Source organism: Streptomyces marinisediminis, from assembly GCF_026262575.1.
Taxonomy (GTDB): domain Bacteria; phylum Actinomycetota; class Actinomycetes; order Streptomycetales; family Streptomycetaceae; genus Streptomyces; species Streptomyces marinisediminis.
Map to the genome: position 1 here is coordinate 55,928 of NZ_JAPKFL010000016.1, position 55,630 is coordinate 111,557.

Here is a 55,630-nt window from a genome sequence, read left to right on the forward strand (position 1 = left end):
CCGCCGCCCGCACCGCCCGCACGCTGTGCTCGGCGGCCTCGGCCGCCCTCCGGTACCCGATGCCCACGTCGTGTCCGGCCTCGGCCAGCCGGACGGCCACCGCCGCCCCGATGCCGCGGCTGCCGCCGGTGACCACGGTGACGTTCCGCCCCATGGCGCGCCCTCCTCGTCTGCGCTGCGGCCGAACGCCGTCGGCCGGACGCCGACGCTATCCCACCGCGGGGCCGCCCCCGGGCGCCGCACCCCCGATTGGTCTTGACCAAGGCGGCACGCGGTTCTAGGGTCACCAGGCATACGCAACAAGCTTTAAAAAAGATCACAGCAAAACATCTGCCGAACCAGGCGATTGCGGAGGCCAGGGTGGGGACCACACGGGCGGAGTCGGCGCCGGAGCCGAAGTACTGGCACCTGAAGACGGTGCTGACCGAGGCGCTCGACTCGGAGTTCGCGGTCGGTGAGGTCCTGCCGAACGAGCGCGAACTCGCGGCCCGTTACGGCGTGGCCCGCGCCACGCTGCGGCAGGCGCTCGAACAACTGGAACTGGAGGGCCGGTTGCAACGCCGGCGCGGCGTGGGCACCACGGTCGCCCCGCCCCGCGTGGGGGTGGAGGTGACCTGGGACCCGGACGGCCGCCCCGGGGCGCGCGGTGACGCCTGGCAGGTCGACGACTGCCGGCTTCAGGCGGCCCCGGCCGCCGTCTCCCGGCTGCTGGAGCGTCAGGGGAGCGGCCCCGTCCACGCGCTGCGCAGGGTGCGCACCGAGCACGGCCAGCCGGTGGCCACCGAGGTGCTCTACGTGCCCGGCGCGGTCACCGGCGAGGTCCCCGACGCGGGCGCGGCCCGCGGGCACGCCGTCCTGCGCGCCCTCCACGGCCGGGCGCCCCAGGCGCAGGAGCGCTCCGTGGAGCTGGGCTCCGCCCGCGCGGACGACGCCCGTCGGCTGGACCGGCTGCCCGGCGCCCCCGTCCTGGTCGTCACCACGCGGTACCTGGCGGACGGGGCGCCGGTGGCCGTGGCGGTCGCCACCTACCGCGCCGACACCTGCCGCCTCACTTTCGGCGAACCCGCCCCCGCGGAGCTGCTGGCGAGCTGAGCCGCCCGCCCGGGGACGCGCCCCGCGCCCGGCGGACCGGCTCGACGCCCCGGCTCGTCCGGCGGCGTGCGGCCGGGCCCCGCCGGAACGCCGGCCCCGAGCCCGCCCGCGGCACCGACGCGTGCCGGGCGGGCCCGGTCACATGGCGTCCGCCAGCGAGAACAGCCGTTCCTCGACGTGGTCCAGCGCCACCCGCAGCGCCCCGGTGGCCACCGCCGCCTCGCCGAGCACCGACAGCTCCACCCGGGGCGGACGCAGGCAGTACCGCTCCAGCTCCCGGCGCAACGGCTCCAGCACGCCGTCCAGCCCGGCCGCCCAGCCGCCGATGACCACCAGCTCCGGGTCCAGGGCCAGGACCAGGGCGGCGACGTCGTGCACCAGCCGCCGCACGTAGCGGTGCACGGCCTGGCACGCCCGCGCGTCCCCCGTCTTCGCCAGCTCGAACACCCGGGCGACGGCCGCCTCGTCCAGCGGGTGCAGCGGCACGCTGCCGAGGGACAGCAGCCGTTCGGGGGAGGCCTCGCGCCCCAGCAGGTGCAGGGCGCCGATCTCGCCCGCCGCGCCGCCGAAGCCCCGGTGCAGGCGCCCGCCGATCAGCGAGCCCGCCCCCGGGCTCAGCCCCGCCAGCACCATCACCACGTCGTCGCAGCCGCGCGCGGCGCCCTTCCAGCGTTCGCCCAGCACCGCGGCGTTCGCGTCGTTCTCCACCAGCACCGGGCAGCGGAACGAGCGCCCCAGCCGCTCGCCCAGCGGCAGCCCGGTCCAGCCGGGCAGCGCCGTGCACAGGGCCAGTTCACCGTCCGCGCGCACGACGCCCGGCGTCCCGACGCCCACCGAGCGCAGCGTGGCGCGGGCGACGCCGGTGCGGCGCAGCAGGTCGGACACGCTCGCCCGCACCCGGCCGAGGCGCTCGGGGGCCTCCGCCTCCTCGGCGACCGGCCGCTCGTCGGAGCCCACCACCCGCCCCGTCAGGTCGGCCAGGACGGCGGCGACGCGGTGCGGTCCCACCTCGATGCCCAGGGCGTGGCCCGCCTCGCCGCGGAAGCGGAAGCGGCGGGCCGGGCGCCCCTGCCGCCGCGCGGCGAGGCCGGCCGGCGCCTCGGCGACCAGCCCGGACTCCACCAGCCCGTCCACGACGCCCTCGACGGTGGGCCGGGACAGGCCGGTCAGTCCGACGAGATCGGTGAGGGTGGGGGACTCCTGCGCCCCGCGCAGGGCGCGCAGGACGACGGCGGAGTTGATCCTGCGCAGCAACGACGGGTCCCCGCCGGTGAGCCTCCCCACTGTCCTGCCTCCCTGCGCCGCGCCCGTGGCCCGGATCGTAACCGGTGCCGTGCGCGTACGGCGAGCGCGAGCGGCCCGGACCCGGCGCCGGGCGCGTCACCGGCGGCGCACCAGCGGCCGGGCGGCCCGGCCGTAGGGAACCGGAAGGGCCGCAGGCGCGCACGGGCCGCCCAGCCGGCCGGCGCGCCGGGGCGAGGGGGCGGGCCGTCCGCCAGGTGGGCCGTCAGAGGATGTCGCCGGGGGTGTACGCGGCCGCCCGCGGGTGGCGCGCGGCGACCTCCTCGATCCGCGCGAGCACCGCCGAGACCTGCTCGCCGGCCGCGCCGGTGAAGGACAGCCGGTCGGCCATGAGCGCCTCCAGGCCCGCCCGGTCCAGCGGAACGCGCTCGTCGGCGGCCAGGCGCTCCAGCAGCTCGTTGCGCTCGGCGCCGGCGCGCAGCGCCAGGGCCGCGGCCACCGCGTGCTCCTTGATGGCCTCGTGCGCGACCTCCCGGCCGACCCCCGCGCGCACGGCGGCCATCAGGACCTTCGTGGTCGCCAGGAACGGCAGGTAGCGGTCCAGCTCCCGCTCCACCACCGCCGGGAACGCGCCGAACTCGTCCAGCACCGTCAAGAACGTCTCCAGCAGCCCGTCGAAGGCGAAGAACGCGTCCGGCAGCGCCACGCGGCGCACCACCGAGCAGGACACGTCGCCCTCGTTCCACTGGTCGCCCGCCAGCTCCCCGGTCATCGAGGCGTAGCCGCGCAGCACCACCGCGAGCCCGCCGACCCGCTCGCAGGAGCGGGTGTTCATCTTGTGCGGCATCGCCGAGGAGCCGACCTGCCCCTCCTTGAACCCCTCGGTCACCAGCTCCTGCCCGGCCATCAGGCGGATCGTCTTCGCCAGCGACGACGGGGCCGCCGCGAGCTGCACCAGGGCGCTGACGACCTCGTAGTCCAGCGAGCGGGGGTAGACCTGGCCGACCGAGGTGAAGGCGTGGGCGAAGCCCAGGTGCGCGGCGACGCGGCGCTCCAGCTCCGCCAGCCTGCCGGTGTCCCCGCCGAGCAGGTCCAGCATGTCCTGGGCGGTGCCCACCGGTCCCTTGACGCCGCGCAGGGGGTAGCGCGCCAGCAGCTCCTCGACGCGGGCGTGGGCCACCAGCAGCTCGTCGGCCGCGGTCGCGAACCGCTTGCCCAGCGTCGTCGCCTGCGCCGCGACGTTGTGCGAGCGCCCGGCCATCACCAGTGCCGCGTGCTCGCCGGCCAGCTTGCCCAGGCGGGCCAGGAGCGCCACCGTGCGGTCCCGCACCAGCTCCAGGGAGAGCCGGATCTGCAGTTGCTCGACGTTCTCGGTCAGGTCCCGGGAGGTCATGCCCTTGTGCACGTGCTCGTGCCCGGCCAGCGCGTTGAACTCCTCGATCCGCGCCTTGACGTCGTGCCGGGTGACCCGCTCGCGCCGCGCGATCGAGTCCAGGTCGACCTGCCCGAGCACCCGCTCGTAGTCCGTGAGCGCCTGCTCGGGGACGTCGATGCCGAGGTCCTTCTGCGCCCGCAGCACCGCCAGCCACAGCCGGCGCTCCAGCGTCACCTTGTACTCGGGGGACCACAGCTTAGCCAGCGGCCCGGAGGCGTAGCGGTTGGCCAGGACGTTCGGGATGCGCGGCTTGTCAGTCACGCTCCGGGATTCTACGGGGGTCCGCGCAGGCCAGCGGTGCCAGGTCCGGCCGCTTGGGCGGCAGCCCGTCGCCCGAGGAGCGGCCGGTCAGGCGGCGTCCGATCCAGGGGACCAGGTGCTGCCGGGCGAAGCGGAGGTCGGCGCGCCGCCGCGCGGACCAGGCGGGGGGCGTGCACGCCGGCAGCGGCTCGTCCCAGTCGCACGCGGCCGGGTGCCCCAGCCGCTGCCACACGGCCTCGGCCACCCTGCGGTGACCCTCACCGGTCAGGTGCAGCCGGTCGTCGGCCCACAGCCGGGGATCGCCGAGCGAGGCGGCCCCGTAGAGGTCCACCACCAGCGCCCCGTGCCGCGCCGCGAGCGTGTCGACGAAGTCGAACAGGTGCTCCATGCGGGCCCGGTAGCGCTCCAGCACCGGGCCGCGCCGACCGGGGCTGCGCATCAGCACGAGCTGCCCGCAGGCCGGGGCCAGCCGCTCCACCGACTCCTCCAGCAGCCCGCACACCCGCCCCATGTCGCACGAGGGGCGCAGGACGTCGTTCAGGCCGCCCACCAGCGTCACCAGATCCGCCCGCATCGCCTCCGCCAGCGGCACCTGCTCGGCGGCGATCTGCTGGATCAGCTTGCCGCGCACGGCCAGGTTGGCGTAGTGGAACGGCGTGGAACAGGCCGCCAGGCGCTCGGCGAGCCGGTCGGCCCACCCCCGGTAGGCCCCGTTCGGGCCGGGGTCCGACATGCCTTCGGTGAACGAGTCGCCCAGGGCGACGAAGCTGCTGATGCGTGGTGCTCTCTCCATGGCCCGGACATGCTACCGAGCGCCGGACGGGCACCGACCGGCCGGTATGCCCGGCCGGGCGCGCCGCCGCGGCACCGGGTCAGCCCGGCCGCGCGCCGCCCGCCGGGCGGCCGCCGACCAGCTCGCGCAGCACGTCCTCCATGGTCACCAGGCCCACCGCACGGCCGTCGTCCCCGATGACCGCCGCGAGGTGGGTGCCGCTCGCCCGCATCGCGCCCAGCACGTCGTCCAGCGGTGTCCGCGTCCCCACCCGGACGATCGGCCGCAGCGCGGAGGCCGGGAACGGCGCGTCGCGCGCGGGCGCGTCCAGCGCGTCCTTGACGTGCAGGTAGCCCACCGCCGCGCCGCTCGCCTGGACCACCGGGAAGCGGGAGTACCCGGTGCGGGCGCTGAGCTCCTCCAGACCCTCGGCGGTGACGCCCGGCGGCGCGGCCACCACCCGGCTGCCCGGGCGCACCACCTCGGCCACCGGACGGCGGCCCAGCACCAGGGCGTCCCGCAGCCGGGCGGTGGCCCGCTCGTCCAGCAGCCCGGCCGCGCTGGAGTCGGCGACGATCCGGCCGAGCTCGTCGTCGGAGAAGGTGGACTCCACCTCGCTGCGCGGCTCCACCCGCAGCAGCCGCAGCAGCGCGTTGGCGAGCGCGTTGACGCCGAAGACCACCGGGCGCAGCGCCCGGGTCAGCGCCGCCAGCGGCGGCCCCAGCAGCAGCGCGGTGCGCTCCGGCTCGGCGAGCGCGATGTTCTTCGGCACCATCTCGCCCAGCAGCATGTGCGCGTAGGTCGCCAGCGTCAGGGCGACCGCGAAGGAGACGGTGTGGGCGAGCGCGCCGGAGACCCCCGCGGCGTGGAAGACCGGCTCCAGCAGGCGCGCCATGGCCGGTTCGGCCACGATGCCCAGGACGAGCGTGGTCAGCGTGATGCCGAGCTGCGCGGTGGCCATGAGCTGCGCGAGGTGCTCCAGGGCCCACAGCACCCGGTGCGCCCGGCGGTCCCCGGCCTGCGCCCGCGGCTCGATCTGGCTGCGCCGCACGGAGATCAGCGAGAACTCGGCGCCGACGAAGAAGGCGTTGAGCGTGATCATCACCGCCCCGGTGACCAGTTGCAGCGCCGTCACGGCCGGTCCGCCCCGCCCGTGCCGCCGGGTGGCTCCGCCGGTCCGCGCAGCAGCAGCCGGGCGGCGCGCCGCCCCTGCACCCCCGTCACCTCCACCCGCCAGCCGGACACCGCCACCGCGTCCCCGCGGACCGGGATGCGGCCCAGCTCGGTGGCCACCAGCCCGGCCAGCGTCTCGTAGGGCCCCTCGGGCGGGTGCAGGCCGATCTCCCGGAGCTGGTCGGTGCGGGCCGCTCCGTCGGCGTCGTAGAGCGGCCGGCCGCCGGGGTCGGTGCCCCGGCGCACCAGATCGGGCGTCTGGGTGGGGTCGTGCTCGTCGCGGACCTCCCCGACGACCTCCTCGACGATGTCCTCCAGCGTCAGCACGCCCGCCGTGCCGCCGTACTCGTCGACGACCACGGCCATGCTGCGCCGCTCGGTCAGCTCGTCCAGCAGCCGGTCGGCCGTCAGCGACTCCGGCACCAGCAGCGGCTCGCGCAGCAGGGTCTCCACCCGCCGCTCCGGCCGCTCCGGCGCGGGCAGGGCCAGGACGTCCTTGACGTGCGCGAACCCCACCACCGTGTCGAGGTTCCCCCGGTAGACGGGGAAGCGGGAGTGGCCGGTGGCCCGGCTGGCGTTGGCCACGTCCTGGGCGGTGGCCGCCACGTCCAGCGCGTACACCCGCACCCGCGGGGTCATCACGTGCTGGGCCGTCAGCTCCGCCAGCCGCAGCGTGCGCACGAACAGCTCGGCGGTGTCCGCCTCCAGCACGCCCTCCTGGGCCGAGTGGCGGGCCAGGGCGACCAGCTCCTGCGGTGAGCGCGCCGAGGCCAGCTCCTCGGTGGGCTGCAGACCCATCCGGCGCAGCAGGCGGTTGGCGGTGTTGTTCAGGTGCCCGATCAGCGGGCGGAACGCCGCGGAGAACAGCCGCTGCGGGGTGCCGACCCTCCTCGCCACCGGCAGGGGCCGGGCGATGGCCCAGTTCTTGGGCACCAGTTCGCCCACGACCATCAGCACGACGGTGGACAGCGCGGTGCCGAGCACCAGCGCCGTCGTGGCGGCCGCGGCCGGCGGAAGGCCCAGGGCCCGGGCGGGGCCGCCCAGCAGCGTGGCGACGGACGGCTCGGCGATCATGCCGATGAGCAGGCTGGTCAGGGTGATGCCCAGTTGCGCGCCGGAGAGCTGGAACGTCAGCGTCCGCACGGCGGCCAGGGCACCGGCCGCGCCCGGTTCCCGCTCGGCGGCCGCCCGCTCCAGCAGGCCCCGCTCCACCGTGGTGAGGGAGAACTCGGCGGCGACGAACAACCCGCAGGCGAGCGTGAGCAGCAGGGCCAGGCCCAGCAGGGCGACCTCGGTCATCCCCGCGCCCCCGCTCCGGGCGGCCGGAGCGCCGGAGGCCGGGTGCGGCATGCGGTGCGGAGCGCTTCGACCATACCGGGACACGTGCCCCTTCCCTCGGATCCCCTCGCAAGTTTCCTCGCAAGCCCGCCAGGTCGCCTCAGCGTACGCGAACCGGCCCGGCCGGCGCCCGGGGACGCGCGGGGGCGCGGCCGGGTCCGGGCGGCGGGCGCGGCCCCGGGGCGACCGCGCGGCGCCCGGCGGGCTGGCACAGGCGCCTGGCCCAGCGGCTCCACCGCGGATCCGGGCGTGACCGGCCGCCGGCCACGCCCGGTGGGCCGACGCGTCGTGGTCGAGCACCACGGCGCCCGCCCGGCCGCTCGTCCTGGCGAGCGCTGTCCGAGCCGCAAGGCGGCCCCGGCCCCGGCGCCGCCCCGGACGCGGGATCAGGCCGACGCGCCGCCCCGGGCCCAGCACCACCCCGCGTCGGCCACCGCGGTGCTCAGCCGCCCTCGGCCCCGCCCCACGGCCGGCCGGGCGGGAGCGGGCCGCGGCCGCCCAGGCCGGGGGCGAGCCAGCCCGGCGCGGCGTGCCGGAACGCCGCCGCGTCCAGCGCCCCGGCGCCGTGCGGGAGCACTCCCGCCAGAGGGGCACCGGCGGCCACCGGCAGGTCGGCGAGGTTGCACCGCGCCGCCAGGTCCGGCCGCTCGGGCCAACTCCCCACCACCACGCCCGGGCACGACAGCCTCCGCGCGCGCAGCGCCTCGGCCGTCAGCGCGGTGGCGTTCAGCGTCCCGAGCCCGGCCGCGGCCACCACGACCACCGGGGCGCCGAGCAGCCCGGCCACGTCGGCGAGGGTGGCGCCCGCGTCGTCGAACCGCACGAGCAGCCCGCCCGCGCCCTCGACGAGCACCAGGTCGTGGTCGGCCTCCAGCGCGGCGACCGCCTCGGCCACCCGGGCCGGGCGCACGAACGGCGCTCCGGCCCGGCGCGCGGCCGTCTCCGGCGCCAGGGGCTCCGGATAGCGCGCCAGCTCCACGCCCGTCACCGCGTCCCCGGCCAGCCGCAGCACCTCGGCGACGTCCCCCGGCTCCCCGGGGGCCACCCCCGTCTGCGCGGGCTTGACCACGGCGACCCGGCGCCCGGCCGCGACGGCGCACGCGGCCAGCGCCGCGACCGTCACCGTCTTGCCGACCTCGGTCCCCGTCCCGCTCACGCACCAGACCGTCACGCGCCGACCCCCGCCCGCGCCGCGGCGACCACGGCGGCACAGATCCGTGCCACGTCCGCGTCACCGGTCACGTACGGCGGCATCGTGTAGACCATGTCGCGGAACGGGCGCAGCCACACCCCGTGGCGCACCGCCGCCCGCGTCGCCGCCGCCATGTCGACGTCGCGCTCCACCTGGACGACGCCGATCGCGCCCAGCACCCGCACCTCCCGCACACCGGGCGCGCCCTCGGCCGCCGCGAGCCCCTCGCGCAGCCCGGTCTCGATGCGGCGCACCTCACCGGCCCAGTCCTGGCCCAGCAGGAGCCCGAGCGAGGCGTCGGCCACCGCGGCGGCCAGCGGGTTGCCCATGAACGTCGGCCCGTGCGCCAGCACCGGCACCTCGCCCTCGCTGATGCCCCGGGCGACCTCGGACGTGCACAGGGTCGCCGCCATGGTGAGGTAACCGCCGGTGAGCGCCTTGCCCACGCACAGCACGTCCGGGCAGACGCCCGCGTGCTCGGCGGCGAACAGCCTGCCGGTGCGGCCGAAGCCGGTGGCGATCTCGTCGAAGACCAGCAGCACCCCGTGCTCGTCACACGCCTCCCGCAGCACCCGCAGGTAGCCGGGTGAGTGGAAGCGCATCCCGCCCGCGCCCTGCACGACCGGCTCGACGATCACCGCCGCCACCTCGTGCGCGTGCGCGGCCACCAGCTCCCTGAGCCGGTCCGCGTAACCCGGGTCCACCGCGGCGTCGAAGCCGGACGGCGGCGGCGGCGCGAACACCTGACGCGGCAGCGCGCCCGACCACAGCTCGTGCATGCCGCCGTCCGGATCGCACACCGACATCGGCTGCCAGGTGTCGCCGTGGTACCCGCCGCGCCAGGTCAGCAGCCGCCGCTTGTCCGGGCGGCCCCGTGAACGCCAGTACTGCAGGCACATCTTGACCGCGACCTCGACCGACACCGACCCGGAGTCGGCCAGGAACACGTGCTCGAGCCCCTCTGGCGTGACGTCCACCAGGCGCTTGGCCAGGCGCACGGCCGGCTCGTGGGTGAGTCCGCCGAACATCACGTGGCTCACGCGCTCCAGTTGCCGGCGCGCCGCCTCGTTGAGCACCGGGTGGTTGTAGCCGTGGACGGCCGACCACCACGAGGACATGCCGTCCACCAGTTCCCGCCGGCCCTCCACCGGCTCGGCCAGCCGCAGGCGCACCCCGGCGGCCGACTCCACCACCAGCGGCTCCTGGCGGCCCGGCATCGGTCCGTACGGGTGCCACACGTGCCGCCGGTCCAGGGCCAGCAGGTCGGCCGTCGCGAGGCCGGGGCCCGCGGCGCCCGCGGCCCCGGGCCCGCCGGCCGTCGACGCGCGCTCAGGCATTGGGCGGCAGGGCGGTACCGGCGCCCCGGCGCCGCACCGTGACCAGGTCCGTGCGCACCGGCCCCGCGCCCTCGGTGGGCGCCCCGGCGGGTGCGCCCACCGGCCGCGCGGCGGCGGGTTCGGCGGTGGGTTCGGCGGTGGGTTCGGCGGCGGGCAGCGCGGGCGCGGACGGCGCCGCCGCGGCCTCCCCGGCGTCACCGGCGTCCCCGCAGGGCGCGCAGCCCCCGCCGGAACCGCAGCCGCCCCCGGCCGCGGCCAGGGCGTCGGCGCGGTGGGCGGGCAGCGTCGTCGTGTCCGCCCCCTCCACCTCGAAGCCGGCGTCCGCGATCATGTCCAGGTCCGCCTTCCCGGCCTGCCCCTCACTGGTCAGGTAGTCGCCCAGGAAGATGGAGTTGGCCAGGTGCAGGGCCAGCGGCTGGAGCGAGCGCAGGTGCACCTCCCGTCCCCCGGCGATGCGCACCTCCGCGTCCGGGCAGACGAACCGGACCATGGCCAGGATGCGCAGCGCGCGCCGCGGGTCGAGGTGCCACTCGCCCTCCAGCGGCGTCCCCTCCATGGGGATGAGGAAGTTGACCGGCACCGAGTCCGGGTCCAGCTCCCGCAGGGCGAAGACGACGTCCACCAGGTCCGCGTCGCTCTCGCCCATGCCCGCGATCAAACCGGAGCACGCCGACATCCCGGCCGCCTGGGCCTGCCGCACCGTGGAGACCCGGTCGTCGAAGGTGTGCGTCGAGCAGATGTCCCGGTAGGTCGACTCGGAGGTGTTGAGGTTGTGGTTGTAGGCGTCCGCGCCGGCCGCGCGCAGCCGCTCGGCCTGGCCGTCGGAGAGCAGGCCGAGGCAGGCGCACACCTCCACGCCCTCGTGCTGCTCCTTGATGGCCGTGATGGTGCGCGAGACCCGGTCCACGTCGCGGTCGGTCGGCCCGCGCCCGCTGGCCACCAGGCACACGCGCTTGGCCCCGCCCGCGAGCCCGGCCCGCGCCGCCTGCGCGGCCTGGTCGGCCCCCAGCCAGGTGTACTTGAGGATGTCCGCCGTCGAACCGAGCCGCTGCGAGCAGTACGTGCAGTCCTCCGGGCACAGCCCGGACTTGAGGTTCACCAGGTAGTTGAGTTTCACCCGCCTCCCGAACCAGTGACGGCGCACCTTGCCCGCCGCGGCCACCACATCGAGCAGGTCGTCATCGGAGGTCGCCAGGACGGCGAGCGCTTCCTCGCGCGTGGGCGGTTCGCGCCGCAGTCCCTTGTCCACCAGCGTGTTCAGCAGGTCCATGGCGCGCATCCTCGCTCACCGACGACGCCCGGGCCAAGCACGCAGAGCACAAGGAGAGCCGATCGAGGTGTGTGGATTACCACACGGTGAGGCCCGCGCCCTGCCGTTAGGTTCGACGGGACCTCTCAGCGCAGGCCGAACCGAAGGAGCGCCCGCCCATGCCCGAGGACCCGTTCGGCTGGCTCGACGCGGCCCGGACGCGCCGTCGGCGCGCCGGACTCGTGCGCGCCGTGCGCCCCAGGCCCGCCGACGACCCGCTGCTGGACCTCGCGGGCAACGACTACCTCGGCCTGGCCCGCGATCCGGCCGTCACCGCCGCGGCCGCCGACGCCGCACACCGCTGGGGCGCGGGCGCCACCGGTTCGCGCCTGGTCACCGGCTCCACCGCCCTGCACGCCGAACTGGAGGCCGAACTCGCCGCGTTCTGCGGCTTCGAGGCGGCCCTGGTCTTCTCCAGCGGCTACGCCGCCAACCTCGCCGCCGTCAGCGCGCTGGGCCCGGCCGGCGGCCTGGTGGTCTCCGACGCCGACAACCACGCCTCCCTCATCGACGGCTGCCGGCTGGCCCGCGCCCGTACGGTGGTCGTGCCCCACGCCGACCCCGCAGCGGTGGCCAAGGCGCTGGACGGCCACACCGGCCCCGCCCTGGCCGCCACCGACGCCGTCTTCTCCGTGGACGGCGACGCCGCGCCGCTGGCCGCGCTGGCCGAGGTCTGCGCCCACGCCGGTGCCGCGCTGCTGGTGGACGACGCGCACGGCCTCGGCGTGCTCGGCGACGGCGGACGCGGCACGCCGCACGCCGCCGGACTGGCCGGTGCCGACGGCACGGTCGCCACCGTCACCCTGTCGAAGTCCCTGGGCAGCCAGGGGGGCGCGGTCCTCGGCCCCGCCCCCGTCATCGAGCACCTGCTCAACACCGCCCGCACGTTCATCTTCGACACCGGGCTGGCCCCCGCCGCCACCGGCGCCGCGCTGGCCGCGCTGCGCCTGCTGCGCGCTGAGCCGGGCCGCGCCCGCCGGGTGCGCGAGGTGGCGCGCGCGCTGCACACCGGCCTGACCGCCGCGGGCCTGACCGCCGCCCGCCCGGACGCCGCCGTCGTCTCCGTGCGCGCCCCCTCGCCGCAGGCCGCGCTGGACTGGGCCGCGCGGTGCCGCGCTTCGGGGCTCGCGGTCGGCTGCTTCCGCCCGCCCTCCGTACCCGACGGCATCTCAAGGCTGCGCCTGACCGCCCGCGCCGACCTGACCGGCGCCCAGATCGACCGGGCCCTGCGCACGATCGCCGGCACCGCTCCGGAGGGGGCCGGCCGCTAGACGGGCGCACCCGCGCGGGAGCGCTCCCACCCAGCGCGCATAGCGCGGCGGCGGCCCCGGGAAGGTGCGGGAGCCACGGAGTTCACCGCTTCGGGCGACAGCCTCCGCAGGGCGCCGCGCCCCGCCGTGCCGACTGGCAGGCTGACGCCCCGAGGCCGTTCGCGGGCGGCTCGGCGCACGCCGCCGCCCGCTGTCCAAAGCCCCGCCCTCCGTCCCCGCCCCGAAGGTCCCCGCACATGGCCGACCGCCTGGAATCGTCCCTCACCCTGCCCAGCCTCCCCGCGTCGGTGCGCACGGCACGCGACCACGTCGTCGGCGTCCTGGCCGAGTGGGGACCGCCGAGCGGCGCCGCCACCGCTGAAACGGTTCGCCTGATCGTCTCGGAGCTGGCGACCAACGCCGTCCTGCACACCGCCGGCGCGTCGCCGGTGTTCACCGTGGAGCTGCGGCTGGAGCGCGACGAGCTCCTGAGCATCGGTGTCCGCGACAGCCACCCGCGCCGCCCCCGGCGCCTCCCGGCGGCCGTGCAGCAGGACAACGGGCGCGGTCTGGTCATCATCCGGTCGCTCACCGCCGAGGTCGGCGGCGCGCTGGACGTCGAGCCGACCGAGGACGGCGGCAAGACCGTCCGGATCACCCTGCCCTGGCGTCCCGGCCCGCCCTGATCACCGCGGTGGCGCCTCGGGGGGCTCCGTCCGGCGGGCGTGGGCGCGCCGCACCCGCCACGGGACGAGCGCCCACAGCGCGGCGCAGGCGGCGAACGTCGCCCCGCCCGCGGCGAGACCGGCGCCCCGGCCCAGCACGAAGTCCACCACCAGGAGCACCGCACCGGTCAGGGCGAGCGCCAGCACCCCCAGCCCCACGGCGGCCAGCCGCGCCGACACCTCCACCACACGCCGCTTGGCGCCCCGGCGGAACAGCACCCGGTGCAGCACGGCCGGTGCGGTGAACAGCATGGCCGCCAGCGCGGCGAGCAGGAGCGTGGTGATGTACGTGGCGCGCTGGACGTCGTCCAGCTCGGGGAAGCGGGGGGTGAACGCCAGCGTCAGGAGGAAGGCGAAGAGGATCTGCACGCCGGTCTGGATGACGCGCAGTTCCTGCAGCAGCTCCGCGAAGTTGCGGTCGTCGCGTTCGAAGGGCGTCTCGTTGCGGAGTGCGTGGTGGGCGGTCATGCCGGACGGCTGTCCCGGATCGCTCGGTTTACGCATCCCCACCGCCCTCGGACCTCACCAGCGCGGCGGGCCGGCGAGGGGCGGACGGCCAACCGGCGACACCGACGGCGCCCCGGCGGCGGCGCGGAAGCGGCCCGGGCCCCGGTCGCGCGACCGGGGCAGCGCCGCCAGCGGCCGGGGACCACCGCCGCGCCTCCGCCGCCGGTGCCCGGGCGCCGCCCGCGCCCGTCCGGCCGGTGCGCGGAGCGGCGGGCGGGCCGGGCGCGGGCGGCGGGGTCAGCGGTGCGGGGAGGGCCCCCGCACGGTGGCCAGGCCGAGGGTGACCATCCCGAGCACCACCCACGCGAACCACAGCCAGCCACTCCCGCCCACCGCCACGGTGTAGGCCGTGGCCAGCACGAGCGTGGCGACCGTGGCCACCGCCATCGACTTCGTCCCCGAGGCCATCGTCGCGCCACCTCCTCGCGGGGCCGGGCGGCCACGGTGACCGCTCCGCGCCACGTGTCCATGGTCCCGCCGCAGCCGCCCCCGCGCCACCGCCCCACAGGCCGCTCCGAGCGCCGGGCCGCCGAGCCGGCACCGGAGCGGGCGGCCGCCGGGCGGGCTACCGCCCCGCGCGGGTCTGGAGCGAGGCGAGGTAGGCGTTGTACGCGGCGAGCTCCCGGTCCCCGTCGCGGTCGGCCCTGCGGTCCTGGCGCCGGGCCTGCCGCTGCTCGGAGACGTACCACTGGAACATCAGCGCGATCAGCACCAGGACCGAGGGGATCTCGCTGAACGCCCAGGCGATGCCGCCCGCCGCGTTCTGGTCGTCCAGCGCGGTCACGCCGAGCGAGGCGGGCGGATCGGCGTAGGTGCCCACCAGCGGCTCGGTGCCCATCATCAGCGCGATGCCGAAGAAGGCGTGGAAGGGCATGCCGGCGAACAGCTCCAGCATCCGCATCACGTACCCGGGCCGGTGCGGACCGGGGTCCACGCCCATGATCGGCCAGAAGAAGATGAGGCCCACGGCCAGGAAGTGCACCATCATCGCCAGGTGCCCGGCCCGCGAGGCCATCAGGAGGTCGAACAGCGGCGTGAAGTACAGCCCGTAGAGGCTGGCGATGAACAGCGGAATGGTGAACACCGGGTGGGAGATCACCCGCACGTACCGGCTGTGCAGGACGGCCACGAGCAGCTCACGCGGGCCGCGGCGACCGCGCGGGGCCGTGGGCAGCGCCCGCAGCGCGAGCGTCACCGGAGCGCCGAGCAGCAGCAGGATTGGCGAGAGCATGCTGATCACCATGTGCTGCACCATGTGCACGCTGAAGAGCACCATGCCGTACTCGTTCAGCGCCGTGCACATCACCAGGACGAGGGTGAGCACACCGGCCGCGAAGGACAGCAGCCGGCCGAGGGGCCAGCCGTCCCCGCGCCGCCGCAGGCGCAGCACGCCCCAGCCGTACAGGGCGAGCGTCAGCACGCTGCCCACCAGGAAGAACGGCTCGCCGGTGAACTCCAGGCCGCGTTCGAGTGTGAACGGGGGCAGGTCCGCCGTCATGCCGTGTCCGCCGTGATCCATCCGCAACGCTCCTGGTTCGTACCGATCGCCCGGACCAGAGTAGAACCGCCCCCGGCCGTGGCGGCGGCCGGGGGTGTCCGGACGGGGGAGTCCGAGCGGGGGAGGAGCGGTCGGGGCGCGGGCGGGCCGGGGGAGTGGCGGCCGGAGCCGTCAGGCCGGCTGGGTGGCCGCCGCGATCCGCTCGGCCCGCAGCGCCTCGTACCAGCGGTCGTCCACCGGCGGCAGCGCGTTGACGTCCAGCGCCAGCTTCACCAGCAGGTCGGCGATCAGCGGGTTGCGGGCGAGGACGGGGCCGTGCATGTAGGTGCCGAACACGGTGTCGTTCCAGGCGCCCTCGGTGCCGTCCCCGGTCCCGTTGCCCTGGCCGAAGCGCACCCGGGCCAGCGGGCGGGCCGTCGGCCCGAGGTGGGTGATGCCCTGGTGGTTCTCGAAGCCGGTGAGCTGCGGCAGGCGCAGCCGCTCGTCGACGTCGCCCAGCACGTCGCCCACGCAGCGCTCCCCGGTCCCGCGCGTGGAGGTGACGTCGAGCAGGCCGAGCCCGGGCTGCCGCTCGCCCTGGTCGTTGACGAACTCGTGGCCGAGGATCTGGTAGCCGGCGCACACCGAGAAGACGATCGCGCCGTTGTCCACGGCCCGCTGCAGGCCGCCGTCGCGCACCAGCCGCTCGGCGGCCAGCCGCTGCGGACGGTCCTCGCCGCCGCCGATCAGGTAGATGTCGCCGGAGGTGGGCACCGGCTGGTCGGAGCGGACGTCCACGCGCTGGACGCCGAGCCCGCGCTGCTGCGCGCGGCGCCCCACGACCAGCACGTTTCCCTGGTCCCCGTAGGTGCTCAGCAGGTCGGGGTAGATCCACACGACCCGCAGGCTGCTGTCGCTCATGCTCGTACCTCTTCTTGACGGGTGGCCGGGTTCAGTTGCCGACGACGCGGCGCAGGTCCTGGAAGGCGGTGTAGTTGGCGATGGCCTCGATCCGGCCGGGCGGGCAGCGGCGCACCGCCTCCTCGGCGTCCTGGCAGACCTGGAAGTCCACGCCCGCGACCTCCAGGCGCACCGCCAGGTCCAGCTTGCGGTCGCCGATGACGCAGATCGGGTGGCCGGCCAGGCGCCCGTAGTCCACGTCCCACAGCCAGGAGGTGTCGGTGCCGTCGGCGCCGCGCGCGTTGACCGAGAGGATCACCGGGGCGGGCGGCGGGTCGATGAGCGAGAACGTCTCCAGCCACCCGGCCGGGTTCTTCGCCAGCAGCAGCCGCACCTCGCGGCCCTGGTAGGAGACGACGTCGTAGCGCCCGGCCACGGCCGTCACCGAGAACATCCGCTCCAGGGCGACCTGCGGGGGGACGCCGAAGACCGCGGCCACGGCCGCCGAGGTGGTGGCGTTCGCCTTGTTCGCGCGGCCCGGGAGCTGCAGGCGGATGGGCCAGGCCGAGCCGTGCGGGTCCAGCACGTGGTCTCCGGAGAGCGCCCAGCTCGGCGCGGGGCGGCGAAAGCCGCACTCGCCGCAGGCCCACTCCTCGCCCGGGCGCTGGAGCACGCCGCCGCACGAGGGGCACGACCAGGCGTCGTCCTTCCACTCCTGCCCGGCGGCCACCCACAGCACGTTGGCGCACGAGGACGCCGCCCACACCACCAGCGGGTCGTCGGCGTTGGCGATGACGACGGCCTTGGACCCGGCCAGCCCCTCGCGCCACCGCTCGGCCAGCATCCGCGTCTCCGCGGCGCGGTCGAGCTGGTCGCGGGAGAGGTTCAGCAGGGCGATGGCCTTGGGCGTCACGTCCTGGGCCACGGTGGCCAGGTACTTCTCGTCCACCTCGATCACGCCGAACCGGGCGCTGGAGCCGCCGGCCAGCGCGGAGGTGATGCCCGCGGGCATGTTGGCGCCCAGCGCGTTGGAGACCACTTCCTCGCCCGTTCCGCGCAGCGCCTCGGCGATGAGCCGCGTGGTGGTCGTCTTCCCGTTGGTGGCGGAGACGAGCACGACGTCCAGGTGGGCGGCCAGGCGCGCCAGCAGGTCGGGGTCGAGCCTGAGCGCGACCCGGCCGCCGATGACTGATCCGCTCCCGCGGCCCGCCGCACGCGACACCGCCGCCGCGGCCCTGCCCGCCGTCACCGCCAGTTTGGCGCGCGGCGTCAGCGGTTCCGGGTTGCCCGACATCGTCGTTGATCCTCCTTGCGCTTCGGTCACACTGCACCCTACCGAGAACTGCCCCGACGACGAGGACCGGCGCCACGTGGGCCACCTGGTCAACCCGCGGGTCGTCGAGCGCGGGGGAGCGGTGGTGCGCGGCCCGGAGGGCTGCCTGTCGCTGCCCGGCCTGGAGGCGGCCACGCAGCGGGCCGACGTCGTGCGCGTCGCCGGGCACCGCGCGGACGGCACCCCGGCGGAGGTGCGGGGCACGGGCTTCTTCGCCCGCTGCCTGCAGCACGAGTGCGACCACCTGGACGGCGTCGTCTACGCCGACCGCCTCGGCGGCCTGCGCGCGCGCCGCCTGCGCCGCGCCGCGGCCCGCGCGGGGCTGGCCTGGCCGCCGGGCGGGCGGTGAGCGGGTCGCCTCGCGCCCGTCAGAAGCCGGGGCCGCCCACGCGGTCACCGGCCGCCGCCAGCCGTCCCCACAGCAGGTCGGCGAGGTGGCGGACGAGCTGGGCGCGCGAGCAGGGGCGGTCGGTCAGCCACCAGTCCCCGGCGGCGTGCATCATGCCGACGATGCCGTGGCCCCACACCCGGGCCAGCTCCGTGCTCTGCGGGCCGAGGTCGACCCGTTCGTCGATGACCTTCGCCAGCTCCTCGCCCAGCCGCCGCAGCAGCGGGGCCGTCTGCTGCCCGGCGGCGAAGCCGGGCTCGCCCCGGGAACCGCCCTCGGCCGGGTGCATCAGGAACCGGTACACCTGCGGGCGCGCCTCGATCGCGGCCAGGTAGGTGTCGAGTGTGTTCTCCACACGCTCGCGGCGGTCGGCGGGCGCGTCCAGCGCCTCGCGCAGCGAGGCCAGCAGGGCGTCGGTGTGCCGCACGGCCAGCGCCCGGTACAGCCCGCCCTTGTCGCCGAAGTGCCGGTAGAGGATGGGCTTGGTGATGCCCGCCTCGGCGGCGATGGCGTTCATCGAGGCCTCCGGGCCCTCCCGCATCACCACGCGGTTGGCGGCCTCCAGCAACTCCTCGCGTCTGCGTTCGGAGGCGCTGCCGCGCCGCTCGTCCTGGGCTTTGGTCTCCATGCTTCACTCCCCGCCCGTGCTCGTGCGCTGCCCGCGCAACGTAGCACTCCGCCGCTGCCGGGCCCGTGAACCGCGGGAAGGTTGACATTCGCTACTGGGCAGTAACAGACTGCGTTACTTCAAGTAACAGTTAAGCGGAGGGCCCCGATGACCGAGTTCGCGCTCGACCTCAACGACGAACAGAAGGAAGTGCGGCAGTGGCTGCACGGCTTCGCCGCCGACGTGATCCGCCCCGCCGCCGCCGAGTGGGACGAGCGCGAGGAGACGCCGTGGCCCATCATCCAGGAGGCCGCGAAGATCGGCCTGTACTCCCTGGACTTCTACGCCCAGCAGTTCTTCGACCCCACGGGTCTGGGCATCCCGATGACGATGGAAGAACTGTTCTGGGGTGACGCGGGCATCGCGCTGTCCATCGTGGGCACCGGCCTGGCCGCCGTGGGCGTCGTCGCCAACGGCACCGAGGAGCAGGTCGCCACCTGGGTCCCGCAGATGTACGGCGACGCGCAGGACGTCAAGGTGGCCGCCTTCTGCTCCTCCGAGCCCGACGCCGGCTCCGACGTCGCCTCGATGCGCACCCGCGCCGTCTACGACGAGGCCAAGGACGAGTGGGTGCTCAACGGCACCAAGACCTGGGCCACCAACGGCGGCATCGCGAACGTGCACGTCGTCGTCGCCGTCGTCGACCCGGACCTGGGCTCCAAGGGCCACGCCTCCTTCATCGTGCCGCCGGGCACCCCGGGGCTCTCCCAGGGGCAGAAGTTCCTCAAGCACGGCATCCGCGCGTCACACACCGCCGAGGTCGTGCTGGAGGACGTCCGCGTGCCCGGGAGCTGCCTGCTGGGCGGCAAGGAGAAGCTCGACGAGCGCCTGGCCCGCGCCCGGGAGAGGGCCAGGCAGGGCGGCGAGCGGGTGAAGAACGCGGCGATGGCCACCTTCGAGGCGTCCCGCCCCGCGGTCGGCGCCATGGCGGTCGGCACGGCCCGCGCCGCCTACGAGGTGGCGCTCGACTACGCCAGGACCCGCGAGCAGTTCGGCCGTCCGATCATCGACAACCAGGGCGTCGCCTTCCAGCTCGCCGACATGCGCACCCAGATCGACGCCGCCCGGCTGCTGGTGTGGCGCGCCTCGTGGATGGCCACCACGGGCAAGCCGTTCGAGGCGGCCGAGGGCTCCATGTCCAAGCTGTACGCCAGCGAGGTCGCCAAGAACGTCACCGCGCAGGCCATCCAGATCCTCGGCGGCAACGGCTACACCCGCGAGTACCCGGTCGAGCGCATGCACCGGGACGCCGCGATCTACACCATCTTCGAGGGCACCAGCGAGATCCAGCGCCTGGTGATATCCCGCACCGTCTCCGGCGTGAGCATCCGCTGACGCTCACCGCCGGCCGGCCACGGCCCCGCGCCGCCGCCCCCGCGTACCAGGGCGCGCGCCGCGGGGCCGTGCGCGTTCTCGCCCGCCCCGCGCCCTGTGCGCGCCCGCCCGCCCCACCGACGCGCCCCGCCTCGCACCGGCCCCGTCGACCGGCCCGGCTCACGGGGCCCACAGGGGATGCGCCGCGTGCCAGGCCGGGCCGCGCCGGCCGCGCACCGTGGGCCGGGGGAACGCGCCGCGCCCGGCCCGGGTCCCGCGGTTCCCCGGCGTCGAGCGGGCCGCCGAACGCCCGCCGTGCGCCGCGGGCGCCGGATCCGGCCTCGCGGCGCCGGGGCCGGGGCGGGAGGCCGGACCGGGTCTTCGGGAGTTCGCCGCGCACCGGGCGGGGCCGGGGCGCCCGCCGGGGCGCCCCGGTCCGTGCGCCGGGCTGCGGGCCGCCCGCCCGGCAGCGCCGTGTGGCGGGCGCGGCGATGAGTTCGGCGGCCGCGCGCCGTCGGTAAGGGCGAGACACCCCACCGATCCGGCACGCCCAGGAGCAGCCATGTCCCAGACCACCTCCCTCGCGGGTCAGGCCCAGCACGTGGCCGACCTGCTGCCCGGCGTCGAGGACGCCCGGCTCGACGCCCGCACCCCCTGCGCCGACTACACCGTCGCGGACCTCCTCCAGCACCTGCTGGAACTCGCCGAGGCGTTCACCGACGCCGCCGCCAAGCGCAGCACGCCCCTGACCGCCGAGGCTCCGCAGCCCCCGGGCGACGCCCTGGTGCCGGAGTGGCGCACCCGGCTGCCCGAGCGGCTCACCGCCCTGGCCGATGCCTGGCGCGACCCCGGCGCCTGGGAGGGGACCACCCAGGCGGGGGGCATCGAACTCCCCGGCGAGCAGGCCGGGGTCATCGCCCTCAACGAGCTCCTGGTGCACGGCTGGGACCTGGCCCGGGCCACCGGGCAGCCCTACTCGGCCGACCCGGCCGCCGTCCGCACCTGCCTCGCCTTCCTCGACGGCTTCGACGGCTCCGGCGAGGAGGGCCTGTTCGGCCCGCGCGTGCCCGTGCCGGACACCGCCCCGGAGCTGGACCGCGTCATCGGCCTCAGCGGCCGCGACCCGGGCTGGCCGGGTACCGCGGGCTGACCGGCCCGCGCCCTCGCCGGCCGCCCCCGTCACCCTCGCCGCCCGCCCGGCGCTCGCGCGCCGGGGCCGGGCGCGCGACGGGACCGCGCCCGCGGCCCGGGGGTGCCCGGAGCGCTCCGCCCCGGGACCGGCCGCCGGGACCGGTGCCGGAACCGCCGACCGGAACCGGGACCGCGCGGTGAGCGCCCCGCGCACAGCGGTGGCGGGCGGTGCCGCACGGCACCGCCCGCCACCACGTCCCACGCGAAAGTCAGGCGGCCCCGCGGTGCCGCACCCGGCGCGCCCCGACCACCCCACCGCGCTGTATCACGGCCTTGACCAGCGCGAAGATCGCACCGTGCACGGCCGCGGCCGTCAGCACCTCGCGCCAGCTCCGCTCGACGTCCGTCGCGTCCGGCGCGTCGTCGTCACCGGAGACGACCTTCCACACCCGCTTGAAGACCGCCCCGGCGACCACGCCGCCCAGGACACCCATCAGCAGGCTCGCCGCCCGGTTCACCACCTTCAGCACGCCGTCACCACTTCCCGTACCGCTTGCCCAGCAACCACACCGCCACGGCGGCCGCCACCGCCCCGGCCGCGAGCAGCGGCCCGCGGTTCTCCCGCCCGCGTTCGGCCGCCACGGCCGCCGCGTAGTGGGCCTGTTCCCTGGTCTCCGCCGTCTTGCGGTGCGCCATGGCCTTCACGTCGGCCTTCGCCGCCAGTTCGGCCACCGTGTCCCCGAGCTGCGCCCGGGCCTGCTCGACCTGCTCGCGCAGCCGTCGCGGGTCGTCGGCGTGATCGGCGCCGGAGGGAGGTGTCATCGGTGCGCCCTTTCCTTGATCTCCCGGATGTCGGCCTTGACCCCGCCGATCGCCTCCTGGGGCGCCACCGGCGTGGCCTGGCGCAGCTCCTTGCGCCCCGCCAGCGCCAGGACGCCGGTCACCAGCAGCAGCACGCCGCCGATGATCAGCGCGGACGCCCACACGGGGAGCACCAGGGCCAGCGCCGCGATCGCGCCGGCCACGAGCGCCTGCAAGGCCACGAAGCCCACCAGCGCCGCGCCGCCGAACATGCCACCGCCCAGCCCGGCCCGCTTGCCCTTCCGCGTGAGTTCCGCCTGCGCCAGCCGCATCTCCTGGCGCACCAGCTCCGAGAGCTGCTGGGACGCCCGCTCCACCAGCTCGCCCACCGACGCCTCGTGCGCGTCGGTGGGCCGGCGGCGCACTGATCCGATCATGCCGTCCTCCTCGCTGCTTGCCTCGCGCCACGCCGGGTGCCCCGGTCGGCACCGCCCTACGCCCCGCGCCCCACGGGCGGCGGCACCCGCCTCACCCGTGCGGGGCACCCGGGGCGACGCCCCGCACCGGTCGGCCGCGTCCTCAGTCACGCAGCCGCAGGTGGACGCGGCCCTCCACGATCCGGGCCTCGAACGCCGGCTGCGGGGCCGTGGCCGGGCCCTGGACGTTCCAGCCGTCGCTGAGGCGGAAGGTGCTGCCGTGCCAGGGGCACCGCACGCACCCGTCGGCGATCTCGCCCTGCGCCAGCGGGCCGCCCAGGTGGCTGCACTGTTCGACCAGCGCGCGCACCGTCGGAGTGCCCTCGCGGTCCTCGCGCACCACCATCACCGGCACCTCGCCCACCGTGCGCCGCACCACTTCCCCCGGGGGGAAGTCGGCGAGCTCACCGACCGGCTGCCAGCCCGAGGGCACCCGGGCCGCCAGCCCCTCGGCGTGGTTGGCGCCCACCGCCTGCCGGTAGGCCAGGTGCCCGCCGAGTGCGCCGCCGGCCCCCACCACCGTGAGCCCGGCGAACCCCAGCAGGCGGCCGAGCCCGTGCCGCCCGACGCCGCGCGCGCCCAGGGACCCCGCGTAGAGCGCCACCGCGCCGATGTTGCACACCGCGTGCACCAGGCCCACCCGCTGCTGGGGCGGCCGCAGTTCGGCCCAGTCGGCCCAGCCCGCCACCGCCGCGGGCCCGGCGCCGGCCAGCCCGAGCGCCACCAGCGCCCCGGCTCCGCGCCGTTGCCCCGGCAGCACGTCCAGCGCCGCCGCGGACAGCCACGCCCCGATGGGGAGCTGCACCATCAGCGGGTGCACCGGGTGCCCCAGCCAACGGCCGTGCAGCGCGTCCCTGGCCCGGCCGAGCGGCGCCTTTTTCACCCAGGTGCGCAGCTTCGCCGACGCACCGTCCAGCTCGGTGGCCCGCTCCAGCCGGTCCACCGCCGACATCACCCGTCCCGGCCCGTCGGCCGACGGCAGGACGCGGCGCGCCGCCCGCCGTGCCGCGGACCCCGTGTGCCCTGTGTACTTGGTCGCCATGGGGCGCCGGGTTCCCGTGGCGACCGGGGGGCAAACAGGCGGCCGCCGACCCGCCCCACCGGCCGCCCGCGCGCGCTATGCCATACTCGGCCGGGCTTGCCGCAGGTTCCAGGGAAGTCGGGGGATCAACGTGAAGCTTCTGCTTGCCCTCCTGGCGGTCGTCGTCGTGACGGCCGTCGTCATCGCGTTGCTGCGCAGACGCCGCGCCGTGGTGCCCTCCGCGCCGGTGGCGCCGCGCGACCCGTTCGCCCCCGAGGACAGCACCGCGGGCGACCCGCGGCTGCTGAAGGCCGGGGACATGGTGGAGTACCTGGGGGAGCGGATGTTCGTACGCGGCTCCCTGCGGCTGACCGAGGGCGGCTACACCTGGTCCGAGCACTTCCTCGACACGATGGACGGCACCGACGCCGGTCGCCGCTGGCTGTCGGTCGAGGAGGACCCCACGCTGGAGGTCTACCTGTGGGCGGAGTACCAGGGCGAGGAGGAACTCACCCCCAGCCGCACTCCGCTGACCGTCCACGGCGTCACCTACCACCGCAGCGAGCACGGCACCGCCTCCTACCGCTCGGAAGGGACCACCGGCCTGGGCGAGTCCGGCCGGGTGGAGTACGCCGACTACGACGGCCCCACCGGCCGCGCCCTCGCCTTCGAACGCTTCCTGGGCGACCAGGGCCGCGGCAGCTGGGAGGCCTCGCTCGGCGAGCGCGTGCCGGAGGGCACCCTCACCATCTACCCGGGCAGCGGCGTGTGAGCGGCATAGCCCTGGCCGCCCCCTATCTCGACACCGATGCCGACCAGTTGTCCTTCACCCTCGACCTCCCCGCCCGCCCCGCGCTGGCGGTGCGCGAGGTGAGCGTGGACGGGCTTCCGGTGCGCCTGCGGCTGCTGGGCGCCTCCCACCAGGTCCTCGCCGGCCCCGTCCGCGAGACGGTGGCCTGCCTGCCCGGCACCGACGGGGGCCTCCCGCCCGAGCTGGTGCGCCGGTTCCCCCAGTGGAACTACCGCTTCAGCGCCCGCGTCCTCCACTACCCCGGGCAGCGCTTCACCGACCGCGTGCGCCGCCTGCACGCGGAGACGGCGGCGGACCCGCGCGCGCTGTGCGGCGTCTTCCCCGGCTGCCCGGACGCCGTCACCGCCCTGACGGTGCGACGGCACGGGAACGGCGTCGGCTGGCACACCTGGCACACCTACCCGCAAAGCCGCCGGATCGTCACCACGCACACCCGGCTGGAGGCCCGATGAAGACCGTCCGCACCGCCACCGCGACGCTGCTGGCCACCACCCTGCTCACCGGGCTCTCCGCGTGTTCCAGCGACAGCGACCGCCGGGTCGCCCCGCGCGGCTGGATCGCCCGGCACTACCAACCCAGCGACAGCGGCTACCTCGACCGCACCGACGGGCCGCGGAAGGTGGCCGACGAGATCACCGGAGAGCGCAAGGCCATCGCGCGGCGCACCAGCCGGGGCTGGGTCCTTCTGCGCTACGACGACGACATCGTCGCCATCAGCCCCAAGGGCTCCGGCAGCCGCATCGACGTCGACGACTACCGCGACGGGCACCGCCGCTGGAACACCTACATCGGCAACGCCTGGCCCGCTCCGGGCAGCGGCGGCGGAGACTTCCGCGGCGGCGGCCCCGGCTCCGGCAAGTAGGCTCCCCCTCCCTCATCCGCACCACGCACCACGCGTCATGTCGAAAGGCTCCCCGTGACCGCAGAGATCCTCGAGTCGGCGGGCACCGCCCTGCTCTACGGCCTCGTCGGCTTCGTCGTCCAGGCCATCGGCTTCATCGCCCTGGACCTCGTCACCCCCGGCAAGCTGGTCCACGTCGCCTGGACCGAGCGCAACAAGGGGGCCGCGGTCCTGCTGGCCGCCCAGACCCTGGCCATCGGACTGGTCATCGCCGACGCCATCGCCGCGAGCGAGTCCCAGGAGGGGCTGGGCTACGGGCTGCTGAGCACCGCCGCCTACGGCCTGGCCGGGGTCGTGATGATGACGCTGGCGGGCGCCGTGGTCGGACTGCTCACCCCCGGCCGCATCGGGGAGACCGCGCTGAACGACGACGGGGGCCGCCCGCACCCCGCGGCCTGGGTGCAGGGCGCGGTGTATCTCGGCACCGCGTTCATGGTCGGCGCCGCGCTGACCTGACCGCCCCCATGAGCACCGCCCCGCCCGCGGCTCCCCAGAGCACCGCCCCGCCCGCGGCCCCGGCGACGCGGCTGCCCCGGTTCCTGCTGCTGCTCGCGGTGTTCCTGTGCGCCGCGTGCGGCCTGGTCTACGAGCTGGCCCTGACCGCGCTGGGCAGCTACCTCCTCGGCAACTCCGTCCTGCAGACCTCCGTCGTCATCTCGGTCATGGTCTTCGCCATGGGCGTCGGCTCGCTGGCCGCCAAGCCGCTGCGCCACCGCCCCGTGGGCTCCTTCGCCGTCATCGAGGGGCTGCTGGCCCTCGTCGGCGGCCTGTCCGTCCTCACCCTCTACGTCCTGTTCGCCTGGCTGCGCGTCTACACCCCGGCGATGATCGTCATCGCCTTCGTCGTCGGCGCCCTCATCGGCGCCGAGATCCCGCTGCTGATGACCCTGCTGCAGCGCATCCGGCGGCAGGAGGCCGACAGCGCGGTGGCCGACATGTTCGCGGTGGACTACATCGGCGCCCTGCTGGGCGGCCTGTGCTTCCCGCTGCTGCTCCTGCCGACCTTCGGTCAGCTCAAGGGCGCCCTGGTGGTCGGGGCCGTCAACGCCGTCGCGGGCGTCATCGTGGTCCTGTGGATCTTCCGCCGCCAGGTGCGCCGGGTCGTGCGCGGCGCGCTGCTGGCCGGGGTGGCCGGCGTGCTCGCCGTGCTGGGGACGGCCTACGCCTTCGCCGAGGACATCGAGGTCACCGCCCGCCAGCAGCTCTACCGGGACCCCATCGTGCGCGCCGAGAGCACCCCCTACCAGGAGATCGTCCTCACCCGCGAGGCCACCTTCACCGGAGAGCGGGACCTGCGGCTGTTCCTCAACGGCGACCTGCAGTTCTCCTCCGTGGACGAGTACCGCTACCACGAGGCGCTGGTGCACCCGGCCCTGTCCGGCGCGCGCTCCTCCGTCCTGGTGCTGGGCGGGGGCGACGCCCTGGCCGTGCGCGAGGTACTGCGCTACCGCGACGTCCGCGACGTCACCCTGGTCGACCTCGACCCGGCGATGACCCGCCTGGCCCGCTCCTTCGCCCCGCTGCGCGAACTCAACGGCGACGCGCTGGCCGACCCGCGCGTCGACGTCGTCAACGCCGACGCCTTCACCTGGCTGCGCGACGCCACGCGGACCTACGACGCGGTCGTCATCGACTTCCCCGACCCCGACACCGCGGCCCTGGCGAAGCTGTACTCGGTGGAGTTCTACCACCTGCTCTCGGGCGTGCTCGGCGACGACAGCCGCGTCGTCGTGCAGGGCGGCTCGCCCTTCTTCGCGCCCAAGACCTTCTGGTCGATCGCCGCCAGCATCGAACGGGCCGGGTACGCGGTCACCCCCTACCAGGTCGACGTGCCCAGCTTCGGCAACTGGGGCTTCCTGGCCGCCACCCCGCGCGGGACCCCGGACGGCACCGGGCCGGGCCGGGCCCCGCTGGAGCTGTCCGCCGACGCCCCGCCCCTGCGCTTCCTGGACGCGGACGTGCTGCGCGCCGCCGCCGTCTTCCCCGTCGACCGGCGCCCGCGCGAGGTGCGCCCCAGCACGCTGATGGACCCGGCCGTCCTGGAGTACACCCGGCACGAGTGGCAGGCCTACTGACCCGGCCGCCGGTCAGCCGCTGCTCTTGCGCGCGCCGTACCACACGGTCGTCACCTCGCAGAACTCCTTGATGCCGTGCCCGGACAGCTCCCGCCCGTAGCCGGAGCGCTTGGTGCCGCCGAAGGGCATGCCGGGGTGCGAGGCCGTCATGCCGTTGAAGTACACCCCGCCGGCCCGCAGGTCGGCGATCAGCCGCTCCTGCTCGGCCGCGTCGTTCGTCCAGGCGTTGGAGCTGAGCCCGAACGGGGTGTCGTTGGCCACCGCGATCGCCTCATCCAGATCGGCCACCCGGTACAGCGTCGCCACCGGACCGAACGCCTCCTCGCGGTGGATGCGCATCGACGGGGTGATGTCGGCCAGCACCGTCGGCTCGTAGTACCACCCCCGTTCCAGGTGCGGGGGCCGGCGCCCGCCGCACAGCGTGGTGGCCCCCTGCGCGGTGGCGTCCTCGACCAGCTCCTCCAGGTCCGCGCGCCCCTGCTCGCTGGAGAGCGGCCCGACGTCGGTGCCCTCGGCCGTCGGGTCGCCCACCCGCAGGGCGGCCATCCGCTCGGTGAAGCGGGCGGCGAACTCCTCGTAGACGTCGCTGTGCACGATGAACCGCTTGGCCGCGATGCAGGACTGGCCCGCGTTCTGCACGCGCGCGGTCACGGCGGTGCGCACCGCCTCCGACAGCTCCGCCGAGGGCATGACCACGAACGGGTCGCTCCCGCCCAGCTCCAGCACGGTCTTCATGATCTCGTCGCCCGCGATGGCGGCGACCGAGCGGCCGGCCGGCTCCGAGCCGGTCAGCGTCGCCGCCGCGACCCGCTCGTCCCGCAGCACCGACTCGATGGCCGACGAGCCCACCAGCAGCGTCTGGAAGCAGCCGGGCGGGTAGCCCGCGCGCCGGAACAGGTCGTCCAGGTACAGCGCCGTCTGCGGCACGTTGGAGGCGTGCTTGAGCAGCCCGACGTTGCCCGCCATCAGCGCCGGCGCGGCGAACCGCACCACTTGCCACAGGGGGAAGTTCCACGGCATGACCGCCAGCACCACGCCCATCGGCCGGTAGCGCACGAACGCCCGGGACGCGCCGGAGTCCTCCACGTCGAAGGCGTACGGCTCCTCGTCCGCCAGCAGGGCCTGCGCGTGGTCGGCGTACCAGCGCATCGTCTTCACGCACTTGGCGACCTCCGCCGCGGCCGCGGGCAGCGGCTTGCCCATCTCGGTGGTGATGACCCGGGCCACCTCCTCCGCGTCGCCTTCCAGCAGGTCGGCCGCCCGCCGCAGGAGCCGGGCGCGCTCGGGGAAGCCGGTCGTGCGATGGGTCTCGAAGGCCTCCGCGGCCCGGGCGAGGCGCGCCTCGACCTCCTCGGCGTCCAGCGCCTGGAAGGTCTTGAGCGTCTCGCCGGTTGCCGGGTTCACCGTGGCGATGGCCATGTTGCAGCCTCCTTCGGGCAGTGACACACCCCGGGACGCCCCGGGGCCCGGCGACGAGTACCCACTTCCGGCGACTATCGCGCATCGCCGCGCCCGTCGGCCGGGGCCCGCGACGGAACGGCATCCACCCGCCACCGGACGTTCACGCTCCGGCACCACCGGGCATGTCACGCTCACCACTGACCCGTTCACGTCAAGCTCGTCGACGCCGCCCGGCACCCCGGCCACCGCGCGCGTCGGACACCGGAAGGGACCCCCGCATGCCCGTGCCGCGCACCCCACGCCGACGGCCGGCCCTCGCCACCGGAGCCGCCGCCCTCGCCACCGCGGCCCTCGCCGGCCTGGCCGCCGCCGCGCCCGCCGCCCCCGCGCCCGCCGCCCCCGCGCCCCCGGCCGCCGCCGAGCGCGCCGAGCCCGGGGGCTCCTCCGCCCTCTCCGGCTCCGCCGACTACTCCGCCGGCTCCTCCGCCGACTACTACGACTCCGCCCACGGCAAGACCGGCGCCGAGCTGAAGGCCGCCCTGCACGCGATCGTCAGCGACCAGACCACGCTCACCTACAGCCAGGTCTGGGCCGCCCTGCGCGTCACCGACGAGGACCCGGCCAACCCCGCCAACGTCGTCCTGCTGTACTCCGGGCGCTCCCTGAGCGAGTACGACAACGGCGGCGACCGCGACGAGTGGAACCGCGAGCACGTGTGGGCCAAGTCCCACGGCGGCTTCGGCACGGCACCGGGCCCGGGCACCGACGTCCACCACCTGCGTCCCACCGCCGTGCCCGTCAACGGCATCCGCGGCAACAAGGACTTCGACCACGGCGGTGCTCCCGTCGCGGGCGCGCCGGGCAACCTCACCGACGCCGACTCCTTCGAGCCGCGCGACGCGGTCAAGGGCGACGTCGCCCGCATGCTGTTCTACATGGCCGTCCGCTACGAGGGCGGCGACGGCTTCGCCGACCTGGAGCTCAACGACTCGACGGCCAACGGCTCCAGCCCCTACCAGGGGCGCCTGTCCGTGCTCAGGCAGTGGCACGACCAGGACCCGCCCGACGCCTTCGAGAAGCGCCGCAACGACCTCATCCACCAGCGGTTCCAGCACAACCGCAACCCCTTCGTCGACCACCCCGAATGGGTCGCCCACATCTGGCCGTGACGATCCCCCCGATTCGGCCTCCCGCCACGGGGTACCCCGTCCGCCGTGAACGAGGACGCGGCACCGGGAGGGCACACCATTGGAGTGGAGGAGGAGTTCCTCCTCGTCGACGCGGCCACCGCCCGGCCGGCGCCGGGCGCTGCGGCCGTGCTCGCGCGGGCCGGGGCGGGTGAGCCCGACGCCGACGGTGCGGGGCTGAAGGGAGAGCTCTTCCTCACCCAGGTGGAGTCGGCCAGCCCCGTGTGCACCGGCCTGGCCGAGCTGGCCGACCGGCTCGCCGCCGCCCGGGCGCGGCTCGCCGCGGCGTCCCGGGCCGAGGGCCTGCGCCTGGTCCCCTCCGCCAGCCCCGTCCTGACCGACGGCAGCCCCCGACTGGCCCCGGGGCCGCGCCTGGCCGCCATCGTCGAGCGCTACGGCGACGTCCTCGCCGACTACCAGGTGTGCGGCTGCCACGTGCACGTCGGCGTCCCCGACCGGGACACCGCGGTCGCCGTCGTGCGCCGCCTGCACCCCTGGCTGCCCACCCTGCTGGCCCTGTCGGCGAACTCGCCCTACCACGCGGGGCGGGACAGCGGGTACGCCAGTTGGCGCATGGTCGAGCAGTCCCGGCTGCCCGGCTCCGGCGTCGCCCCGCCCTTCGCCGACGCCGCCGAACACGACGCGGCCGTGCGGGCCCTGGTCGACGCGGGCGCGCTCATCGACGCCCGCATGAGCTTCTGGCTCGCCCGGCCCTCCGGCTGGCTGCCCACCGTGGAGTTCCGGGTCGCGGACACCGCCGCCACCACGGACGAAGCCGTCCTCCAGGCCGCCCTGTGCCGCGCCCTGGTGCGCCGGGCCCTCGGCGACATCGCCGCCGGCCGCCCCGAGCCGCCCCACGACGCGCAGCTCGCGGCCGCGGCCGTCTGGGCGGCCGCCCGGCACGGCCTGAGCGGTCCCGGCGTCGACCTGCGCACCGGGCGACCGGCCCCGGCCACCGCACTGCTGGACGACCTGCTGGACCATCTCGCACCGGCCCTGGAGGACACCGGCGACGCCCCCACCGTGCACCGCCTGCTGCGCTCCGTCACCCGGCACGGCACCGGTGCCGCACGCCAGCGCCGCGCCCACGCCGACGGCGGCCCCAGCGCCGTCGTGCGGTACCTGGCCGGCCAGACCGAAGCGCGACTGGAGTGATCCCCATGCCCCCCGCCCCCCGGCCCGCCCCCCGCGGCGACCTCAGCGCCGCCGTCCTGGACGCGCTCGTCCACCGGCCGCCCGCCCCGCTGCCCACCGCCCCGCCCCCCGGCACCGACCCCTACGGCGAGGACCTCCAGCTCGCCCTGTACGTGTGCTACGAACTGCACTACCGGGGCCTGGAGGGCGTCACCGACGCCTGGGAGTGGGACCCGGAGCTGCTGCGGCTGCGCGCCGGCCTGGAAGCGCTGTTCCTGGACGCCCTGCGCGCCGACACCCCCGGCGGCGACGACGTCACCGCCGCCCTGGACCCCCTGCTGGTCGAACCCGTCGAGGGCGCCGGCGTCGCCGACCACCTGCTGCGCGAGGGGCACTGGTGGCAGATGCGCGAGTACCTCGTGCACCGCTCCGTCTACCACCTGAAGGAAGCCGACCCGCACGCCTGGGTCATCCCGCGGCTGGACGGGCAGGCCAAGGCCTCCCTCGTCGCCGTCGAGTTCGACGAGTTCGGCGGCGGCCACGGGGAGCGCCTGCACGCCGCGCTCTTCGCCGACGCCCTCAGCGGCGCCCGGCTCCACGCCGACTACCTGCACTACCTCGACGACGTCCCCGCCCCGGCGCTGGCCCTGGTCAACCTCATGTCGCTGTGCGGGCTGCACCGCGCCCTGCGCGGCGCGCTGGTGGGCCACTTCGCCGCCGCGGAGATCTCCACCGCGCCCAGCGCCCGCAAGATGGCCAAGGCCCTGGAACGCATGGGCGCCGACCCCCGGTGCGTCCACTTCTTCACCGAGCACATCGAGGCCGACGCCGTCCACGAGCAGATCATGCGCCGCGACGTGCTGGGGGACCTGCTCGCCCGCGAGCCCGGCCTCGCCGGGGACGTCGTCCTGGGCATCCAGGCCACCGAGCACCTTGAGGCGCGGCTGGCCACCCACCTGCTGCACGCCTGGCGCGACGGCGCCACCTCGCTGCGCCGCCCGCTGCCGGCCGAGCCCGCGGTGAACGGGTCCGCCCCGGCAGGGTCCGCCGGGGGCGCGGTGCGGCCGGTGGCCGGGGCCGCCCGGCCGGGGTGAGCGTCGGCCGGCCCGCGCGCCCGCCGCGCGGGCCGGCCGGGCTCCGGGGCCGCGCGGCACACATCCGGGCGGGCGGGGGTGAGCCGGCCCGGCTCACCCCTGCGCGCTGCGCTTGTCCGGCCGCTCGCGCCTGCGGTGACTGGTGTCGCAGAACGGGTAGCGGCGGCTGCGTCGGCAGGTGCACACGGCCACCATGACCCGGTCGGAGCGCACCGTGCTCCCGTCCGGCAGCGCCAGCTCCACCGGACCCTCGACGAGCATCGGCCCCTCGGGGTCGATCAGCACGCGCCGCGCCCGTTCGCGGCCCTCCCCGGCGGGCCCGTTCGCGACGGGCTCCTCCTCACGGCCGGTCGCCACGGACCACCACCAGCTCCTCCCGGGTCTGCCCCGGCTCGATCAGCCCGCGCGCCCGCAGCCACGCCGCCTCCCGCCGCATCACCGGCCCGAAGGGGACGCGGGCACGCGCCACCACCGACGCCTTCAGCCCCCCGGCGCGCAACCGGTCCAGCGTCAGCCCCGGGCGGCTCACCTCCGAGTGGACGACCAGCAGCGTCCCGCCGCGCACCAGCAACTCCGGCGCCCGGTCGCACAGCCGGTCGAGCACCGTGCGTCCGTCCACACCGCCGTTCCAGCTACCCGCCGGGGTCCCGGGGGCGGCGCGGCGCGGCCCGCAGGAGGGGACGTAGGGCGGGTTGGCGAGCACCACGTCGAACCGGCGCCCGGCCACGGCGCGCTCCAGGTCCCCCCGGCGCACCGAGAGCGGCAGGCGGCGCAGCCACGCGTTGCACCGCGCCGTCAGCACCGCCCGCCGCGCGGAGTCCACGGCCAGCACCTCGCCGGCCCCCATCCGCAGGGCCGCGAGGCCCAGCACACCGGTCCCGGTGCACAGGTCCAGCACACGGGCACCGGGCGCGAGGGCCGCGTCGGCGAGCGCCTGACGCAGCAACCAGGAGTCGGCTTGCGGGGCGTACACGCCCGGGGGCCTGAGCAGCAGCATGGCGCCGCGAGTACCGCACCAGCCGCGGTCGTAACGCCCCGGTGCGCTTCGGCCGCCGGAAGGTATGACGTAATGCCCCGGTCACGCCGCAATCGTCATACGAAGCGGGGCCGGGACGCCGTAGTCTGAAGGCCATGGGAACACAGCGACAGGGCCTGCACGCGCGCGTGCTCGCCGCCTTGGGACCGGCCATCACCAGCGGTGACCACCCCCCGGGCAGCGTCCTGCGCACCGACGAGCTCGAACGCCGCTTCGGGGTGTCCCGCACCGTCATGCGGGAGGCCATACGCGTCCTGGAGTCCATGCACCTGGTGCGCTCCCGCCGCCGCGTGGGCGTGACCGTCCTGCCCACCGAGGCGTGGGACGTCTTCGACCCGCAGGTCATCGCCTGGCGGCTCCAGGGCGCCGACCGGCCCCGCCAGCTCCGCTCCCTGACCGTACTGCGCTCGGCCGTCGAGCCCGCCGCCGCACGCCTGGCCGCCGAACACGCCACCCCCCAGGAGTGCGCCGACCTCACCGGGCACGCCCTGGGCATGGTGGCCACCTCCCGCGGCCAGCAGCTCGACCGCTACCTCGTGCACGACGTCGCCTTCCACCGCGTCGTGCTCAGGGCCTCCCGCAACGAGATGTTCGCCCGCCTCGGGGACGTCGTGGCCGCCGTGCTGACCGGCCGCACCGAGCACCAGGTGATGTTCACCGATCCCGACCCGGCGGCCGTCACGCTGCACGTCCAGGTCGCCGAGGCCATCCGCGCCGGCGACCGGCGGCGCGCGGAGGACCTCACGCGTGAGATCACCGCCGGCGCCATGGCCGAACTCGACGTCCTCGCCCCCTGACGCGCTCGCCCCAGGGGCGCCGGGCGCGGGGGCACACCGCCCCCGCGCCCCGCTACACCACGGCCCACACCCCCAGCGCCAGGACGAACGCCGACAGGCCCAGCGTCGTCTCCAGCACCGTCCACGTCTTCAGCGTGGTCTTCTCGTCCATGCCGAAGAAGCGGCTCACCAGCCAGAAGCCCGAGTCGTTCACGTGTGACAGCACCGTCGCGCCGGCCGCGATCGCCACCACCAGCAGCGCGATCTGCACACTGCCCAGCTCCGCCTCGCCCACGGCCCCGGCGATGAGCCCGGCCGTCGTCGTCAGGGCCACCGTCGCCGAGCCCTGGGCGACCCGCAGCAGCGTCGCGATGACGAACGCCTGCACGATCAGCGAGAAGCCCAGGCCCGACAGCGAGGAGCTCAGCGCGTCGCCGATGCCGCTGAGCTCCAGCACCCCGCCGAACATCCCGCCCGCACCCGTGATGAGGATGATCGCGCAGATCGGGGCCAGCGCCTCGTCCACGATCGAGCGCACCCCCGTCATCGACGTGCGCGGCCTGCCCAGCACCAGCACGGCCGCCACCACCGTGATCAGCAGGGCGACCGGCGTCGCGCCCAGCAGACCCAGGAACGCCGGCACCCCGCTCTCGGCGTCCAGCACCCCCGCGGTGCCCAGCGTGTTCAGCACCGTGTCGAAGGAGATCAGCACCAGTGGCAGCAGCAGGAGCGCCAGGACGGTGCCGAACGAGGGCGGTGTCCGCCCGAGCAGCACCCCGTCCTCTTCTCCCGGCTCTCCCCGCTCTTCCTCCTCCCCGGCGCGCCCGCGCGCGTCGCGGACCCGGCCGAACACCGCGTCCGCCACCGACACCCGCACCCGGGCCCCGAGGACCCGCGACACCAGGTAGACGCCCACGTACCAGGCCGCCACGGCGACCGGCAGGCCCACCAGCAGCGTGACCCCGATCTCGCCACCGAGCTGCTCGGTGGCCGCGACCGGCCCGGGGTGCGGCGGCACCATCGCGTGCATCGCGGCGAAGGCCCCCGCCGCGGGCAGCGCGTACAGCAGCAGCGACCCGCCGAACCGCCGCGCCACCGTGAGGATGATCGGCAAGAACACCACGAGCCCGGCGTCGAAGAAGATCGGGAAGCCGAACGCCAGCGCCGCCACGCCCAGCGCCAGGGGAGCGCGCTTCTCCCCGAACCGGCCGATCAGCGTGTCGGCCAGCACCTGCGCCCCGCCGGTCACCTCCAGCAGCCGGCCGAGCATCACGCCGAACGCCACCAGCAGGGCGACCGACCCCAGGGTGTCGGCGAACCCGAACATCAGCACATCGGGGACGTCCGCCAGGGGAAACCCGACCGCCACCGCGGTGACCACGCTGACGCCGACGAGCGCCACGAAGGCGTGCAACCTCACCTTCATGATCAGGAACAGCAGCAGCGCCACCGCGCCCGCCGCGATGAGCAGCAGTACCGCCGTCCCGTAGGCGGGCTCTATCGCTTCCATGACCACTCTCTCCCTACCGCAGACCGGAACGGGAAGTTACGCGACAGGTACTACCTATTCAAGAGCTGGCCATGAAACGTCATACAAAACATCGGCACGTGCCCGTGCGTGTCCTCGTTCTCGTACCCGTCTCCCTCCGGGTGCCTCGCGCCCCCCGCCCTCGGTCCGTGGCCGCCCGCGCTCGCCGAGGCGTTGCGGCCCACCCGCACCACCCGCCCCGTCCGACCCGTCGACCCCGCACCCGCGCGCGCCGGGCGCGACCCGCACACCGGTGCGCCCGGGGCGTGCGTACCCCGCCCACCTGGCCTTCCCACGCCCCACTATTCGAGCGAAGTATCCCGGCCCCCCACATCAGGCGAGCCGCCAGCGGACAGAACCACAGTGCCCCGCGATCTCGACCACCTTGATGGGAGCACCCGTGAACACCCCCGGCGCCGTCTGGTCCTGCCCGTTCGACTTCGCCGAGGCCCTGGAGTGCGATCCGCTCCTGGAGGACCTCCGCACGAACGACCCGGTCGCCCGCATCCGCATGGCCCACGGCGAGGGCGAGGCCTGGCTGGTCACCCGGTACGCCGACGTCCGCACCGTCACCACGGACCGGCGGTTCAGCCGGGCCGCCGTACGCGGCCGGGACTTCCCGCGCATGACGCCGGAGCCCATCGTCCAGTCCGAGTCGATCAACCTCATGGACCCGCCCCAGGTCACCCGGCTGCGCGGCCTGGTCGCGCAGGCCTTCACCAAGCGCCAGGTGGCCGCCATGCGCCCCGCCACCCAGCACATCGTCGACGGCCTGCTGGACGAGATGGCCGCCGGCGGCCCGCCCGCCGACCTCGTCCACCACCTCTCGACGCAACTGCCCCTCACCACCATCTGCGAAGTGCTGGACATCCCCGCCGCCGACCGGCCCGAGCTGCGGCAGCGCGCGGTGACCATGACCGCCACCGGCGCCGCCACCCGGCAGGCGGCCACCGAGGCCAAGGCCGAGCTGCGCGCCTACTTCGCCGACCTGACCGCCCGGCGGCGCAAGAACCCGGGCGAGGACCTCATCAGCGTGCTCGCCACCGCCCGCGTGGACGACGAGATGCTCGACGACCACGAGCTGACCGTCATGGCCATGGTGCTGCTCATGACCGGGCACGACACCAGCACCTACCAGATCAGCAACATCACCTACACCCTGCTCACCCACCCCGAGCACCTCGCCGAACTGCGCCGGGACCCCGGCCTGCTCCCCGAGGCCATGGAGGAGCTCCTGCGCTACATCCCCTTCCGCAAGGGCGTCGGCATCCCCCGGGTGGCCACCGAGGACGTGCGGCTGGGCGACGTGACGATCCGGGCCGGTGACCTCGTGCACGTCTCCTACCTCGCGGCCAACCGCGACCCCGAGGTCTACCCCGATCCCGCCACGCTCGACCTGCGCCGCGACGGAGCCCGCAACATGACCTTCGGCTGGGGCGCCCACCACTGCATCGGCGCGCCGCTGGCGCTCATGGAACTCCAGGTCGCCATCGGCACCCTCCTCGAACGCTTCCCCCGCCTGGCGCTCGCCGTGCCGGCGGAGGACGTCAGGTGGAACACCGGCTCGATCTGGCGCTACCCGCTCGAACTGCCCGTGACCTGGTAACACCCCGACCACCCCGCAGCCCGCCCCAGGAGAGCGCCGTGCCCACCTTGTGCCGACCCGCCGTCGCCGTACCCGAACACGTGATCACCATGGCGGAGACGCTCCAGTTGGCGCGCTCCGTCCACGCCGACCACCCCCAGCTCCCGCTCGTGCTCCGGCTGATCGAGAACACCGGCGTGCGCACCCGGCACCTGGTCCAGCCCATCGAGGAGACCCTGCGCCACCCCGGCTTCGAGGCCCGCAACCAGGTCTACGCCCGCGAGGCCGCCCGGCGCACCCCACCGGTCATCCGCCGCGCCCTGGGCCACGCCGGGCTCGGCGTACGGGACATCGACCTCCTGATCTACGTCTCCTGCACCGGCTTCGCGATGCCCTCCATGACGGCGTGGCTGATCAACCAGATGGGTTTCCGCTCCGACACCCGCCAGCTCCCGATCGCCCAGCTCGGCTGCGCGGCCGGCGGCGCGGCGATCAACCGGGCCCAGGACTTCTGCACCGCCTACCCCGACGCCAACGCGCTCATCGTCGCGTGCGAGTTCTGCAGCCTGTGCTACCAGCCCAGCGACCTCGACGTCGGCTCGCTCCTGTCGAACGGCCTCTTCGGCGACGGCCTCGCCGCGGCGGTGGTGCGCGGTCGCGGCGGACACGGCGTCCATCTGGAGCGCAACGGCTCGCACCTGGTCCCCGACACCGAGGAGTGGATCTCCTACGCCGTCAAGGACACCGGCTTCCACTTCCGCCTGGACAAACGCGTCCCCACCACGATGCACATGCTCGCCCCCGCCCTGCGCGAGCTGGCCGCGCGCCACGAGTGGAACGTCTCCGACCTGGACTTCCACATCGTCCACGCCGGCGGGCCCCGCATCCTGGACGACCTGTGCAGCCTGCTGGACGTCGACCCCCTCCTGTACCGCCACAGCCGCGCCACCCTCACCGAACGCGGCAACATCGCCAGTTGCGTCGTACTCGACGCCCTGGACCGGCTCTTCGCCGAGGGCTCCGTCCAGCCCGACGCCCGCGGGCTGATCGCCGGGTTCGGCCCCGGCATCACCGCCGAGATCTCGCTCGGGAGCTGGACCGGCACCACCCGCCCCGAGGCCGCGGCGGTCCTCACCGAAGCCGTTCCCTGACCGACCGCGTCGCGAGCGGCGCGTTTCGTCCACGGTCGCGCGGAAACCCCGGCCTTGACCGCAGCACCGCTCCCAGCCGCCGGAGGGCCCCATGGCCAAGGACGACGAGTTCCGCAAGGGCGACGAGGTCACCTGGTCCAGCCACGGCAGCGACGTCCCCGGCCGGGTGAAGAAGAAGATCACCCAACGCGTCCGCGCCGCGGGTCGCACCGTCGACGCCTCCCCCGAAGACCCCCAGTACGAGGTGGAGAGCGACAAGTCCGGTCGCCGCGCCGTGCACAGGCCCCGAGCCCTGCGCCGGAAGAAGGACCGCTAGCGATGGCGGCCGCACCGGAGCGCGACGAGACGATCGCGCGGTTCCACGACGCGGTCAACATGACGCCCACCGAGCTGGAGCGCTGGCTGGAGACCGACGCCTCCCGGGGCGTGGGCCAGAAGCCCTCCGCCGGTGCGGAGAGCACCGGCCACGCCTCCGGTCGCCGCATCGTGGAACTCAAGCGCAAGAAGAAGGGCGACCTCACCGACGACGACCTGGCCCACATGCGCAAGGTGACCGGTTACGTCCACCGCCACCTCGCCCAGCGCCCCTCCGGCGACGTGCGCACCTCGCCCTGGCGCTACTCCCTGATGAACTGGGGCCACGACCCGCTCGACGGCGACGGCCACCACCGGTAGCCGCCCCGGACGCCCGGATTCCGCCCCCTCCACCGCCCGGGCGCGGGGCCGGGGGCTCACGCGGCCCCACGTGCCGCCGGACGCCGCACACCGGGCGGGCACCGCTCGCCCCCCGCCCCCCGCCGACCTGCGCCTCCACCGGGGGAGAGGCCACGCAGCACCGTGCCCGCGCGGCCGGCGCCCGCCCGGGCACGGTGGTGGCAGCGACGGCGTCCCCGCATCCGGTCAGGATCGAAGAAGCGCCCCGGCCGGGGCGCCGCTAGCGTGAGCGTCATGGCTGCTCCCGCGCGCCCGCGCACACCGGTCGGGACGCCCCGACGGCCGCGCCCCGGCACCTGCGGCTCCGCACCCGCCGGGGCCCGCCGACGGCAGCACGAGCACGCCCGGGCGCGGCCCCCACGGAGCGGTGCCCACGGCACCGGCGCCGCCCAGGGGACGCCGGACCCGCGCCGGACCGTCCGACGCCCGCTTTTCCGCCGTCACGCGGCCGCCGGGCACCCGGCCCGGCGGCGCTGACCGGCTCCGCCACGGGCGGCGCTCGTCCCACCCCGCGGGGCGGACACACGATCACCAGGGGCGGCCGTCGTACCGACGGCGTCCGCCCGGCACAGAGGGAGACACGATGAGCAAGGCCGCCGGAACGGGCCCCCGCCCCTCCGCCGCGCACACCGCGGACCGCCACGACGTGATCCGGGTGCGGGGCGCCCGCGAGAACAACCTGCGGGACGTCAGCGTCGAGATCCCCAAGCGCCGGCTGACCGTGTTCACCGGGGTGTCCGGCTCGGGCAAGAGCTCGCTGGTCTTCCACACCATCGCCGCGGAGTCGCAGCGGCTGATCAACGAGACGCACAGCGCGTTCGTGCAGGGCTTCATGCCCACGCTGGCCCGCCCCGAGGTCGACGTCCTGGAGGGGCTGACCACCGCGATCATCGTCGACCAGCAGCGGATGGGCACCGACGCGCGCTCCACCGTCGGCACCGCCACGGACGCCAACGCGATGCTGCGCATCCTCTTCAGCCGCCTGGGGCAGCCGCACGTCGGCCCGCCCAACGCGTTCTCCTTCAACGTCCCCTCGGTCCGGGCCAGCGGCGCGGTCACCGTCGAGCGCGGGGAGCGCAAGACCGTCAAGCAGACCTTCACCCGCGTCGGCGGCATGTGCCCGCACTGTGACGGCCGGGGCACGGTCTCCGACCTCGACCTCACCCAGCTCTACGACGCCTCGAAGTCGATCTCCGAGGGCGCGTTCACCATCCCCGGCTGGAAGTCCGACAGCTGGTGGACCGTGCGGACCTACGCCGAGTCCGGTTTCCTCGACCCCGACAAGCCGATCCGCGAGTTCACCGAGCAGGAGCTGCACGACTTCCTCCACCGGGAGCCGACCAAGGTGAAGGTCGAGGGCGTCAACCTCACCTACGAGGGGCTGATCCCGAAGGTGCGGAAGTCGTTCCTGTCCAAAGACCGGGAGGCGCTGCAGCCGCACATCCGCGCGTTCGTGGACCGGGCCGTCACCTTCACCCCCTGCCCCGAGTGCGGCGGCACCCGGCTCAGCGAAGCGGCCCGCTCCTCGCGCATCGGCGAGGTCAGCATCGCGGACGCCTGCGCCCTGCAGATCAGCGATCTGACCGACTGGGTCAGCGGCCTGCGCGAACCGTCGGTGGCCCCGCTGCTGGACGCGCTGCGGCGGACGCTGGAGTCCTTCGTGGAGATCGGCCTCGGCTACCTCTCGCTGGACCGCCCCTCGGGCACGCTCTCCGGCGGCGAGGCCCAGCGCGTCAAGATGCTCCGCCACCTCGGCTCCGCGCTCACCGACGCCACCTACGTCTTCGACGAGCCCACGATCGGCCTGCACCCCCACGACATCCAGCGCATGAACGACCTGCTGCTGCGGCTGCGCGACAAGGGCAACACGGTCCTGGTCGTGGAGCACAAGCCGGAGACGATCGCGATCGCGGACCACGTCGTCGACCTCGGCCCCGGCGCCGGTACGGCCGGCGGCACCGTCTGCTTCGAGGGCACCGTCGAGGGGCTGCGGGCCGGCGGCACCCTCACCGGCCGGCACCTCGACGACCGGTCCGCCCTGAAGGAGACGGTGCGCACGCCCACCGGCGCGCTGGAGATCCGGGGCGCGAAGGCGCACAACCTGCGCGACGTGGACGTCGACATCCCGCTGGGGGTGCTCGTCGTCGTCACCGGGGTCGCCGGCTCCGGGAAGAGCTCGCTCGTGCACGGGGAGATGCCCGCCGACGCCGGCGTGGTCGCGATCGACCAGGGGGCGATCCGCGGCTCGCGCCGGAGCAACCCGGCCACCTACACCGGGCTGCTCGACCCGATCCGCAAGGCGTTCGCGAAGGCCAACGGGGTCAAGCCGGCGCTGTTCAGCGCCAACTCCGAGGGCGCCTGCCCCGCCTGCAACGGCGCGGGCGTCCTCTACACCGACCTGGCCATGATGGCCGGGGTCGCCACCACCTGCGAGGAGTGCGCGGGGAAGCGGTTCCAGGCAGCGGTGCTGGAGCACCACCTCGGCGGCCGCGACATCAGCGAGGTGCTCGCGATGCCGGTGGCCGAGGCCGAGGAGTTCTTCGGCGCCGGACCGGCGCGCACCCCGGCAGCGCACCGGATCCTCGGCCGGCTCGCCGACGTCGGCCTGGGCTACCTCACCCTCGGCCAGCCGCTCACGACGCTGTCCGGCGGCGAGCGGCAGCGGCTCAAGCTGGCCACCCGCATGGCGGACAAGGGCGGCGTCTACGTCCTGGACGAGCCGACCGCCGGCCTGCACCTCGCCGACGTCGAGCAACTGCTCGGCCTGCTCGACCGGCTCGTGGATTCCGGGAAGTCGGTCATCGTCATCGAGCACCACCAGGCGGTCATGGCACACGCCGACTGGATCGTGGACCTCGGTCCCGGCGCCGGCCACGACGGCGGCCGCGTCGTCTTCCAGGGCACTCCGGCCGACCTCGTCGCCGCCCGCTCGACCCTCACCGGCGAACACCTCGCGGCCTACGTCGGCGCCTGACCCGCGTCTGCCCGCCCCCGGGCCCGCGCCGTGGGAAGCGCCCCGGCGCGCTCCCACGGCGCCGCACCGCACCACCGCGCCGCGCCCGCGGCCGGCTGTGACGGGCGAGGCCCGCGAACCCGACCGAGCGCGGAACGGGTCCGCAGACCGCAGGAGCGGGGCCGGGGACCGGCGGCCGACCACGCCCCACGCCGCGCCCCCGGGCCGTGACCGAGCCGTCCCGCCCGGCGCGCACGGCCCTGCGGCCACCCGCTCCCGCCCCCTCACCCCAACGGGCGCATCCCGGGCACACGGCGTGGACGGAAGGCCCCGACGAGCCCCGACGAGCCCGGCGCAGCCCCGCGCCCCCGGGCCGTCGGGCGCGACGCTGTCGGCGGCCCGTGTGATGCTGGTGGGATGACGCTGGCGGACCTCGCTCACCTGCGCCGGGCGCGCGACCTGATCAATCGCGACTACGCGGAGCCCTTGGACGTTCCCGCGCTGGCCCGGGCGGCGCACATGTCACCCGGGCACTTCTCGCGCAGCTTCCGCGCCGCCTTCGGGGAGACGCCCTACAGCTACCTGATGACCCGCAGGATCGAGCGGGCCAAGGCGCTGCTGCGCCGGGGAGACCTGTCGGTGACGGAGGTCTGCTGCGCGGTCGGCTGCACGTCGCTGGGGTCCTTCAGCACGCGGTTCACCGCGCTGGTGGGGGAGAGCCCCAGCGCGTACCGGGCGCGCGACCACGGCCAGGGCGCCGAGATCCCGGCCTGCGTGGCCAAGGTTTTCACGCGGCCGGTCAGGAACGGAGAAGCCGGGCGCCCCGGTCCGGCCGTAGCGTGAGCGGCATGGACATCAAGCTTTCGCAGTGCTTCATCGCCGTGGACGACCACGACAAGGCGCTCGCCTTCTACCGGGACGCGCTCGGATTGGAGGTGCGCAACGACGTCGGCTTCGAGGGGATGCGCTGGGTCACCCTGGGCGCGCCGTCGCAACCCGACGTGGAGATCGTGCTCGAACCGCCCCTGGCCAACCCGGACGCCTCCCCGGCGGACCAGCAGGCCATGGCCGAGCTGCTGGCCAAGGGCATGCTGCGGGGGGTGATCTTCGCCACCGACGACTGCGACGCCACGTTCGAGCGCGTCCGGGCCTCCGGCGCCGAGGTGCTGCAGGAACCGATCGACCAGCCGTACGGGGTCCGCGACTGCGCCTTCCGCGACCCGGCCGGCAACATGCTCCGCTTCACCCAGCGTCGCAACCGCTGAGCACGGCCCCTCCGGGCCCTGGCGTCCCTGCGCGGCTGACGTCCGGCCACCGGGCGTACGCACGTCCAGCGGCCGGGCGCCCCGCGCGGAGGGCGCCTGGCCACTGGGCGTCACACCGCGCTGCCACGGCACGCCGTGCGGAAGTGGTCCCGGCGGCCCCGCGTCGCGTCGCCCGCCTCCCGGCCCGCGTCAGGAGCCGGTGTCCTCCTGGCCCGGCGCGCCGTCCGCCTGCTCCCGCTCCCGCGCGCGGCGGCGCTCCAGCCGCTCGCGCTGGGGCACGACCGTGTACCGGGGGTCCTCGGCCGAGGCGATCCCGGCGTGGAAGACGCCGAGGCGGGTGCACGCGGAGGCCGCCAGCAGCGCCGCGCCCGAGACGGCCGCCGCCGTCCGGCTGCGGTGGCCCAGCAGCGCGGCGCCGGCCGCGCCCGCCACGGACAGCGCCGTGGCGGCGCGCAGGTACCTGCCGCCCGTGCCGGTGCGGTAGGTCTCGGCCGCCAGCCCCATCCGGCGCTCCATGGTCTGCGTGGCGGCCACCTCGACCGCCGCGCCGAAGACCGCGGCGCCCCGGGCCGGGCCGTTCTCCCGGACCGGTGCGGCGGCCAGCGCCATGCCGGAGGCCGCCACCGCGGCCGAGCCGGTGAAGACGAACGGCATCTGCCGGTAGCCGTCGTGCCAGCCGGGCACGGCGGTGTCGGCGGCCAGTACCGCGGTGTAGGCGGCGACCGCGGGACCCAGCAGCGCCGCGGCCCCCGTCGCGGTGCGCTCCAGGCGCGGCAGCCGGCCCCACACGTCGAGCACGGCGGCGGCGCCGGCCGCCGGGCCGTAGGCGGCCAGCAGCCAGGAGCCGACGCTCATCGGGGACGTCGGCTTGACCACCCGCAGCATGTTGGCGAACCGGCCCGGCCTGCCGAGGTCGTGGATGAGCAGCCCCGTGGAGCCGGAGACGGCGGCCAGCGAGGAGATCTTCATGGCCCGCGCCATGCGGGGCCGCCCGGTCAGCGCGGCTCCGGCGGCCAGCACGGAGCCCGCCCCGGCCAGACCGCCGAGGAAGAAGTACCCGGCGATGTCCCGGGCGCTCCACGCGGGGGCCTTGATGACCGGCCTGCCGTAGTAGGAGGAGAACTCCGCCTCGGGCACCATGAGCTGCTCGCCCTTGCGCCCGCGCCGCCGCCGGCGGCCGCCCGCGCGGCCGTCCGCGCTCCGGCCGTCCGGGCGCGCCCCGTCCAGGCCCTGGCCGACCAGGGCCTGGCGGGGTGGCCGCTCGCCCCGGATGCCCTGCCGGGTCACGTCACCGCTGTTCATCGACGCCTCCCCGGCAGTCGTCCGCTGGCCGCGAAGACGGCGGCCAGGCCGCCGAGCAGGGTCGCGGCGGCGGCACCGGCGTGCCGCCACATCGAGGGCAGGTCCCGCGTGGTGACGACCGGGTCCGGCGGCAGTCCGTAGACCTCGGGCTCGTCCAGCAGGAGGAAGAACGCGCCGTCGCCGCCCACGCCGTCCTGCGGGTCCTCGCCGTACAGCCGGGCGTCGGTGACGCCCGCCGCGTGCAGTTGCGCCACCCGCCCGGCGGCCCGCTCACGCAGCTCCTCCAGCGGGCCGAACTGGATGGAGTCGGTGGGGCACGCCTTGGCGCAGGCGGGTTCCTGCCCCGCGCCGAGCCGGTCGTAGCACAGCGTGCACTTCCAGGCCCGGCCGTCGCCGGGACGCTGCTCGATCACCCCGTACGGGCAGGCGGGCACGCAGTAGCCGCAGCCGTTGCAGATGTCCTCCTGCACCACGACGGTGCCGAACTCGGTGCGGAACAGCGATCCGGTCGGGCAGACGTCCAGGCAGGCGGCGTGCGTGCAGTGCTTGCACACGTCGGAGGACATCAGCCAGCGCAGCTCGGTGCGCCCGTCGGGGGAGGGCGCGCCCTCGGGCGCCGGGGTGGTGGGCGTGATCGCCGCCTCGGCGGGCGGGGTCCCCGAGCCCTGGGCGGCGAGCGCGAACACGTCCACGTCGCTGTGGTCGACGGCGGTCTGGGCGTGGCCCAGCGGCTTGTTCTGCTCGATGAACGCCACGTGCCGCCAGGTGGAGGCGCCCAGGCCCTGGCTGTTGTCGTAGGACATGCCGGTGAGTTCCAGGCCGTCCTCGGGGATGGCGTTCCACTCCTTGCAGGCGACCTCGCACGCCTTGCAGCCGATGCAGACGGAGGTGTCGGTGAAGAACCCCATGCGCTGCGGCGCGTCGGCGTGCCCGGCGTCGCCCGCCGGATCGGGCTCGACGCCGGCGAGCAGGTTGCGGCCGACGAGGGAGCCGGGGGCGGGGCTGGTGTCCGTCATCCGCGCACCTCCGTTCCGGTGTGCTCGGTGACGCCGGCCCGTTCCTGGTAGGAGTGGAGCAGGTCGAGCAGTGCGGGGCCGCGTGGCCGGCGTCCCGGCCTGATGTCGGCGGTCAGCGCCTTCACCTCCTGGATGTGCACGTTCGGGTCGAGTGCGATGGCCGACAGCTCGTTGGCCGCGTCACCGCGTGAGTAGCCGTTGGGCCCCCAGTGGTAGGGCAGGCCGATCTGGTGGACGGTGCGCCCCTGCACGGTCAGCGGCGCCATCCGCTGCGTGACCAGGACCCGCGCCTCGATCACGCCGCGCGCGCTCACCAGCGTCGCCCACCCGGCGTGCTCCAGATTCCGCTCGGCCGCGAGCTGCGGGGACACCTCGCAGAAGAACTCCGGCTGCAGCTCGGCCAGGTAGGGCGACCAGCGCGTCATGCCGCCCGCGGTGAAGTGCTCGGTGAGCCGGTAGGTCGTCACGACGTACGGGTAGACGTCGCTGCCGGGGAGGCCGCCGCTGGGGTGGAAGCGGTTGTGCTCGGAGGAGATCGCCTGCCGCACCGGGCTGCGCTGCTGGGCGGGGTAGAGCGGGTTGCGCACCGGGGAGTCCTGGGGCTCGTAGTGCGTGGGCAGCGGACCGTCGATCAGCCCGGCCGGCGCGTACAGCCACGCCTTGCCGTCCGCCTGCATGATGAACGGGTCGGTGCCGCTGAGGGCGTCCGGCCCCTCGGCGCCCTCGGGGGGCCGGTAGGACGGGGGCCGGTCGGCAATGAAGTCGGGGTTGTCGTGCCCGGTCCATCGGCCCGCTTCCGCGTCCCACCACACCAGCGCCTTGCGCTCGCTCCAGGGCCGGCCGTCGGGGTCGGCGGAGGCGCGGTTGTACAGGATGCGGCGGTTGGCGGGCCAGGCCCACGCCCACTCGGCCGCGATCCAGTCCTGCTCGGTGTGCGGCTTCTTGCGGGCCGCCTGGTTCACGCCGTCGGCGTACACCCCGCAGTAGATCCAGCAGCCGCAGGAGGTGGAGCCGTCGTCGGTGAGCTGCTCGTAGGAGGACAGCGGGGTGCCGTCGGCCGCGTAGCCGTTGATCTCGGCGAGCACCGCCTCGGCCGAGGGCTCCGCCAGGGGGCCCTCGGTGGGGTAGTCCCAGGTGAGGTCGAGCAGCGGGCGGTCCTTGGGGTCGGTGGAGCCGCGCAGCCGCTCCCTGATCCGCCGGCCCAGGTGGTACATGAACCACAGGTCGCTGCGCGCCTCGCCGTCGGGCTCCTTCGCCGCGAAGTGCCACTGGAGCATGCGGTTGGTGTTGGTGTAGGACCCGGACTTCTCGGTGTGCGAGGCGGCGGGGAAGAAGAACACCTCGGTCGCGATGTCCTCGGTGCGCAGCTCGCCGGTGGCGATCTCGGGGCCGTCCTTCCACCAGGTGGCCGACTCGATCAGCGAGAAGTCGCGCACGACGAGCCAGTCCAGACGGGCCATGCCCAACCGCTGCATCTTGGCGTTCGCCGAGCCGACGGCCGGGTTCTCGCCCATCAGGAAGTAGCCCTTGCACACCCCCTCCAACTGGGCCAGCACGGTGTCGTAGGTGCTGTGCGAACCGGTCAGCCGGGGCAGGTGGTCGAAGCAGAAGTCGTTGTCGGCGGTGGCGGCCTCGCCGAAGTACGCCTTGAGCAGACTCACGGCGTAGGAACGCATGTTGGCCCAGTAGCCCTTCTTGGTCCGCACGCCCTCCACGAAGGCGTCCAGGTCCTCGTGGGCGTGGGCGTGGGGCATGGGGAGGTAGCCGGGCAGCAGGTTGAACAGCGTCGGGATGTCGCTGGAGCCCTGGATGCTGGCGTGGCCGCGCAGCGCCTGGATGCCGCCGCCGGGCCGTCCCATGTTGCCCAGGAGCAACTGCAGGATGCAGGCCGTGCGGATGTACTGGGCGCCGACGGTGTGCTGCGTCCAGCCGACGGCGTACACGAACTCGCTCGTGCGGTCCCGGCCCGAGTTCTCCACCAGCGCGCGGCACACCTCGGCGAACACGTCCCTGGGGATGCCGCAGGTCTCCTCGACCATCTCGGGCGTGTAGCGGGCGTAGTGGCGCTTGAGGATCTGGTAGACGCAGCGCGGGTGCTCCAGCGTGCGGTCCTCGTGCTGCTCGCCGGAGATGGCCGCGCCACCGGACCCGTGCGACTCCGCGCCGCCGGAGGAGGAGCTGTTCCTCCCCGGGCCCGACCGCTCGTGGTACAGCTCGTCGCGCTTGCCCGAGGCGGCCTGGACGCTGGCGCCCTCGTACTGCCAGGTGTGCACGTCGTAGCTGCCGCCCTCCTCGTCCAGACCGGAGAAGAGGCCGTCCAGGTCCTCGGTGTCGCGGAACTCCTCACCGACGATGGTGGCGGCGTTGGTGTACTCCAGCACGAACTCGCGGAACTCGTGGCCGCCGCTGAGGACGTGGTTGATGATGCCGCCGAGGAAGGCGATGTCGGTGCCCGCCCGGATCGGCACGTGCAGGTCGGCCAGGGCGCTGGTGCGCGTGAAGCGCGGGTCGACGTGGATGACCTTGGCCCCGCGCGCCTTGGCCTCCATCACCCACTGGAAGCCGACGGGGTGGGCCTCGGCGAAGTTGGAGCCCTCGATGACGATGCAGTCCGAGTTCTGCAGGTCCTGCATGAACGTCGTGGCCCCGCCGCGGCCGAAGGAGGTGCCGAGCCCGGCGACCGTGGAGCTGTGGCAGACCCGGGCCTGGTTCTCCACCTGCACCACGCCCAGCGCCGTGAAGAGCTTCTTGATGAGGTAGTTCTCCTCGTTGTCCAGCGTCGCTCCGCCCAGGCTGGCGATGCCCAGGGTGCGGTTGACCCGCAGGCCCTCGTCCTCCTGCTGCCAGTTCTCCGCGCGGGTGCGCAGCACGCGGTCGACCACCATGTCCAGCGCCGTGTCCAGGTCCAGGCGCTCCCAGTCCCGGGCGTGGGGGCGCCGGTAGAGCACCTCGTGACGGCGGGCGTCGCCGGTGGTGAGCTGGAGGGAGGCCGCGCCCTTGGGGCACAGCCGGCCCCGGCTGACGGGCGAGTCGGGGTCGCCCTCGATCTGGACGACCCGCTCGTCCTTGACGTACACGTTCTGCCCGCAGCCCACGGCGCAGTAGGGGCACACGGACTTCACCACCCGGTCGGCGCTCTCGGTGCGCGGTGTGAGGGAGCGCGTGGTCGGTGACGTGGCGGCCGCCCCGCGGCCCAGGGGATCGGCGCCGGTGAGCTGCCGGTAGACGGGCCAGTCCTGGATCCAGGTCCGCATCCCCATGTGGAAGTCTCCTCCGCCGGTCCGGGCACGTGGGTCACGGCGCGGTGGGTGCCCCCCGGGGCGGCTTTCACACCTGCCGGACGGCTCCGTTTTCCGCGGACCGAAGGCCGGTGTCAGCCGATCGGGATGCCCGGGTTCACCAGGCCGTCGCCCCCGACGACGGTGTTGTCACCGGCGACGGTCACCGGGCAGGAGCGCGGGTCGTGGTGGGTGATGTCGAAGGCGTACCGGCCGCTGCCCCGCGCGCCGGTCAGGTCGGAGTGGTTGGCGCGGAAGACGGTGCCGCAGCCCCAGCCGGGGCGCTGGCTGTGCGTCTGGTAGCCGTCCTGGAGGGTCCCGTGACCGCTGTTGCCCTCGATGAGGTAGCCGTTGCCCTTCACGTCCACCCAGGAGTCGTCGTAGTGGGCGCCGGTGAGGCCGTCGCCGTAGAAGGTGTTGCCCGAGACGACCCCGCCGGTGGTGCCCTCCTTGATGTCGACGTTCTCGCCGCCGACGCGGGGACCGATGACGTTGTCGAGGATGCGGACGTGGTCGCTGCGGTCGGTGAGGGTGTTCGCGGAGCCGACGTACACGCCCTCGCCCATGCCGTTCCCGGCCGTGCCGGTGTCGCGGATGCGGGAGTTGCGCAGCACGCCGTGGCTGCTGGAGTTGCGGAAGTGCACGCCCTCCATGGTGAGCCCGTGCACGGTGACCGAGTCGATGACCACGTGGTCGGAGGCGTCGACCATGATGCCCTTCTGGCCGCCGGTGACGGTGATCCCGTGGATCGTCCAGTGGCTCGCCCCGTTCACGTGCAGCCCGTAGCCGCCGCCGGCGTTGGGCGTGACGAGCTCGGCGCGGGGCGAACCGGTCAGCGTGACGCGGCGTTCGGCCGTGCCGGGGCGGGTGATCTTGAAGTTGCCCCGGTAGGTGCCGTCCGCCAGCCGGATCGTCCGGCCGGGCACCGCCGCGGCCAGGGCCGCCTTCAGCTCGGCGCCGTCGGTGACGGTCACGGTGTCCCCCGGCCCGGAGGGGGTCGGCGTCGGAGCGGGGGGCGTCGGCTCGGGGCCGGGCGGCATGGTCGGTGTCGGTGTCGGTGTCGGCGTCGGTGTCGGGGTGGGGGTGGGCGCCGGGGGCGGCGGCGCCTCGTCTCCGGTGAGGGCGACGTCGTCCACACCGATCGGGCCCGCCCCGTACCAGCCGCTGACGGTCACGGTGACGGCGCGGGTGTCCGCGCCCGCGGTGAAGCCCGTGCTCACCGGCGTCCACTCGGCCCCGCCGGCCCAGTGGGAGGCGGCCACCCCTTCGCCCTGGACGCCGAGTGCCGCGTAGCCGCCCCGGACCCAGGCGCTGACGGTGTACCGGTGGCCCGGTACGACGTCCACCACCTGGTGGCAGGGGGCGGTGTCCTGGGCGCCGGGGACGGAGGTGAGGGCGTGGCGGCCGGTGCGGGGGGCGTCGGCGTCCGCGCGGGAGTCACCCGAGCAGGACCAGCCGCTCAGGTCGCCGCTCTCGAAGCCGCCGTTGACCAGGGGCGGCTCGGCCGCCGGGGCGTCGGCGCTGACCGGCGGCACGGCGAGCGCGGCGAGGCCGAGGCCGAACAGGGTGGCGGCGGGTGCGACACGGAAAGTACGGCGGCGCGGGCTCCGGGGGCGGGTCATGGGGGCTCCTTGCGGGCGGGGCCGGTGGGGGAGTGGCGGGCGCGTGGGTCAGCCGGACGGCGTCGCCGTGGTGACGGCGCGCTCGGGGGTGAAGGCGCCCCAGTGCCCGTCGGGCAGCTTCGCCCGGATCCTGACGGTGTGCCGGGTCCCCGGTGCGCCACCGACGTGCAGCCGGTGGGTGACCCGCTCCTCGGACGCCGAGGTGTCCCACACCAGCGTCGTGGCGAACTCCCCGTCGAGGTGGATCTCGTACTCGGTGGTCCGCACGCCGGTGTCCGGTGGCACCCAGGACAGTTCGAGGTGCTGCCCGTCGCCGTCCGCGACGGCCCGGAAGCCGGTCGGCGCGGTGTTCTCGCCGCCGCCGGCTCCTTCGGCCGTGGTGAGCGTGGCGGTGGCGCTGGCGGGGGAGACGTTGCCGGCCGCGTCCCTGGCCCGGACGGTGAACCGGTACTCCGTGCCCGGGCGCAGCCCGGTGATGAGGGTGGTGGTGGAGTCGCCGGCCACGCTGTGGATCGTGGTGCCGCTCTGCAGGACGTCGTAGGAGGTCACGCCCGTGTCGTCGGACGCCTCCCGCCAGGTGAGCGTGGCCGCGCGGGAGCCGTCCGCCCGCGCCCGCAGGTCCTCCGGCCGGGTGGGGGGCGTCTCGTCCTGGTGGTCGGGCAGCGTGGTGACGGTGACCTCCCTGCTGGACGGCGAGAGGTTGCCCTCGCCGTCCTTGGCCCGGACGGTGAAGGTGTACCGGGAGGAGGGCCGCAGCCCGTCCACGTCCACCATGTACTTCTCGCCGGGCACCTGCGTGACGCGCTCGCCGTCGCGGTAGACCTCGTAGCCGCTGACGTCCTCCCCGGCGTCCGCCCGGTTCCACATCACGTGCACGGACGTGGCCGTGCCGGCGTGCACGGTCAGGCCGGCCGGTGCCTCGGGGCCGCGCGGCCGCCCCTCCCGGGCTCCGGCCGCGCAGGCGGTCAGCGCCAGCGAGGCGGCCAGCAGCAGGGCGGCCAGGTGAACCGTCCGTCGCACGGCGGGCCTCCGTTCGCCAGGGTGTGCCAGTAATGGTCTAGACATATATGGCACAGCCGGGAGTCCGCGGCAAGGGTCCTGCCGTCACGGCTGGTTGCTCGCGGGGGTTCTCAAGTCCGCGCCGCCGCCGCTTCCGTGGCCCGGTGCCCGCCCCGGCCTCCCGTGCGCAACGCCTTGCCCTCGCCGGGTGCGTGCGCCAGACGCTCGTCCGTTGCGCGGTGAGCGCGTCGGGGCGGCGGGAGCGCACAGCCCGTGACGCCGGCGGGGCGCCTGTCGGTTCGCAGTCCCGAAGCGCCGGTCGGCCGGAATCCATGCGTCGTTGGCCTGGACATGCCGGACACCCACAGTTACGGTCAGCTTGGTCTAGACCTGCTCAACCGACGTCGAACTCCCGTGATTTCAGGCCCCATGTTCAGGAGTGAGGCATGCGCAAGAAGCTCACCACGGCCCTGGTAGCCCTCGGCACCGCGGCCAGCACGGTCCTGGTCGCCGGCGGCTCGGCCCAGGGCCACGGCTACAGCCAGGCCCCCACCAGCCGCCAGGCGTACTGCGCCGACGGAACCGTGTCCAACTGCGGCGCGATCCAGTGGGAACCGCAGAGCGTCGAAGGCCTCAAGGGCTTCCCGGCCGCCGGACCCGCCGACGGCAAGATCTGCTCGGCGGGCAACAACACCTTCGCCGCGCTCGACGACCCCCGCGGCGGCGACTGGCCCACCACGCAGCTCCGCCCGGGCCAGGGCTACACCTTCAAGTGGAAGATGACCGCCCCCCACCGCACCACCGACTTCCGCTACTACATCACCAAGGACGGCTGGGACCCGGCCAAGCCCCTCACCCGCGCCGACCTGGAGCCGCAGCCGTTCATGACGGTGCACATGGGCGGCAGGCAGCCCGCGTTCAACGAGACCCACCAGGGCTCCGTCCCGACGGGCAAGTCCGGCCGGCACCTCATCCTCGGGGTGTGGACCGTCCACGACACCGCCAACGCCTTCTACTCCTGCGCGGACGTCACCTTCTGACCCCGCACCCGGTGACACGGGCGCCGGCGGCCGCCAGGCCGCCGGCGCCCGTGTCACCGCCCCACCGCTCCCAGGCCGTGCACGCGCCGCCCGCCGGGCGGGCGCGGGGAAGGGCTGCCATGGCACCGCCGCCGTACCAGCACCGGGACCACACCGTTCTCGCACTGTTCCGCGCCGTCGTGGGACTGCTGTTCGCCTGCCACGGAGCCGCCGCCCTGTTCGGCGTGTTCGGCGGCACCCCCGGCGCGCCCCCGACCCCGGGCCAGTGGCCCGGCTGGTGGGCCGCCGCCATCCAGTTCGCCGGCGGCACGCTCGTGCTGCTGGGCGTGGGGGCGCGCAGCGCCGCCGTCGTCTGCTCCGGGTCGATGGCCTACGCCTACTTCGTCGAGCACCAGCCCGGCGCCCTGCTGCCGATCGAGAACGGCGGCGAGGCCGCGGCGCTGTTCTGCTGGTGCTTCCTCCTCATCGCCGCCCTGGGACCGGGACGGTGGACGCTGGACTCCGTGCTGCCCGGCGCTCGCCGCGCGCCCCGGCGCCCCGGACACCGCGACCGCCGCGGGGGCCGAACCCGACAGCCCCCCGCGCGCTCCCGCCTCCTGACCCCCTCGCCCGGCCCCCACACCGGCGGGCGGGGACCGCGGGCAGCCGCGTCGCCTCGCCGGCGTCGCCTGGCCGCCCCGGCCCGAACGGCTACCTGCCCGACCTCGACCGGGACATCTGGCGCCCGCTGCGCGAAGCCGGCTACCCGTCCCGGCTCCTCAGTTCCAAGGGTCCGGGCACGGACGCCCGCACCGCGGACCCGCGCGACCCCTGAGCCTGCCCTGCCCGCCCGGCGGCGCGACGGCCTGACCGTCCCGAGGCACCGGGGCGCCGCTCGGGCCCGGTGACGCCGGGCCGGGGCGTGCGACCGGCCGGGGTTCCCGCCGGGTCGGCAGACCGGCGCCCCGGGGGCCGCGAGCGACGTGCCGGGGGCGTCGGCGCCCGTCAGCTCAGCGCGTTGCGGGTGGCGGTGTTCGCGAACGGGTGCCATTCGAACAGCAGGAGGGTGGCGTCGTCGTGCAACGGGGTCTGCTGGTAGGCGAGGATGGCGTGGACCAGCCGACGCAGGGCTTCGGGGGCGGCCTCACCGGCGGCGAGCGCGCGGTTGACGAAGTCGGTGAAGCGGTCTTCGCCGAACTGCTCGCCCGCCGCGTTGCGGGCCTCGGGAACCCCGTCGGTGTACAGCAGGATCTGATCTCCCGGCTCCAGTTGGGCGTGGTGGACCTGCCACCGGGGCCCGGCCGTCAGGCCGGTGCCGAGGGGAAGGTCGGCCGACCGCTGGAGGGCCTGCGGAACGCGGTGGGCCTGGCGCAGCAGCAGGGGCGTGGGGTGTCCGGCGTTGATCCAGGACAGGTGCCCGGTGGTGGTGTCCAAACGGGTGAAGACACCGGTGAGGTAGCGGTCGGGGAACAGGCCCTGGAGGGTGGTGTCGATGCCGACGGCCATCTCGGCCAGGTCGGCGCCCTGGTGGCGGGCGTGCCGCAGCGCGGCCAGGCCGACCGCCGAGGTGATACCGGCGGCCAGGTCGTGGCCCATGGCGTCCAGGATGGTGGCGTGCAGGACTCCGTGGTTGAGGGAGTGGTCGAAGGCGTCGCCGCCGAGGTCGTACGCGGGCTCCAGCACCGCGCTGGAGGTCACCAGGTCGTTGCCCACGGTCCGGGGCGGCAGGTGGGCCCAGACCATCTCCGCCGGCATCCGCATCGGCCGGGTGCGCTGCAGCCGTCCGAAGACGTCGCTGTAGGCGGCCTTGTCCAGCACGAGCAGTGTGGCCAGGGAGGCTACGGAGTGGCAGCGATCGAGCATCGCCGCATCCAGCCTGGCGGTCTGGAAGGCCATCGCCCCGAACCGCTCGACGCCGTCCAGCATCGGCATCCACACGGTGAGCTGGCCGGCGTCGTCGCGGGTGATGCGCGGGGAGGACGTGCGGTAGGCCCAGCCGGCCAGTGAGCTGTCGATCGGCAGGTGCGCCGGCGCGTGCGCTTCCGTGGGCTCGGTGAGTTCCACCAGCACCCGCTGCTGCATGTCGGCGAGGTAGACGGTGATGTCGCTGAAACCCATGGCGGCGCAGCGCGAGCGCAGCAGCGTCGGCAGGTCCTCGGGCGCGAGCCGGTGGATCTCGCGCAGCATGTGCCCCGGCACCGCGTCGGCGTCCGTCTCGTCCGTCACTGCCGCACCTGCCCTTCCGTCGCCTCCGGCGCGCCGCGCTGACCCCGGCGCCGCCTTCCACCCCACCGCACCGACCCGGTCCGTGCCACACGGGCGGGTGCGGGGGAGTGCCGGGCGTGGCGCGGGGCGTCCGGCACGCACCCCGCCCGCGTGGCCGCCCAGATGCCAGGGACGCCTCCGCGCGCCCGGGGCCGGGCGCGGGCGGCGCGGGCCACGGGGCGGGAGGGGGAGGAGCGCCGGAACGGCGAGCGCACCCCTTTGGGGTCGGACGGTGCCGCGGGGACCCGTGCGCGCCCGCCCTTGCCGGTACCGCCCGCACGCAATATTGTTTGGCCTCAAACGAATGCGTTGGAGGCACCGCCCATGCTGGAGACCACCCACGACACGTGGCTGCGCCGTGCCGGGGAGCTGGCCCACCCCGTCCACCACCACATCGACGGCGCGGCCGAGCCAGGCGGCGGGGCGGCGTTCACGGTGGTCTCCCCCCGGGACGGCAGCACGCTGGCCGAGGTGGCCGACGGCGGGGCCGCCGAGGTGGACCTCGCCGTGGCGGCGGCGCGGCGGGCCTTCGACCAAGGCCCGTGGCCCCGGATGGCGCCCGCCGACCGCGGCCGCGTCCTGCTGCGCCTGGCCGAGCTGGTCGAGGAGTGCCGCGAACGGCTCGCGCTGACCGTCAGCCTGGAGATGGGCAAGCCCATCACCGACGCCTGCGCGGTCGAACTGCGCGCGGTGGCCGCCACCTTCCGCTGGTACGGCCAGGTGGCGGACAAGCTCGCCGACACCTCCCCGCACACCGGTACGGACTCGCTCGCCCTGGTCACCCGGTAGCCCGCCGGGGTGGTCGGCGCGGTCGTGCCCTGGAACTTCCCGCTCACCCTCGCCTCCTGGAAGGTGGCCCCGGCCCTGGCCGCTGGGTGCGCGGTCGTCCTGAAGCCGTCGGAGTCCGCACCGCTGTCGGCGCTCGTGCTGGCGGAGCTGGCACAGGAGGCGGGGCTGCCGCCGGGCGTCCTCAACGTCGTCTGCGGCGACGGCCCGACGGCGGGGCGGGCGCTGGGCCTGCACCCCGGGGTGGACGTGCTGGCCTTCACCGGGTCCACCGAGGTGGGCCGGCACTTCCTGCGCTACGCGGCCGACTCCAACCTCAAACGCGTCTGGCTCGAACTGGGCGGCAAGTCGCCCAACATCATCCTGCCCGACGCCCCGGACCTGGAACGGGCCGCGGCGACCGCCGCCTGGGGCGTCTTCTTCAACCAGGGCGAGATGTGCACCGCCCCCTCCCGGCTGCTGGTGCACTCCTCCGTCGCCGAGCACGTCGTCGACGCCGTGGTGGAACGGGCGCGCACCCTGCGGGTCGGCGACCCGCTGGACCCGGCGACCGAGATGGGCCCGCTGGTCGGCGAGGACCACCTGCGCCGC

Annotated in this window: 52 protein-coding genes and 3 pseudogenes (2 of these 55 cut by a window edge); 25 read left to right on the forward strand and 30 right to left on the reverse strand. The window is 75.3% G+C overall.

The window, feature by feature from the left end; genetic code table 11:
* Positions 1–154 carry the beginning of an SDR family oxidoreductase gene (locus tag OSB71_RS14905; RefSeq protein ID WP_265948434.1) on the reverse strand. 596 nt of this gene lie to the left of the window's left edge, so 154 of the gene's 750 nt are visible here — the first part of the coding sequence; it begins with the start codon at positions 152–154; its stop codon lies off the left edge, out of view.
* A 206-nt stretch (positions 155–360) separates the two neighbouring features.
* Between OSB71_RS14905 and OSB71_RS14910 the strand changes: the two genes are divergently transcribed.
* Positions 361–1,092, forward strand: coding sequence for a GntR family transcriptional regulator (locus tag OSB71_RS14910; protein WP_265948436.1), 732 nt, complete (start codon positions 361–363; stop codon positions 1,090–1,092).
* 138 nt (positions 1,093–1,230) lie between these two features.
* Here the strand turns inward: OSB71_RS14910 and OSB71_RS14915 are convergent, their stop codons facing one another.
* The 8 genes from OSB71_RS14915 to bioB all read right to left on the reverse strand — a co-directional run bounded on the left by OSB71_RS14915 (position 1,231) and on the right by bioB (position 11,112).
* A complete protein-coding gene (locus OSB71_RS14915) occupies positions 1,231–2,376 on the reverse strand; it encodes an ROK family protein (RefSeq protein WP_265948438.1) in 1,146 nt (381 codons plus the stop codon).
* Between the two features lie 223 nt (positions 2,377–2,599).
* Positions 2,600–4,030: an adenylosuccinate lyase gene (gene purB, locus OSB71_RS14920; protein ID WP_265948440.1), complete on the reverse strand. Its 1,431-nt coding sequence runs from the start codon at positions 4,028–4,030 to the stop codon at positions 2,600–2,602.
* Positions 4,023–4,823, reverse strand: a complete 801-nt coding sequence (locus OSB71_RS14925) for an SGNH/GDSL hydrolase family protein (RefSeq protein ID WP_265948442.1) — start codon at positions 4,821–4,823, stop codon at positions 4,023–4,025. The genes purB and OSB71_RS14925 overlap by 8 nt, the downstream gene beginning before the upstream one ends.
* A 79-nt stretch (positions 4,824–4,902) precedes the next feature.
* Positions 4,903–5,937 (reverse strand): hemolysin family protein, encoded by a 1,035-nt coding sequence (locus tag OSB71_RS14930; protein WP_265948444.1) that lies wholly within the window; start codon positions 5,935–5,937, stop codon positions 4,903–4,905.
* Entirely contained in the window at positions 5,934–7,274 is a 1,341-nt protein-coding gene (locus OSB71_RS14935) for a hemolysin family protein (protein WP_265948446.1), read from the reverse strand. Before OSB71_RS14935 ends, OSB71_RS14930 begins: the two co-directional genes overlap by 4 nt.
* 481 nt (positions 7,275–7,755) lie before the next feature.
* Positions 7,756–8,484, reverse strand: a complete 729-nt coding sequence (gene bioD / locus OSB71_RS14940) for a dethiobiotin synthase (protein ID WP_265948448.1) — start codon at positions 8,482–8,484, stop codon at positions 7,756–7,758.
* A complete protein-coding gene (locus OSB71_RS14945) occupies positions 8,481–9,842 on the reverse strand; it encodes an adenosylmethionine--8-amino-7-oxononanoate transaminase (RefSeq protein ID WP_416237265.1) in 1,362 nt (453 codons plus the stop codon). The genes bioD and OSB71_RS14945 overlap by 4 nt, the downstream gene beginning before the upstream one ends.
* The gene (bioB, locus tag OSB71_RS14950) at positions 9,835–11,112 is read right to left on the reverse strand and encodes a biotin synthase BioB (RefSeq protein WP_265948450.1); all 1,278 of its coding nucleotides are present in this window, start codon (positions 11,110–11,112) and stop codon (positions 9,835–9,837) included. The genes OSB71_RS14945 and bioB overlap by 8 nt, the downstream gene beginning before the upstream one ends.
* A 158-nt stretch (positions 11,113–11,270) precedes the next feature.
* On the opposite strand from bioB, the gene OSB71_RS14955 reads away from it, so the two are divergent.
* On the forward strand, positions 11,271–12,422 hold the full coding sequence (locus OSB71_RS14955; RefSeq protein WP_265948452.1) for an 8-amino-7-oxononanoate synthase: 1,152 nt from the start codon (positions 11,271–11,273) through the stop codon (positions 12,420–12,422).
* A 236-nt stretch (positions 12,423–12,658) separates the two neighbouring features.
* Positions 12,659–13,087: an ATP-binding protein gene (locus OSB71_RS14960; protein ID WP_265948453.1), complete on the forward strand. Its 429-nt coding sequence runs from the start codon at positions 12,659–12,661 to the stop codon at positions 13,085–13,087.
* On the opposite strand, the gene OSB71_RS14965 is transcribed toward OSB71_RS14960, so the two are convergent.
* From OSB71_RS14965 to OSB71_RS14985, 5 genes are all read right to left on the reverse strand, one after another.
* Positions 13,088–13,594: a DUF6328 family protein gene (locus OSB71_RS14965; RefSeq protein ID WP_265948455.1), complete on the reverse strand. Its 507-nt coding sequence runs from the start codon at positions 13,592–13,594 to the stop codon at positions 13,088–13,090.
* Between the two features lie 276 nt (positions 13,595–13,870).
* A complete protein-coding gene (locus OSB71_RS14970) occupies positions 13,871–14,041 on the reverse strand; it encodes a hypothetical protein (protein ID WP_265948456.1) in 171 nt (56 codons plus the stop codon).
* A 157-nt stretch (positions 14,042–14,198) separates the two neighbouring features.
* Positions 14,199–15,152: a cytochrome c oxidase assembly protein gene (locus OSB71_RS14975; RefSeq protein ID WP_265948458.1), complete on the reverse strand. Its 954-nt coding sequence runs from the start codon at positions 15,150–15,152 to the stop codon at positions 14,199–14,201.
* Between the two features lie 150 nt (positions 15,153–15,302).
* Positions 15,303–16,031: a type 1 glutamine amidotransferase gene (locus OSB71_RS14980; protein WP_265948460.1), complete on the reverse strand. Its 729-nt coding sequence runs from the start codon at positions 16,029–16,031 to the stop codon at positions 15,303–15,305.
* A 31-nt stretch (positions 16,032–16,062) separates the two neighbouring features.
* Complete coding sequence (locus OSB71_RS14985; protein ID WP_265948462.1) at positions 16,063–17,304, reverse strand: MurT ligase domain-containing protein; 1,242 nt, start codon at positions 17,302–17,304, stop codon at positions 16,063–16,065.
* A 76-nt stretch (positions 17,305–17,380) separates the two neighbouring features.
* Here OSB71_RS14985 and OSB71_RS14990 point away from each other — a divergent pair, with 76 nt between their 5' ends.
* Positions 17,381–17,692, forward strand: coding sequence for a peptide deformylase (locus OSB71_RS14990; protein WP_416237266.1), 312 nt, complete (start codon positions 17,381–17,383; stop codon positions 17,690–17,692).
* A 19-nt stretch (positions 17,693–17,711) separates the two neighbouring features.
* On the opposite strand, the gene OSB71_RS14995 is transcribed toward OSB71_RS14990, so the two are convergent.
* Positions 17,712–18,359 carry a TetR/AcrR family transcriptional regulator gene (locus OSB71_RS14995; RefSeq protein ID WP_265948464.1) on the reverse strand — a complete coding sequence of 216 codons (648 nt, stop codon included), beginning with the start codon at positions 18,357–18,359 and terminating at the stop codon, positions 17,712–17,714.
* Between the two features lie 147 nt (positions 18,360–18,506).
* Between OSB71_RS14995 and OSB71_RS15000 the strand changes: the two genes are divergently transcribed.
* On the forward strand, positions 18,507–19,733 hold the full coding sequence (locus OSB71_RS15000) for an acyl-CoA dehydrogenase family protein (protein ID WP_265948466.1): 1,227 nt from the start codon (positions 18,507–18,509) through the stop codon (positions 19,731–19,733).
* A 541-nt stretch (positions 19,734–20,274) separates the two neighbouring features.
* Positions 20,275–20,862 carry a TIGR03086 family metal-binding protein gene (locus tag OSB71_RS15005; protein WP_265948468.1) on the forward strand — a complete coding sequence of 196 codons (588 nt, stop codon included), beginning with the start codon at positions 20,275–20,277 and terminating at the stop codon, positions 20,860–20,862.
* A gap of 250 nt (positions 20,863–21,112) precedes the next feature.
* On the opposite strand, the gene OSB71_RS15010 is transcribed toward OSB71_RS15005, so the two are convergent.
* From OSB71_RS15010 to OSB71_RS15025, 4 genes are all read right to left on the reverse strand, one after another.
* The gene (locus OSB71_RS15010; protein WP_265948469.1) at positions 21,113–21,373 is read right to left on the reverse strand and encodes a DUF4235 domain-containing protein; all 261 of its coding nucleotides are present in this window, start codon (positions 21,371–21,373) and stop codon (positions 21,113–21,115) included.
* A gap of 4 nt (positions 21,374–21,377) precedes the next feature.
* Positions 21,378–21,665, reverse strand: a complete 288-nt coding sequence (locus tag OSB71_RS15015; RefSeq protein ID WP_265948471.1) for a DUF3618 domain-containing protein — start codon at positions 21,663–21,665, stop codon at positions 21,378–21,380.
* Positions 21,662–22,081 carry a phage holin family protein gene (locus OSB71_RS15020; protein ID WP_265948472.1) on the reverse strand — a complete coding sequence of 140 codons (420 nt, stop codon included), beginning with the start codon at positions 22,079–22,081 and terminating at the stop codon, positions 21,662–21,664. The genes OSB71_RS15015 and OSB71_RS15020 overlap by 4 nt, the downstream gene beginning before the upstream one ends.
* A gap of 142 nt (positions 22,082–22,223) precedes the next feature.
* Positions 22,224–23,162 carry a Rieske (2Fe-2S) protein gene (locus OSB71_RS15025; protein ID WP_265948474.1) on the reverse strand — a complete coding sequence of 313 codons (939 nt, stop codon included), beginning with the start codon at positions 23,160–23,162 and terminating at the stop codon, positions 22,224–22,226.
* A 130-nt stretch (positions 23,163–23,292) separates the two neighbouring features.
* Between OSB71_RS15025 and OSB71_RS15030 the strand changes: the two genes are divergently transcribed.
* Genes OSB71_RS15030 through OSB71_RS15050 form a run of 5 tightly spaced genes read left to right on the forward strand, consistent with a single transcriptional unit; the run spans position 23,293 to position 26,928 of the window.
* On the forward strand, positions 23,293–23,913 hold the full coding sequence (locus OSB71_RS15030) for a DUF4178 domain-containing protein (RefSeq protein ID WP_265948476.1): 621 nt from the start codon (positions 23,293–23,295) through the stop codon (positions 23,911–23,913).
* The gene (locus OSB71_RS15035; protein WP_265948477.1) at positions 23,910–24,404 is read left to right on the forward strand and encodes a DUF2617 family protein; all 495 of its coding nucleotides are present in this window, start codon (positions 23,910–23,912) and stop codon (positions 24,402–24,404) included. Before OSB71_RS15030 ends, OSB71_RS15035 begins: the two co-directional genes overlap by 4 nt.
* A complete protein-coding gene (locus OSB71_RS15040) occupies positions 24,401–24,814 on the forward strand; it encodes a DUF4247 domain-containing protein (protein ID WP_265948479.1) in 414 nt (137 codons plus the stop codon). Before OSB71_RS15035 ends, OSB71_RS15040 begins: the two co-directional genes overlap by 4 nt.
* A 54-nt stretch (positions 24,815–24,868) precedes the next feature.
* Complete coding sequence (locus tag OSB71_RS15045) at positions 24,869–25,309, forward strand: DUF350 domain-containing protein (protein WP_265948480.1); 441 nt, start codon at positions 24,869–24,871, stop codon at positions 25,307–25,309.
* On the forward strand, positions 25,306–26,928 hold the full coding sequence (locus tag OSB71_RS15050) for a polyamine aminopropyltransferase (RefSeq protein WP_416237267.1): 1,623 nt from the start codon (positions 25,306–25,308) through the stop codon (positions 26,926–26,928). Before OSB71_RS15045 ends, OSB71_RS15050 begins: the two co-directional genes overlap by 4 nt.
* Positions 26,929–26,940: 12 nt before the next feature.
* On the opposite strand, the gene OSB71_RS15055 is transcribed toward OSB71_RS15050, so the two are convergent.
* Entirely contained in the window at positions 26,941–28,347 is a 1,407-nt protein-coding gene (locus tag OSB71_RS15055; protein ID WP_265948483.1) for an NADP-dependent succinic semialdehyde dehydrogenase, read from the reverse strand.
* Positions 28,348–28,607: 260 nt separating this feature from the next.
* On the opposite strand from OSB71_RS15055, the gene OSB71_RS15060 reads away from it, so the two are divergent.
* The 3 genes from OSB71_RS15060 to OSB71_RS15070 are packed head-to-tail and all read left to right on the forward strand — an operon-like array spanning position 28,608 to position 31,744.
* Positions 28,608–29,498, forward strand: coding sequence for an endonuclease I family protein (locus OSB71_RS15060; protein ID WP_265948485.1), 891 nt, complete (start codon positions 28,608–28,610; stop codon positions 29,496–29,498).
* 45 nt (positions 29,499–29,543) lie between these two features.
* Positions 29,544–30,671, forward strand: a complete 1,128-nt coding sequence (locus OSB71_RS15065; protein ID WP_265948486.1) for a carboxylate-amine ligase — start codon at positions 29,544–29,546, stop codon at positions 30,669–30,671.
* A 5-nt stretch (positions 30,672–30,676) separates the two neighbouring features.
* Positions 30,677–31,744, forward strand: coding sequence for an iron-containing redox enzyme family protein (locus OSB71_RS15070; protein WP_265948488.1), 1,068 nt, complete (start codon positions 30,677–30,679; stop codon positions 31,742–31,744).
* Positions 31,745–31,837: 93 nt separating this feature from the next.
* Here OSB71_RS15070 and OSB71_RS15075 read toward each other — a convergent pair whose 3' ends face one another.
* Together OSB71_RS15075 and OSB71_RS15080 are read right to left on the reverse strand one after the other, a co-directional pair.
* Positions 31,838–32,101, reverse strand: coding sequence for a CDGSH iron-sulfur domain-containing protein (locus OSB71_RS15075; protein WP_265948489.1), 264 nt, complete (start codon positions 32,099–32,101; stop codon positions 31,838–31,840).
* On the reverse strand, positions 32,085–32,741 hold the full coding sequence (locus OSB71_RS15080) for a HemK2/MTQ2 family protein methyltransferase (RefSeq protein ID WP_265948491.1): 657 nt from the start codon (positions 32,739–32,741) through the stop codon (positions 32,085–32,087). The genes OSB71_RS15075 and OSB71_RS15080 overlap by 17 nt, the downstream gene beginning before the upstream one ends.
* Positions 32,742–32,875: 134 nt before the next feature.
* Here OSB71_RS15080 and OSB71_RS15085 point away from each other — a divergent pair, with 134 nt between their 5' ends.
* Positions 32,876–33,577 carry a FadR/GntR family transcriptional regulator gene (locus OSB71_RS15085; RefSeq protein ID WP_265948492.1) on the forward strand — a complete coding sequence of 234 codons (702 nt, stop codon included), beginning with the start codon at positions 32,876–32,878 and terminating at the stop codon, positions 33,575–33,577.
* A gap of 52 nt (positions 33,578–33,629) precedes the next feature.
* Here the strand turns inward: OSB71_RS15085 and OSB71_RS15090 are convergent, their stop codons facing one another.
* A complete protein-coding gene (locus tag OSB71_RS15090) occupies positions 33,630–35,066 on the reverse strand; it encodes a GntP family permease (protein WP_265948494.1) in 1,437 nt (478 codons plus the stop codon).
* 406 nt (positions 35,067–35,472) lie between these two features.
* Here OSB71_RS15090 and OSB71_RS15095 point away from each other — a divergent pair, with 406 nt between their 5' ends.
* From OSB71_RS15095 to OSB71_RS15125, 7 genes are all read left to right on the forward strand, one after another.
* Positions 35,473–36,690 (forward strand): cytochrome P450, encoded by a 1,218-nt coding sequence (locus OSB71_RS15095; protein ID WP_265948495.1) that lies wholly within the window; start codon positions 35,473–35,475, stop codon positions 36,688–36,690.
* Positions 36,691–36,728: 38 nt separating this feature from the next.
* On the forward strand, positions 36,729–37,820 hold the full coding sequence (locus tag OSB71_RS15100; RefSeq protein ID WP_265948496.1) for a type III polyketide synthase: 1,092 nt from the start codon (positions 36,729–36,731) through the stop codon (positions 37,818–37,820).
* Between the two features lie 91 nt (positions 37,821–37,911).
* On the forward strand, positions 37,912–38,136 hold the full coding sequence (locus OSB71_RS15105) for a hypervirulence associated TUDOR domain-containing protein (protein WP_265948498.1): 225 nt from the start codon (positions 37,912–37,914) through the stop codon (positions 38,134–38,136).
* A gap of 2 nt (positions 38,137–38,138) precedes the next feature.
* Entirely contained in the window at positions 38,139–38,495 is a 357-nt protein-coding gene (locus OSB71_RS15110; protein WP_265948499.1) for a DUF3140 domain-containing protein, read from the forward strand.
* Positions 38,496–39,117: 622 nt separating this feature from the next.
* On the forward strand, positions 39,118–41,508 hold the full coding sequence (locus tag OSB71_RS15115) for an ATP-binding cassette domain-containing protein (protein WP_265948501.1): 2,391 nt from the start codon (positions 39,118–39,120) through the stop codon (positions 41,506–41,508).
* Between the two features lie 396 nt (positions 41,509–41,904).
* The gene (locus OSB71_RS15120; RefSeq protein WP_265948502.1) at positions 41,905–42,330 is read left to right on the forward strand and encodes a helix-turn-helix transcriptional regulator; all 426 of its coding nucleotides are present in this window, start codon (positions 41,905–41,907) and stop codon (positions 42,328–42,330) included.
* Between the two features lie 5 nt (positions 42,331–42,335).
* Positions 42,336–42,752 (forward strand): VOC family protein, encoded by a 417-nt coding sequence (locus tag OSB71_RS15125; RefSeq protein WP_265948504.1) that lies wholly within the window; start codon positions 42,336–42,338, stop codon positions 42,750–42,752.
* 189 nt (positions 42,753–42,941) lie between these two features.
* Here OSB71_RS15125 and nrfD read toward each other — a convergent pair whose 3' ends face one another.
* From nrfD to OSB71_RS15155, 6 genes and pseudogenes are all read right to left on the reverse strand, one after another.
* On the reverse strand, positions 42,942–44,054 hold the full coding sequence (gene nrfD / locus OSB71_RS15130; protein WP_265948506.1) for an NrfD/PsrC family molybdoenzyme membrane anchor subunit: 1,113 nt from the start codon (positions 44,052–44,054) through the stop codon (positions 42,942–42,944).
* Positions 44,051–45,070, reverse strand: a complete 1,020-nt coding sequence (locus tag OSB71_RS15135; protein ID WP_265948507.1) for a 4Fe-4S dicluster domain-containing protein — start codon at positions 45,068–45,070, stop codon at positions 44,051–44,053. The genes nrfD and OSB71_RS15135 overlap by 4 nt, the downstream gene beginning before the upstream one ends.
* Positions 45,067–48,330, reverse strand: a complete 3,264-nt coding sequence (fdh, locus tag OSB71_RS15140) for a formate dehydrogenase (protein WP_265948509.1) — start codon at positions 48,328–48,330, stop codon at positions 45,067–45,069. The genes OSB71_RS15135 and fdh overlap by 4 nt, the downstream gene beginning before the upstream one ends.
* A gap of 113 nt (positions 48,331–48,443) precedes the next feature.
* Positions 48,444–49,388, reverse strand: a complete 945-nt coding sequence (locus tag OSB71_RS15145; RefSeq protein WP_265948585.1) for a right-handed parallel beta-helix repeat-containing protein — start codon at positions 49,386–49,388, stop codon at positions 48,444–48,446.
* Positions 49,389–49,520: 132 nt separating this feature from the next.
* Positions 49,521–49,970, reverse strand: a pseudogene (locus OSB71_RS15150) (carbohydrate binding domain-containing protein); the annotation flags it as partial.
* A gap of 48 nt (positions 49,971–50,018) precedes the next feature.
* On the reverse strand, positions 50,019–50,990 hold the full coding sequence (locus OSB71_RS15155; protein ID WP_265948511.1) for a fibronectin type III domain-containing protein: 972 nt from the start codon (positions 50,988–50,990) through the stop codon (positions 50,019–50,021).
* A 425-nt stretch (positions 50,991–51,415) separates the two neighbouring features.
* Between OSB71_RS15155 and OSB71_RS15160 the strand changes: the two genes are divergently transcribed.
* Positions 51,416–52,009: a lytic polysaccharide monooxygenase auxiliary activity family 9 protein gene (locus OSB71_RS15160; protein WP_265948513.1), complete on the forward strand. Its 594-nt coding sequence runs from the start codon at positions 51,416–51,418 to the stop codon at positions 52,007–52,009.
* Between the two features lie 119 nt (positions 52,010–52,128).
* A pseudogene (locus OSB71_RS15165) lies at positions 52,129–52,548 on the forward strand (DoxX family protein); the annotation flags it as partial.
* 445 nt (positions 52,549–52,993) lie between these two features.
* On the opposite strand, the gene OSB71_RS15170 reads toward OSB71_RS15165, so the two are convergent.
* Positions 52,994–54,214, reverse strand: coding sequence for a PP2C family protein-serine/threonine phosphatase (locus OSB71_RS15170; protein ID WP_265948514.1), 1,221 nt, complete (start codon positions 54,212–54,214; stop codon positions 52,994–52,996).
* Positions 54,215–54,577: 363 nt separating this feature from the next.
* On the opposite strand from OSB71_RS15170, the pseudogene OSB71_RS15175 reads away from it, so the two are divergent.
* Positions 54,578–55,630: pseudogene (locus OSB71_RS15175) on the forward strand (aldehyde dehydrogenase); it runs 438 nt beyond the window's last position.

Excerpts from the sequence above, each read along its gene's own strand:
- OSB71_RS14925 (WP_265948442.1), bottom strand. The coding sequence starts at position 4,823 with ATGGAGAGAGCACCACGCATCAGCAGCTTCGTCGCCCTGGGCGACTCG.
- OSB71_RS14935 (WP_265948446.1), bottom strand. The coding sequence starts at position 7,274 with ATGACCGAGGTCGCCCTGCTGGGCCTGGCCCTGCTGCTCACGCTCGCC.
- OSB71_RS14945 (WP_416237265.1), bottom strand. The coding sequence starts at position 9,842 with ATGCCTGAGCGCGCGTCGACGGCCGGCGGGCCCGGGGCCGCGGGCGCC.
- bioB (WP_265948450.1), bottom strand. The coding sequence starts at position 11,112 with ATGGACCTGCTGAACACGCTGGTGGACAAGGGACTGCGGCGCGAACCG.
- OSB71_RS14955 (WP_265948452.1), top strand. The coding sequence starts at position 11,271 with ATGCCCGAGGACCCGTTCGGCTGGCTCGACGCGGCCCGGACGCGCCGT.
- OSB71_RS14960 (WP_265948453.1), top strand. The coding sequence starts at position 12,659 with ATGGCCGACCGCCTGGAATCGTCCCTCACCCTGCCCAGCCTCCCCGCG.
- OSB71_RS14965 (WP_265948455.1), bottom strand. The coding sequence starts at position 13,594 with ATGACCGCCCACCACGCACTCCGCAACGAGACGCCCTTCGAACGCGAC.
- OSB71_RS14970 (WP_265948456.1), bottom strand. The coding sequence starts at position 14,041 with ATGGCCTCGGGGACGAAGTCGATGGCGGTGGCCACGGTCGCCACGCTC.
- OSB71_RS14975 (WP_265948458.1), bottom strand. The coding sequence starts at position 15,152 with ATGGATCACGGCGGACACGGCATGACGGCGGACCTGCCCCCGTTCACA.
- OSB71_RS14980 (WP_265948460.1), bottom strand. The coding sequence starts at position 16,031 with ATGAGCGACAGCAGCCTGCGGGTCGTGTGGATCTACCCCGACCTGCTG.
- OSB71_RS14985 (WP_265948462.1), bottom strand. The coding sequence starts at position 17,304 with ATGTCGGGCAACCCGGAACCGCTGACGCCGCGCGCCAAACTGGCGGTG.
- OSB71_RS14995 (WP_265948464.1), bottom strand. The coding sequence starts at position 18,359 with ATGGAGACCAAAGCCCAGGACGAGCGGCGCGGCAGCGCCTCCGAACGC.
- OSB71_RS15000 (WP_265948466.1), top strand. The coding sequence starts at position 18,507 with ATGACCGAGTTCGCGCTCGACCTCAACGACGAACAGAAGGAAGTGCGG.
- OSB71_RS15005 (WP_265948468.1), top strand. The coding sequence starts at position 20,275 with ATGTCCCAGACCACCTCCCTCGCGGGTCAGGCCCAGCACGTGGCCGAC.
- OSB71_RS15015 (WP_265948471.1), bottom strand. The coding sequence starts at position 21,665 with ATGACACCTCCCTCCGGCGCCGATCACGCCGACGACCCGCGACGGCTG.
- OSB71_RS15020 (WP_265948472.1), bottom strand. The coding sequence starts at position 22,081 with ATGATCGGATCAGTGCGCCGCCGGCCCACCGACGCGCACGAGGCGTCG.
- OSB71_RS15025 (WP_265948474.1), bottom strand. The coding sequence starts at position 23,162 with ATGGCGACCAAGTACACAGGGCACACGGGGTCCGCGGCACGGCGGGCG.
- OSB71_RS15040 (WP_265948479.1), top strand. The coding sequence starts at position 24,401 with ATGAAGACCGTCCGCACCGCCACCGCGACGCTGCTGGCCACCACCCTG.
- OSB71_RS15055 (WP_265948483.1), bottom strand. The coding sequence starts at position 28,347 with ATGGCCATCGCCACGGTGAACCCGGCAACCGGCGAGACGCTCAAGACC.
- OSB71_RS15060 (WP_265948485.1), top strand. The coding sequence starts at position 28,608 with ATGCCCGTGCCGCGCACCCCACGCCGACGGCCGGCCCTCGCCACCGGA.
- OSB71_RS15070 (WP_265948488.1), top strand. The coding sequence starts at position 30,677 with ATGCCCCCCGCCCCCCGGCCCGCCCCCCGCGGCGACCTCAGCGCCGCC.
- OSB71_RS15080 (WP_265948491.1), bottom strand. The coding sequence starts at position 32,741 with ATGCTGCTGCTCAGGCCCCCGGGCGTGTACGCCCCGCAAGCCGACTCC.
- OSB71_RS15085 (WP_265948492.1), top strand. The coding sequence starts at position 32,876 with ATGGGAACACAGCGACAGGGCCTGCACGCGCGCGTGCTCGCCGCCTTG.
- OSB71_RS15090 (WP_265948494.1), bottom strand. The coding sequence starts at position 35,066 with ATGGAAGCGATAGAGCCCGCCTACGGGACGGCGGTACTGCTGCTCATC.
- OSB71_RS15095 (WP_265948495.1), top strand. The coding sequence starts at position 35,473 with ATGGGAGCACCCGTGAACACCCCCGGCGCCGTCTGGTCCTGCCCGTTC.
- OSB71_RS15105 (WP_265948498.1), top strand. The coding sequence starts at position 37,912 with ATGGCCAAGGACGACGAGTTCCGCAAGGGCGACGAGGTCACCTGGTCC.
- OSB71_RS15110 (WP_265948499.1), top strand. The coding sequence starts at position 38,139 with ATGGCGGCCGCACCGGAGCGCGACGAGACGATCGCGCGGTTCCACGAC.
- OSB71_RS15115 (WP_265948501.1), top strand. The coding sequence starts at position 39,118 with ATGAGCAAGGCCGCCGGAACGGGCCCCCGCCCCTCCGCCGCGCACACC.
- OSB71_RS15120 (WP_265948502.1), top strand. The coding sequence starts at position 41,905 with ATGACGCTGGCGGACCTCGCTCACCTGCGCCGGGCGCGCGACCTGATC.
- OSB71_RS15125 (WP_265948504.1), top strand. The coding sequence starts at position 42,336 with ATGGACATCAAGCTTTCGCAGTGCTTCATCGCCGTGGACGACCACGAC.
- nrfD (WP_265948506.1), bottom strand. The coding sequence starts at position 44,054 with ATGAACAGCGGTGACGTGACCCGGCAGGGCATCCGGGGCGAGCGGCCA.
- OSB71_RS15135 (WP_265948507.1), bottom strand. The coding sequence starts at position 45,070 with ATGACGGACACCAGCCCCGCCCCCGGCTCCCTCGTCGGCCGCAACCTG.
- fdh (WP_265948509.1), bottom strand. The coding sequence starts at position 48,330 with ATGGGGATGCGGACCTGGATCCAGGACTGGCCCGTCTACCGGCAGCTC.
- OSB71_RS15145 (WP_265948585.1), bottom strand. The coding sequence starts at position 49,388 with ATGCCGCCCGGCCCCGAGCCGACGCCCCCCGCTCCGACGCCGACCCCC.
- OSB71_RS15160 (WP_265948513.1), top strand. The coding sequence starts at position 51,416 with ATGCGCAAGAAGCTCACCACGGCCCTGGTAGCCCTCGGCACCGCGGCC.